Source organism: Mycobacterium sp. NPDC051804 (assembly GCF_044452905.1).
Lineage (GTDB): Bacteria > Actinomycetota > Actinomycetes > Mycobacteriales > Mycobacteriaceae > Mycobacterium.
Map to the genome: position 1 here is coordinate 509,596 of NZ_JBITCD010000004.1, position 57,671 is coordinate 567,266.

Below are 57,671 nucleotides of genomic sequence, written 5' to 3' on the forward strand. Positions count from 1 at the left end.
GGTCGCAGCAATCGTGGCCAGCCGTGACGACATCCGGAGCAAATTCACGTCGGACATTTTCCCACATCGCGACCGGTCGCAGCCAACCACTCAGGAATCGACGCGGACGTCAATTACTGAGGTCAGCGGCCTGCTGCGTGTGGTGATGGCACCGCTTCGGGCAGCGTCACGTCGGCGGACTCTTCGCTCCGGTCGCCCTGACGTGCCAGCCCGAGGCCCAGCAGGACGATGGCTCCGCCGACGGCTTGGATCGTCGTCATCGCTTCGCCAAGGAGAATCCAGGCCGCCAAGACGGCGAACATCACCTCGGACAGGCCGACCAGTGAGGCGAACCGCGGACGCAGCATCGAGATGCCGACGATGCCGAGCGTGTAGGCGACGGCGGTGGCCACCACTCCCAGCGCGACGACCGGGACAATCCAGGACGTGGTCCATCCGGCTATGACGGTGTCGTTCGTCGTGAAGGTCAACGGCATGATGCCGACGACACCCAACACTGTGACGGCGGCGGCGCCGACCACCAGACCCGCCGCGGCCAGCGTGACTGGGTTGACGCCCTCGCTGTTGGCCGAGCCGTTGCTGGCGTTCGCCGACATCACGAAGTAGCACGCGGCGCACACCGCGGCGGCGAGTCCCCAACCGACGCCGACCAGGTTGATATGGGCACCGCTAAAAACGTTGAGCACCAACATGATTCCGGACACTGCCAAGGCGACACCCGCGAGGGTCAGGTTGGTGGGCCTGCGCCGTGTGGTCATCCAGACCCAGGCGACGACGATGATCGGCGCGGTGTATTCGAGCAGCAGCGCGACGCCGACGGACAGATGGGCGACGGCGTTGTAGTAGAACAGCTGCGCGCCGGCGATCGGGATCGCGCCGTAGAGAACGACGGTCTTCGCGTGGCGCAGCGCCTCGCGGATCCAACCGGGGCGCACAATCGTCGCGAACACGGCCATCACGAGGGCGCCGCCGGCGAGGCGGGCGACGACGGCTGCCGTAGGGCTCCAGCCGGCTTCCATCAGTGCCTTGGCGAACGGTCCGGATGACCCGAAGGCGAGTGCGGAGCCGACGGCGAACAGTAGGCCGAGCCGGAAATGGTCGACCGACACGCGTTCGTCGAGCTGATTCGCGGTCACGGGTGCACCTCCGGCGTGTAATGAGTAAAATCTGCTTTGGTCATGACGGTAGCCGGGAAGGGGGTCATGAGTCAAATGCTTTTCAGTTATGACACGGAGCTGACACTGCGTGCGGCATGTGTGCTGGTGAACAGTGATCGAATCGACGGCGAGCAGCTCGCGAGTCTGCGGGAGCTCGATGCATATCTGGATGGCTTCGGCTGGACCGGCAGACGCGATCGCGACGATGCCGAACTCGATTCTGTGCATGGGCTGCGAAAGCGATTGGGGAAGATCTGGGCGGCCGCCGGCGATGAAGAGCAGGCGGTCGGTCAGGTGAATGCGCTGTTGAGCGACACCAAGGCGTCGCCGTGGCTGACCCGCCATAAGGAGATGCCGGAGTGGCACCTGCACCTGGCGTCCGTACATGATCCGCTGTGGCAGCGGATGGGTGCGGAGATGGCCATGGCACTCGCCGACCTGATCCGCACCGGCGAGCTGCGACGGCTCAAGGTGTGTGCCGCATCGGATTGCGACGCGGTGCTGGTGGATCTGTCGCGCAATCGATCGGGGAAGTTCTGCGACACCGGCAATTGCGGCAATCGCCAACACGTCGCGGCCTATCGAGAGCGCCGAGCGAAAGACAATTGACGCGCCAAATGAATAGCCAGCCTGCATAATCCTCTCTAGAAGGGGTGGGCCGTTATGGGCGTGGCCAAGTGCATCGCCTGCGGACAGGACTTGCGGGCTGCAGCGCGCTTCTGCGATGCGTGCGGAGTGCCGGTCGCAGCCGTCGCCAGGGTCGGCGAACGCAAGCAGGTGACCGTGTTGTTCGGGGACGTGGTCGGTTCGATGAAGCTCGCGGCCGCACTGGATCCTGAGCGGCTGCAGGAACTCATGAACGACCTGTTCAACATGTCCGCCACGATCGTCCAGCGCTACCAGGGCACCGTCGACAAATTCACCGGCGACGGTCTGATGGCGCTGTTCGGCGCTCCTGTGGCGCTTGAAGACCATGCCAAGCGTGCTTGTATCGCTGCACTTGAGATCCAGGCGGCGGCGGTGCGGATGGCGGTGGACGTACGCCGACGCGACAACATCGAATTGCAGATGCGGGTCGGACTGAATGCCGGCGAGGTCGTCGCAGGCGAAATCGGCCTTGGGCCAGGGCGTTACACCGCCGTAGGTCACCCCGTCGGTATGGCTCAACGGATGGAGTCGGCCGCACCACCCGGCGGAGTGTTGTGTTCCGAAACGACCGCACGGTTGGTAACCGGGGTGGCAGAACTCGGCCCCGTCGAGCTGGTGGCCGTCAAGGGCGAGACCGAACTCGTGCCTGCCCGTCGACTGCTGTCGGTACCTGTGCAGGAGTTGGTCATTGGGCGCGATGACGGGCCCATGCTGGGTCGCGACGCTGAACTGGGCGAACTCATCGGGCTTTTCGAGTCCGGAAGCAGCTCGCCCATCGGCGTTGTCGGGCAGCCGGGCGTCGGTAAGAGTCGGCTCATCCGCGAGTTCGCTGCCCGCGTGCAGGGTGCCGAAGTCGACGTCGTGGTCGCGCGGTGTGATGCGCACACTGCCCAAGTGCCGCTGCGGGCGATGTCACGGATGCTCCGCGCGATGTTCGGTGTCTCTCGGCTCGACAGCGGTGCCGCTCGCGCCCAGGTCCTCCAGCGGTTACCCGCGTCCTCGACGGTCGATGCCGATACCAGACACATCCTGTTCGACCTGCTGGGAATCGCGGATCCGGGGGCCTCGTCCGTTGAGCTCACCCTCGACGCCAGACATCACCGGCTCGTCGACGCCATGACAAAGGCAACCGAATTACGTTCACGCCGAACAGTCTTCATTCTCGAGGATGTGCACTGGATAGACACGGCCAGCGAAGCGACCGTTGCGGAGTTCGCGGAGACCCTGTCTGCGATCGGATCCGCGCTCGTCACCACCTGCAGGCCCGAATATCGCGGTCCGCTGCGTGGGACCGCTGAGACCATGGTCACGTTGGACGCGTTGACCGAGAAGGCGACGACCGCGATCGCTGTCGGGCTGATCGGCAATGACGAGTCGGTGATCGGGGTCGCCGAACGCATCGCGCGCGCCGCGGCGGGTAACGCTTTCTTCGTCGAGGAGATGGTCCGGGACCTCGTCGACCGCGGCGTGCTGGTGGGTAGCCGTGGCGGCTACCGCAGAGAGGGTGACGTTGACCAGATCGCTGTTCCGCCAACGGTTCACAGCGTGGTCGCCGCCCGCATCGACCGGCTTCCTTCGCAAGCCAAGTCGGTGCTCAACGCAGCGGCGGTCATCGGCTCCAACTTCGACCTCGACGTGATGCAGGCACTGCTGCCCGACGCCAACCGAGCAGACCTGGCCGATTTGGTGTCAGTCGAATTGATTGACCAGATCGAGTTCGTGCCGCGTGACCGCTACTGCTTCCGCCACGCGCTGGTCCGAAAGGTCGCTTACGAGACCCAGCTGACCACCACTCGGGCACGCGCGCACCGCCGCCTGGCCAGTGCGATACAAGATCTCCGCCCGATGGCCGTCGACGAGAACGCCGCATTGATCGGAACGCACCTCGAGGCCGCCGGTGATCTCGCGACAGCGCACGTCTGGCACATGCGCGCCGCGGAGTGGCTCCAGACCCGCGACATGGTGGCAGCTCGCTCGAGTTGGAAGCGGGCACTCGAAGTCGCCGATCGCCTGCCTGCCGAGCATCCAAACATCATTGGCATGCGAGTCGCTCCCCGCAAGATGCTGGCCTGGACCGATTGGTTGGTCGGTGCAGATCCCGACGCGAACACCTATTACGAGGAACTGCGCACACTGGCGTCACAATCGGGCGACGTTCTCTCACTCGCTATGGGTACCGCAGGTCGAGCATTCGCGTTGTGCGAGAACGAACATCGCCCAGCGGAAGCCGCTGCCTTGGCAGACGAAGTTCTGCAAATGATCGACGACGTCCAATGTGACCGCATGCTAAAAGTCGATCTGCTGTACTCGGTGATGTGGGCGAAATTTCTCGTCGCTGACTATCGCGCCATTCTCCGAACCGGTGAACGGATCCGTGAATTGGCCGCGACCGAGGTGAACAGCTCGGTCGCGCGGGCGAACACGGTGTGCGGCGTGGCTCAGCTCGTATGGGGAGACTCTGAGGCTGGTCAGCGCGCGATGGAGCTCGGCATCGAGCAGGCGAGGGGACTCGATCCGGTCACACATGCGACTGTGATGACACTGAAATGTGGGCTGACCGCGCTCGGACTCGAACCACCGGATGACGCCACGCTAGGGGATGCGCGCACGGCATTGAAGCGAGCTGAGGCGTTGGGAGATAACTTCGCTGTCGCGGCGGCACTGTGGGCGTGTGGGACAGTCCTGCTGCGATTCGATCGCCGGTCGGCTCAAACCGCCGTCCAATACCTCGAGCGGGCACGAAGCATCATCGTGAAACACCGGATACTCGCCGTCGCGCTTGCGCCCATCGAGTCCGACCTCGCCGTCGAGTCTGCGCGTGCGGGAGACTGCGACGCGGCGATCGAGACCCTACGCAGACTGATTTACCGCCAGATAGGTCAGTCGGATTCGACGTTCATCACCGTCTCCACAACGGCCTTTGTTCAATTGCTCGTTGATCGTGGGCGATCCGAGGACATCGCCGAGGCGACAACTCTGGTGCAGACGATGGAGCAACAGATGCTTCGCATTCCGGTGGCGGCATTCCATCTTGGTGTGGCGTTCTGCAGGCTTGTCGTTGATTCCGCTAATGGCAATAACCCGGCCTCGATCGCAAAGTACCAGGAAGTTGTCGAGCGTACGGGCGCGCGCGGTGAGTTTCTGCCGCTGCTGCCAGAATTGGCGGCAGGACTGTCGTCCGACGCTCAGGGTACGTACGGGCCCCGAATTCGGTGAAATCGCCCGCGGCCAAGGATCGCGTTGGCCGCCTGCAGACCGGAGAGGACCGCGGCTTCAATGCACCCGGCGTTCAGGCCCGAGTCGGTCCAGTCGCCGGCCAATACGAGGTTGTCGTAATAGCCTTCGTCGGGTCGCAGGCGGTAGCGGTCTGTGCCGGGAATGGACAGCACGTACCGATCGGACGGATCGATGTTCACGCTCAAATGCTGTGTGGCCAGCGCGGCACCGTCGCGGTGGCCATTCGCCCCTGCGAGCAAATGCCAAGCGAATCCCTCGTCGGTGACTGCACCTGGAAGGTGTACTCCGACAAGATGATCGAGAAAATTCAGCGCCTCGGTCTCGGCGATCCGGTGCGAGCGATCAACGTATTCCGCCTCGTCGGCGGTTGGCCACTCCACGTCCAACGCACCACAAAAGTAGGCGACCGTTTGCGGCCGATCGTGCGCAGGCCAATCCTCCGCCCACAGCGTCTGCTGCATCGAGGAGAACGTGTCGATCGGGGGGACGTAACCGCTTGCGGTGATGGCCGGCGTCGCCATGCCCAACTCTCGGTGGTCGGGGCGCAGCCACACCTGTAACCCGATCGAGCCGATGGTGCGCACGTGCGTGGTCATCGCCCGCCACTCGGGGCGGTCGTCAACCAGTTCTTGGGCCACCACCGGCACCATGCCAAGCGACACTGCGAGCACGACGCGATCGAAGTCGACACCCCGGCGAAGCACCCGCTGCTCGGCGTCGTCGCGGGTGCCGAAGTGCGACTCGAGCCCCTCGATTCCATCTTTGGACTGGATCTGTTGCGCCAGTGGCCTGTTCGGGAAGACGGGAAGCTCGTGTACCCGCGTCAAGGGCTCGTAGTGGTCTACGTTGTCGGCGAGCCACACCTGGCGGCCCATGGTGATCGCGTCGATGTAATTGCGATGAGCGTCGAGATGCAGGGCATCGACACGATGGAAGAATTCGAATTTCACCCCGCGCCTGCGCAATACCTCGTAGACGGGCGCTATCACGATGTCACCCATACCCGCGGTCATCTTCCAGAAGATCGCGCCCTTGTAGGTGAACAACAGCATTCCGAAAAGAAGCATCCCGATACCCGCGGCGACCTTGGGCCGTTCCAGGTGACCCTTTTCGTAACCGAACACCATGTTGTACATGGCGCGGAGAACCGGAAATTCAAGGATGTCCGGGTGGGCACCGTGGCGCATCACCCACTCCGCGTAGTCCTCGTCGTTGGCGGCGCGGAATCCCCGCGGATCGGTGATCAGGCCGTCGACCATGATGCCGCGCGCGGTGGCCGTCACGAGCGACAGCAATAGCCAGGACAGCCTGTGGTCGGCTCTCCGCTCGTAATCGAGGGTGTCGCGGATCGCGTCGAGCGCGGGTGTGAGCGGGTGAACCTGGTTGTCGCTCACCGGTTGCGGATCAGCCAACGCGATTAGCGCCGCGATCGCCGCGCGCCGCACCGTGGCGAATGTGCGCTTCCGCGAGGGCGGCTCCGCCGTAGCCGATAACGTCATGCCGTCCTCACCCATGCTCTGCATGGATTTGGAGAAGTCGAGGATCACTTCCAGGGCGCGTTGCACCAAGCCCACCATGGACAACTCGCTAGCTGGAGCGTCTGGTTCGCCAGGCAGCTCGTCGTTGCCGGCGAATCGGCCCAGCCAAAGCCGCCACTGCCCGTCCCAGCGGTCCATCGCGCCGACCTCGTTGATAGGTGTAAACGCCTGGTCCCACGTTTGGATGGGCGCCGACGGGTCGGTGGTCGCGCGGTCCAGTTCCGCGTAGCACTCTCGCATCAAGGTAAACGCGTTCTCGTACGCACCGAGCCAGACATGCAGTCCGTGCTCTTCGATACGGCCGTTGTCGCCGCGGCTCGACGCCCCTTTACCGCCCAGTCGCCACCCGCGCTGGTACACGGTGATCGACTCGAAGCGGTCGCGCCACCCGGGCTCGCTCAACCGCCAGGCAGCACTCAACCCGGCCATACCTCCACCGAGGATGGCGATCCGCTCGCGCCTCACAATTCGATCTGGATCGGCTGCTCGTGGGATCCGACCTTGACCACTCCCTTGTAGACACCGCTCAACAGGCCGGTGGCATCGACCAGCACCCGGAACTGCGTGGCGCCCGGTAGAAGTGTTTTGGGATCGAACTGCAGCTTTTTGTCGTCGATCGTGTCGTCGGCCGCATCCCGCGTCGGCTTCGTCTTCCAGATGGGATCCCGTGGCACAGTGTCGACGGGCACGGTATAGAACTCCGTCGCGCTGGGCTGAGGCTGGAATTGCGCTGGCCCGGCACCCAGTGTCTCAGCGATGTCCATACCTCCCGCGACGGCGATGTCGATCAAGCGGGTAAGAGACTGGAGAAATTGACTCGGTTTGTACTTCCCGTCCGCATCCATGTCTTTCGCGGTGTCCGCAGCGACCACGCCTGCTTGGGTCACCATGCCGCGCAACACACTTGAGATGTACTCGCCCATGACCAGATGCTTTTCGGGCCACTTCTCCTCGAGTGGTATCCGGGCCAGATCGGTGGCGCCCGCGATCCCGGCGTTGACTACCTTGGTGACCGTCGCGACCATGTGCGACAGCTCGTAATTGCCGGCGTCGATTTTTGCCGACTCGTCCTTCATCGCCTTTGCAGACTCGTTCATGACGTTCGTCGCGATATCCGCGGCTTTGGCGAGGAGACGGTGCTTTTCCGACTGTTGGGACGTATCGGGCTTTTCGTCGTCGGGCATTACTGGCCTCCGCCCTTCATATCGGATGGGTCAGGCTCGGTCGTCGCGTTCGTGGCGGCATTGAGCAACCCCGCGGCGTAAGCCGTCCACTTCCCGCCGAAGTCAGCGCCGAATTCTTTGATGTCCGTCGCCGTCATACCGTCGCTCCAGCGCCGATAAAAATCACTGGCGCCGTCTGTTGCCACGCCCATGAATTTGGTGAACTCCGTCTGAAAACCGCTGATCAGCGCACCACGCCACTTCGGCGGCAGGGCCGTCCGCTGCGCTGCCGCTTCGGCGTCCACGACCAACGCGGCGCCGCCGGTTTCGCCTTTCGGCTTCCCGGGGTCCTTCGAGAGGTTCCCGAAGTCGGCGAGGCCTGTGAACGGCGGCTTCGCGCGTTCCGTCAACATGCGGGTAGAGATATCACCCCAGCCCACGAAGCATGCAAGTACGGCCGCGGCAGTTGCGCTCACCCCGCGGATGCGGACTTGTTTGGACGTGCGGATCCGGACGCCCGCATCAGGATTCTTGGGATCAAGCGGCGTGATCAACAGATAGCCGGCGTCGACCTCGACCATCATCCCATCGCCGGTGCGGACCGGGTCGAGGTCGTAATTTATGTAGAACCCGCCGTCGGGTGTCGTCTTCCCCTTCCAGTAACGCAAGGCGGTGCGCAACTCCCACAGGGTCGGATCAGCGCTGACCACTTCGAGGACGCGGGTCCAGCCGCGCGTCGTATCGGGGTTCTGATCTTCCATCTTTCGGAAGAAACTGGGGCACAACGTCGGCCAGTTGTGCGGCTCCATAATTCTCTTGACGTGCCCAACATTCAGACCGGGTTCATCGTGATCAGTGGTCAGCACCGAACAGTACTGTCCATTGATCTTCCGCAGGCCGCCGGTGCAGAGTGGCTTTCCCTGGGCAACGCCCTGATCGATGACGTTGTGGTCGGCGAGAGTCTGCATGCGCAACTGGAATTGGGTCAGGTCCACCGAGTTGGTCAGGTAGTCGCGCACAGCCCGCACCGGGTCATCCACGACAAGGACCGGGTCCATACCAGGGATCGACCTGCCACCCGTCGGCAACTCGTTGATCCGGCGGGGGAGAAGTTTCATCAGTGGGTCGGCGTCGTCGGGAAATTCGAGGCCCAGCGGCGGTGCGCCGCTTTTTGCCACCGCCAGATCGCGCAGCTTGCCGAGAATCGTTGACGCGAGCATCATCCTCGCGACGTCTTTCGGTGTCTGCTCATCGGCTCCCGGCAGTTCGCCATCTGGCGGTGGCGGCGGCGGGGGAGGAGGTGGCTCACTACTCGGCGGAGCGGACGGCGGAATCTCGAGCTCGTCGATGGCTTCGGCGAGCGGTGGGAATATGTTCTCGGCGGTGCGCGGCTCCTCACTGCTCGGGGGAACTCGGGGAGCGAGCTCAGGTCTTGCCAGAAACTCTTTCAGTTCACCGAACCAGCCGCGCTTGCCGTAACCCGTCAAGCCAGGCATGAAACTTTCGACGGTTGCCACGATTTCGACGTCATCGGTGTTGCGCACGATGTCGTCAATCGCACCGAATAGTGCCATTTGAGCGTGGAGTTTTGTCATGCCCCCGCCTCCCCCTTCTTGACGTCTTAGCATATCGAGTGGTAAGCCAGCCACAAGATCAAATCGGGGGAGAGATTGATGGCCGGGGCAATGGATCGGGACGATGCGAGCATCGCGGACCTACCCTGGGCCTCGGTATTCGATCCGGCGAACAACGTGCGGGCATTGGGGGCGATCCAGGAGCGTGGCTTCCGCGCGGCGACCGATGTCGTAAGCCGATTCGTCCAGATGACCGACAGGGGTCTCGGTGCTGTCGGTGCGGCGTCGTCTGACACGAAACCCGACGAAGGTACCGCCGCGACCTATCCGGATCTGGGCCGGATCGTCGCGTCTCTGCAGGGTGTCGTCAGTCAACTGGGCCAGTCGATGCTCAACAGCAACGCTGCCCCCTCCGAGGCGTCGCTCGACCTGGTCAACTCGGCGTCCAGCGGCCAGGCCGTTCTGGAGGCGAGTGAGCCGGGACCGGCCGTCACCGAGATATGGCTGCACAATCGCGGGCCGCAGGACATGGGCAAGGTTCGGCTGCGCTGCAGCGACCTATTGGCGCACGACGGCGCGCTGATCGAAGCATCGGCCGTGCGCTTCGAGCCCGATATTGTTCCGATGCCCGCACGAAGCAGCCGCGGCATTACCGTGGAAATTGATGTAGCCGAACATTATTCGCCGGGACGGTATCGCGGCACGCTGCTGGCTGATGGTCACGACGACGTGTGGCTCCCGGTATCGCTGCACATCGCGCCGCGATCGTCATGACGACTACGGCTGACCGCGCCCAGCTCATCGATTCAGTCGAAGATAGGTTGCGCGAGGTGGGGAGGCTCGTGCGCCGCTCCATGCTCGACTCGATGCCCGACGGGGAGCCGGTGCGGTGGCTGTACGGCCCGATGCGCGAGTATCCGTCGCGTCCGGGTAAGGCACTACGCCCTGCACTGTGCATATCCGCCGGGCGGGCGTTCGGTGCCGACGCCCAAGATCTTCTGGGCGTCGCGGTCGCAATAGAGTTGCTGCACAACGCTTTTCTGGTGCACGACGACGTCGCCGACGGCAGCGAGATGCGTCGCGGCAGGCCGACGCTGGCGTCGGAGTACGGGTTGGCGGCCGCGATCAACGCGGGCGACGGTCTCGCGGTGGTGGCTGGCCAGGTGCTGCGCCGGGCAACGCGTCGGTTTGATCGCGACCTCGGCGACGTGATCTGGGCCGAGTTCGACACGATGGCCATGCGCACCTTGGAGGGACAGGCGACCGAGGTGGGCTGGCTGCTCGACAATGTCCAGCAGCTGAACCCCGAGGACTACCTCGAACTGATCATGCACAAGACGTGCTGGTACACGACGATTCACCCATTACGAGTCGGCGCGATCATCGGATCGGGCGGCACGGCCGAGCTGGCACCGCTGGTGCGGTTCGGGTTTCACTTCGGTGCCGCTTTCCAGATCCGCGACGATCTGCTCAACCTTGTCGGCGACGAAAACATGTACGGCAAAGAGATTCTCGGTGATCTCTACGAGGGAAAGCGCACGCTGCCACTGGTACATCTGCTGGCCAACGCCGAGGGTGCAGACAGCGATCTCGTCAAGGACTACGTAGGTCGGACACGCGAAGATCGGTCCGCAGAGCTGGTGCAACACGTCCGCGATCTCATGGACACCTACGGCAGCATCCGGTTCACCAGTGAGTTCGCCGAGGGCATCCTGTCGGTGGCCGAGGAATACTTCGAGCAGGCGTTTGCCGATGCCCAACCGGGGCCGGACCTCGACTTCCTCCGCGCCTTGGTGCCCTACGTGTGGGCCCGCTGGCGCTGAAATCAATGACATGACCACCCTTCATCGGCCGCTAGGCTTGCCGCGGGGGAGGGATGGCTGGATCACTTTTTCCGGAACACTCGGCAAACAGGCTGCGGGTCAGCGGGTACCGCTTCATGTTGCGGCGGATGGCGCATGCACTGGTGCGCGGCGATGTGCGCATGGTCGACGATCCGCTACGCGCGCAGTCGCTTTCGCTGGCGGCAGGGTGTGTCCTGGCAGCCATCGCGGTCGCAGTGTGCGTGGTCCTCGCGTTCCTGCAGCCGAGAGGCCATGTCGGTGACGCAGCGATCGTCATGGTCCGCGAATCCGCAGCGCTGTATGTGCGCATCGGCGACACCATGCATCCCACCTTCAATCTCGCCTCTGCTCGGCTGATCACCGGTGTGGCCGGTGAACCCGAACTGGTCAGCACCTCGGCTCTGGACCGAGCCAAGCGAGGACCACTTGTGGGCATCCCGGGTGCCCCAAGCACGATCGGGGCCCCTCTCGGCGCGGGTGAATCCACTTGGACGGTGTGCGAGGACAGCGTCGAGAGAACCACCGTGCTCGTGGGCCACTCACCCGTACATCTGGATTCGGGCCGCAACGTGCTCGTCACCCCGCGCGGCGAGAGCGCGGCGACGACTTACCTGGTTTACGACGGACGCCGAGCGCGAGTTGACCTTCGGAACCACGCGGCCATCCGCGCACTGAAGCTCGACGGCGTTGCGCCGCGACCAGTTTCACGTGCGCTCCTTGACACGCTACCGGAGGCGCCGGAGATCACCGCCCCCGTCATCACCGCTGGCGGCGTCTCGCCGTCGGCGCTGCCGGGGTTTCCGGTGGGCGCCGTGGTGCGACTGGCGCGCGTTGAATCCGCGGAGTACTACGTCGCACTCGAAGACGGAGTCCAGCGAGTCGGCGAGGTGGCGGCAGACCTCATCAGATTCACGCATCCGAGCCGACGTGACATCGGCACTGTTGCACCAGATCTCATCGGCACGGTACCGATCGTGGATCGACTTCCGGTCGCCACCTTTCCCGACCGCGGCGATGCCGCCGAAAGCCCGGTGCTGTGTGCGCAATCGGAGGCGGTACTCATCGGTGAGTCCTTGTGGTCCGGGGACGATCACGTCGTACAGCTGGCACAGGGGGACGACGCAGGCCCACGTGTCGACAGCTTCGCGATCCCACCGGGACGAAGCGCCTTCGTCCGCGCCGCGAGTGTGTCCGGCGAGGGTGCTGCCAGCGGAGCACTCTTCCTCGTCAACGAAGCCGGTGTGCTCTTCGGAATCCGTGACACGGAAGCGGCCACACGTCTGGGGTTGACCAACCCCGTGCCCGCGCCGTGGGCGTTGCTTGCTCAGCTGCCGCGCGGGCCCGAACTGAGTGTCGAGGCCGCGTCAGTCGGCAGGGACAGCGTCGGTCCGACGTCGTGACCGAGCCGCCGATGCCGTCATCGCCAGCGCGATCGACGCGACGACACAGATTGCCGCGGCCCGTACGGCAAAGCCGGCGGAGTGATCGGGCGGTTCGGATGAGGGAATCGCCACCGTCTGCGTCGCGCCTGCGTCGCTGTTCGCTGCCGACCCTGGGCCTGCGGTTACCGCCGCGACCGCGTCGACAGTTCCATGGCCGACAACAGGATCCCAGCCTGCCGAAGGACGTTGTGCCGTGTCCTCGATGCGTTGCATGACTTGTCGCGCAGTCAATTCAGGCGATCGTGACCGCAACAGGGCGACGATGCCACTGACGACCGGCGCGGCGTAACTCGTGCCCGAAATCGGTGATTCACCGCCAGTTGTCGCAAGCCGGTCGACCAGCCCCTCGCCGTCAGGGTCGAGCGAGACTACTTCTTCGGCCACCGCGGCGACGTCCACCCATGGCCCCGCGAGGCTGAACGGCGACGGCACCCCGTCGCGTCCTACCGAGCCGACGGTCAGCACATAATCGTCGTACCAGCCGGGAGTCACCACCGTCTTGACGTCGGACCAGTCGGGGCTGCCGGGCCGCAGTGGATCGGTCGTCGAATTCTGTTCGGGGCATTGACCGCCCGAGCCGACGTTGCCCGCGGCAGCCACCACCACTACGTTCCTGACGTCGACGGCGTAAGCCAGCGCGGCACCCAGCGCGCGGTCGTCCAATGCCTCGTCGGAAGACAGGCACGCGACGGTCGACAGGTTGATCACGGTCGCACCCATGTCAGCCGCGGTACGCACAGCCATCGCGAGGGTGTCGACATCACCGAAGCCGATGCCTGCGGGATCATCTACTGCTCTGAACTTGTTGCTGGACTGTCGGATCCCGATGATCGTGGCATCGGGTGCAACGCCGCTGAACGCGCCGTCTGTATCGGGAGAGGCGCCGATGATCCCGGCGACAACCGTGCCATGGCCGTCGCAGTCCGCGGTGCCGTCGCCGGCAGACACATAGTCACCACCGGGAATGAGGTGGGGGAGCAAGCGGTGCCGAGCCACCCCGGTGTCGATCACGGCGACTGTCTGGCCCGCACCACGGGTGAGTGACCAGACATCCTGCACACCAGACACTTTCAACGGATCATCGGCCAATTTCTCAGCGGTGTGATCGGTCAACGCGCCGCATGGGCCCTGTTGTTCGGTGAGCTGCGGAGGCGCGGGCGATCCCGGTTTGGGCAGTGTCGACATGTCGACGACCGGTGGCGTGACCGCAGCGGCAACAGGCGAGTTCCACAGCGGTATGAATGCGAGCGCACTGGCGGCGGCCACCCGTGCGGCCTTCGTCACGCGAGGCTCACTTCGCGCGCCCATCCGTAGACCCCTGCGATCCAGCAGGCCATGGGAAAGACAGCCGCGACGGCGATGTACTCGACCACCTCGGTGATGCGTTGCACGAGTGGATTCACCGTCGGCCTGACGAGGCAGCCCAGTGCGACGGCACCGAGTATCGCGGCAAGCACACTGATCACATGCGCGTGCGTACTTGCGGCGATGGCCGCCGAGGCTAAAGCTGCGAAGGTACAGAGCGTCGCCGCGGCCGCGAGACCCGACCGACGAGCCGCATCGACATGAGTGCGCACCCGCAGCAGGAGCACCAGCGCGACGATCGCGATGAAGGACGTACTGCGTAGCCCGGATTCCGCGCTGCGGACCGCGTCGACCGCGACCGCCGCGGCGCCGAGGGCGGCGGCGAAGGACGATCCCACCACCAGTCCGGTCAGTGTTTGGTGACAACGCCGGACATTGGCTGCCGCAGCCGGTGTGGTGCCACTGAGCGCCATCGACAGCCTTGGCGCCAATCCGAGCGTTGCGAGTGACAGGACGACGAGCGCCGCGCCACCCGTGTCCAATGGCAGCCTCCACGAGGTACCGGCGACCGCGATGGCCGATATCACGGCGCCCACAGTGGCCACGGCCGTCAAACAGGCACTGCTGCAGTCGATCACGCGCAGCAGAAGGATCGCTGCGGCGAACACCGCCGCGGACCCCACCAATAGCCCCGATATGGTTGTGCCACTTCGTACCGTCAGAAACCCGACGGCACCTGCATAAAGCACTGCGATAAGGCTCAACGTCGCGCATATCAGGGCGTCGCCAACAAGACGCCGAGTGGTGACGGCCGCTCCCGCGGCGGCGAGGATCAGGCATGCGCCGACGACGATACGACTTGTCGGGGCGACATCTGCGGCCGGCCACACCAACACCACCGCGCCGAACCCGCTGAGCAGTATGCAGCTGGTTGCCGGAATTGCCCGCGGCACCGGCGCAGCTTCCGCCGTCATGGCGTGACATGGATCGCAGTAAGCCCGTTCCGCGGCCAGGGGCTCTGCCGTCGCGAGTATCAACACATCACCGTCGCGAACATCGTTGTCGTTCAGTGTCGCTGACTCATTTAGCGGTGGCTCGCCCAGTCTCGACAACAGCCAATCGAGACCGGGCATCGGCGAGCTGTCGCGATGAACAAGATCGACGATCTGCGGCAACAGCTCACCGACGTCCACATCCGCCGGCAGTTCCAAATCGATTGCGCGATGCGTGTCGGCGGTGCAGGACGCGACAGTGAGCCGGCATAGTGAATCTGGCATCGGTTTCCCCCTTGACGCAGCCGCGCCAACCGTAACCGCTTTCGCGGGAACGTAATCGCAGCAAGTTCCCACGTTGGGGATGGATCCGGATGGAACCACGTCGACGGCGCTGACGTCCATTCTTCGATGGACTTCGTACGTGACCCACGAGTGCCGGTGCCACCGATGGCAGACGTCCCCGTCGTTGTCGAAGCGCCGCCGCAGATCCCGGCGCCGACGCCGATGAACCCGCTCGCCCGCCTGCTGCCGGTAGCCATGCTGGTCGCCGCCGTCGGGATGATGGCCGTCTACTTGACGTCGGGTGCTCAGTCGATGCGAAACCCGATGTACATGTTCTTTCCAGTGATGATGCTGACGTCGGTGCTCGGAACGCTGGCCTACGGCGCCAGGGGCACCAACACCACCGCTGAGATCAACAGGGATCGGCAGAAGTACCTCAACTACATCGACACCATCGACCGGGTGACCGCAGGCACTGCCGATGCCCAACGTGCGTCGTCGAGGTGGTGCCACCCTGAACCTGGAGCGCTGTGGACTCTGGCTGGCAGCAGACGGATGTGGGAACGAAGACCTGAACACGCCGACTACTGCGTCGTCCGGGTGGGGGTCGGTGAGCAAGCACTGTCCACCGTATTGTCCGAACCGGACCTGAGCGCCGCTGACGAACTGGATCCCGTGACTGTCACCGCGATGCGAAGAGTGGTGCGCAACCGGTCGATCGTCGCGGATACACCGGTCACGCTCGCGCTGCGGCGATTTTCGGTAATCACCGTCGACGGTGACAGGGAGGTCGCGCGGGCGTTCCTTCGATCGCTCGTCTGTCAGCTAGCTGTTCTGCATGGCCCCGACCACATCACGATCGGCGCCAACGGAAGTGAGGAGTGGGACTGGCTGAAATGGCTCCCACACCATCAGCACTCGGCTAGTGACGTGACCATCCGTGATCGAACGGAGGGTCTTGAATTGCAGATCGAAACACCGCAGAACAATGTTGCGAACGCGGAGCGGCTGCGGTTGCGCGTCACGGCCGAAACCGTCACGGTCTGCGGACAGGGCGAGGAGGTGATTGCGAGGCCTGACCTGTTGGCCGAGGCTCAAGCGTCGGCCTGCGCGCGTCGGCTGGCGCCGTACCGACTCGCCGGTGCGGCGGATGCGCCAACGGGCCTCGACTGGGTGGATCTCATGGGGATCTGCGGCATCGATCCCGGGAAGCATTGGAAGGTTTCCGGCGACGGGCCCATCAGGCCGGTGCCAATCGGCGTCGCTGATGACGGCGCTCGCGTGTATCTCGATATCAACGAGGCTGCGCGAAACGGCATGGGGCCACACGGATTGTGTGTAGGCGCGACGGGGTCTGGTAAGTCCGAACTACTGCGCACCTTGGCGCTCGGGATGATCGCGTCTCACCCACCGGATGGCCTCAATCTCATCCTGATCGACTTCAAGGGCGGCGCCACGTTTCTCGGGCTGGAGCGGGCCAGGCATGTCGGTGCCGTCATCACCAATCTGGCCGGCGAAGCACACCTCGTCAGCAGGATGAACGATGCGCTCTCAGGCGAGATGAACAGGCGTCAGGAGATACTCCGGGCAGCAGGACCATTCGCCAATCTCGCTGAGTACCAGCGGGCACGGTCCGAGGGTGCGTCGCTGCCGCCCCTGCCCGCCCTGTTCATCCTGGTGGACGAGTTCTCCGAACTGCTCAGCCAGCACCCCGATTTTGCCGAGTTGTTCGTGGCGATCGGACGATTGGGCCGATCGCTGGGCATGCACCTGCTGCTCGCCAGCCAACGTCTGGACGAAGGCAGGCTGCGCGGCTTGGAAACGCACCTTTCGTACCGGATCTGCCTGAAGACGTTCTCCGCCGGCGAATCTCGAGCGGTGCTCGGCGTTCCCGATGCGTATCACCTGCCGAGCGCGCCCGGCGCTGCCTATCTCAAGTCCACGTCGGATGAGCTCGTCCGGTTCCAGACCGCCTACGTATCGGGCCAGGACCGCGAGCGGCGCATAGTGCCCACGCAGACGGCACCGGCCTGCGTTCGCATGTTCACGGCCGCGACCGTCGAAGCCTCGTTGGCGGAGAACGAGCCGCCGCAGCCGATCCGAACGGTGTTGGACGCGACGCTGGATCGGTTGGCCGGCCGCGGCGCGCCCGCCCATCAGGTGTGGTTGCCGCCGCTGACTGAATCGCCGACTCTCGGTGCGTTGATGTCAGGGCCTGGCCATCGAAGACTGACGGTGCCGATCGGGCTCGTGGACAACCCGTATGAGCAGCGGCGTGATCCGCTCGTCGTTGAATTGGACGGCCCAGCAGGAAATGTCGGGATCGTCGGTGCACCGCGGTCCGGGAAGTCGACGGCATTGCGCACGCTGCTGCTGGGCCTTGCGGAACACCACGATCCGACGGATGTGGGGTTCTACTGCCTCGACTTCGGCGGCGGAGCGCTGTCGTCACTGAGAGATCTGCCCCACGTGGGGTCGATGGCCGACCGTTCGGAGGGCGACCTGTGTCGACGCACCGTCGCGGTGGTGGCATCGGTGATGCGGACGAGGGAGATGGCAGCCTATCGTCGCAACGGAATCGAGGATCCGTTCGGCGAGATGTTTCTGGTCATCGACGGCTGGGCGACGCTGCGCCAGGAATTCGACCTCCTCGAAGGACCGATCACAGCGATTGCCGCTCAGGGCCTTTCGTTCGGCATCCACGTGGTCATCACCGCGTCTCGCTGGGCCGAACTTCGCCCCGCGTTGAAAGATCAGATCGCGACTCGTATCGAGCTCCGGCTCGGTGATCCTGCCGAATCCGAGATGGACCGCAGGCGCGCGCGTGACCTCTCCGGACGGCCGCCCGGTCGCGGGATCGCTCCGAACCGACGAGAATTCGCCATCGCGCTGCCGCGGTGGGATGGCATAGCCACCGCGGACCGGCTCGCCGAGGCGATCACCGTCGACACCCAACGCTTGCGCGAGCGGTGGACGCCCAGCGCTGCGCCCGCCATCCAGCTCCTACCCACCCAGATACAACGTGCCGATCTCGCGGCTGACGGGCTTCTGCTCGGTATCGGCGAGCGCGAATTAACCTCTGTTCAAATCGATTTCGCAGAACAGTCGCATCTGCTTGTGCTTGGTGAAGCCGGGTGCGGGAAGACCGCGACGTTGCGTCTGCTGTGCCACGAGCTGGTCCGCGGCAACAGCGTCGATGACGTTCAACTGGAGATCATCGACTTTCGCAGGACTCTGCTTGGCGTCGTCGAATCGGATCATCTCGGTGGTTACGTGATGTCGACGTCGTCGCTGACGTCGCGATTGCCGAGGATCATCAAGAGGCTCGAAGCGCGCATGCCGGGCGAGGACGTCACCCAGCAGCAGTTGCGAGCGCGGTCCTGGTGGTCGGGCCCGGATATCTACCTGATCATCGATGACTACGACCTGGTGGCGGGAGCGACTGGAAACCCGTTGACTCCACTCGCCGACTTCTTGCCACATGCCAAAGATCTCGGTCTGCATGTCGTCATCGCCCGGCGCTCCGGCGGCGCTGCGCGTGCGATGTTCGATCCGGTGCTGGCTCGGATGCGCGAGCTCGGCTGCCTGGGCCTGATGATGAGCGCCAGTCCCGAGGAGGGCGTGCTTCTCGGAACCGTTCGACCCTCGGCGCTCCCTCCCGGCCGAGGAACGCTGATCAGTCGGAGTGACGCGGATCAGCTCGTGCAGGTGGCCTGGACGGATCCGCCGTGAACCAAGTCGTCGAGGTTGGACCGGGGACGATACGGGGAGCCAACGATGTTCGCCAGGAATGGATTTCGGCCGCACTCGATTGCGTTGACGACGACTTCGCCTTGCTCGACGATCGTCCGGTCTCCGTACAGGACGTGTGGGACGACGTGATGAGCACGGTCATCGGGGCAGGCGTCGACACCGTGGTCCTCGTCTGTCCGGCGTGGTGGTCCTCGGCACGGACCGACCGGGTGCGACGGGCCGCGCGCCGCGTCGCCCAAGACGTTGTCGTGCTAGAACGAATAACGGCGCTGCGGGAGGGGATTTCGGCCGAGACGGCGATCGTCGAGATCACCTCTGATGTCGTCGTCGTGACGGTCGTGGACAAGATCGTTGCTGTCGTGACGCGGCAGGAACCCGTCGCGGATGTCGACGCACTAGTCGCGGCTGTCGCCGGTCCCCCTGGGGTCTTGGTGGACGCACCGGTGGCAGTGCCGGGCGCTGACCGCCTCGCCGCGATGATCGCCACTCGCATGCGTGTGATCGGTGTGCGGGTCAAGATTGCCGACGACGGCTGTGTGTTGCGCGCGGCCGCGGCATATCCATCGCGGGACTCAGGTCTCGTCGGCGAGGTCCGCCATCGCAAAGCGCTGGCCATATTGTTCGGCGCGCTGTCGGCGGCGGTCCTGTGCGGAGGTTACGTCGTCATCCATGACCAAGGTTCGGACCTGCGCGTCGACGACATGGCGTCGACATTGCTCGTCGAGGGCAGGGTCGGTGTGATGGTGCCGGCGGCATGGACCGCGCAGCGCATCACGGCGGGTCCGGGATCGGCTCGGGTGCAGTTGGTTTCACCGACAGACGGAGATGTCGCCCTGCAGATTACGCAGTCCGTCGCTCCCCAGCAGTCCAGTCTGGTTGATACGGCACATGCTCTGCACGCAGCTTTGGCCGACGCGACCGATGGCGCTTTCGTCGACTTCAACCCGTCTGATCGTCGCGCCGACAGGGATGCGGTGACGTATCGGGAGGTTCGACCGCAGCGCCACGTCGCATGGAGCGTGCTGGTCGACGGTGCCGTGCGCATCGCGATCGGCTGCCAGAGTGCGCCGGGCCGCGAACACCTCGTCCGGCAGGCCTGCGATCGTGCGATTCGCTCCGCGCATGCGGTGTCTGAAAAGTAGGCGCGAATTCGATGGAACCGAACTGGCGCCGATCGCGTCGAACTTGATAACAACACGCACCGAACGGGAGGACATCGATGACGACACCGGCAGGTGGCGCACTCAACACCGACTTCGACCTGATGACTGCCATCGCCGGGAAGACGGATGCGCGAAATGAGGAAATCCGGGCGATGCTTCAGTCGTTCATCGGACGCATGGGCGGCGTGCCGCCATCGGTCTGGGGTGGCGTGGCCGCGTCGCGCTTTCGCGACGTGGTGGATCGGTGGAACACCGAGTCGCTCAAGCTCCATGCCGCGCTGCAGCGGATCGCCGAGACGATCCGCCTGAATCAACAGACCCTTCGCGAAGCTTCCGATAGCCATTCGCATCAGATCGGCGTCGTCGCCACCAACCTCTGAGGAGTCCGACATGGAGAACGCGCTCTCGTACGACTTCGGTGAAATCGAGTACACCGTCCGGCAGGAGATCCACTCCACTTCGGCGCGGCTGAACGCTGCGCTGGAGGAGTTGCGGGCCCAGATCGCACCCCTGCAGGAAATCTGGACGAGGCAGGCCGCCGAGGCGTATCGCGTTGAGCAGGCGCGCTGGGAGCAGGCGGCGAGTGCGCTGAACGACATCCTGGTCAGGTTGGGCAACGCGGTTCGTGACGGTTCGGACGAGGTCGCGGCGACGGACCGGATGGCGGCCAACGCCTGGGGCGGGTAGCCCACAGAGCCTGCGCGGTCCCACTCGGAGGGGAGCCTGGGGGGATTCGCCAGTGAAAGGTTTGGGCCACCGTAACCGTTTGGAGAGGCGGCTGCGGTGGCCCAAACTGATTTGAGCTGCGGTTACTCGCAGCCGACGCCGTCGCGGTCTCTATCTAGGTGGGGTCCGTATCCCGGGTCTCCCTCGTGTACAGGCGCAGCGCCTGCGTCGCGGGCGGCGTCGCAGTTCTTGTAGTACGTGTCGGCGTTCGCGACCGAGGCGGCGCCGACAGCAGCGGCCGCGGCAACCAATGCTGCGGCGATGAAAGTGCGAAACATGTTTTCTCCGTTGTGATCTTGATGCGGGGAGCGGCCCTCGGCAAACGCCGTGCGACCGACGCCGATGAAGCTACGGAGGCATTGCCGGCGAAGAAATCGGGTGTTTCCCTAATTCTTTGACGGTCGTGTCATCGAGGGTCGTGAGCGTGCCGATGCGTCGCCGCAGGTCAACCGCTGTCGAAGGCGTTTTGACCTGCGCGGACGTCCGCGGGTAAGCTGCTCCGTTGGCATGCGGTACGCCGGGGCCTCGGGTCTACGTCGGTCGCCGAGTATTCCCCATCGCATGCCTGACCGGCCCCCGGATCACTCCGGGAATCAACCCGAAGAGGAAGAGGTAGCGCTGTGCCTACGTACACGCCGAAGGCGGGTGACACCACGCGTTCGTGGTACGTCATCGACGCCACCGACGTGGTGCTCGGCCGGCTCGCCGTCGCAGCAGCGAATCTGCTGCGTGGCAAGCACAAGCCGACGTACACGCCGAATGTCGACGGTGGCGATTTCGTCATCGTCATCAATGCAGACAAGGTCGCCATCAGCGGCGACAAACTCACGAAGAAGTTCGCCTACCGCCACTCGGGTTTTCCCGGCGGTCTGCGGGCGCGTGCGCTCGGTGACGAGATGGAGAAGCACGCTGACCGGGTCGTCGAAAAGGCGATCCTCGGCATGATCCCGCACACCAAGCTCGGCCATCAGATCCAGAAGAAGCTGCGCGTCTACGTGGGTCCGGATCATCCGCACACCGCTCAGCAGCCCATTCCGTATGAGATCAAGCAGGTGGCCCAGTGACCGAAACGACTGACACGACCGAAGAAGTGACCGAGGTTCCCGTCGAGGAGACCGCAACCGAGGTCGCAGCTGAAGAAGCTGCTCCTGCGCGCGAGCCGGTCATCATCGACCGTCCGATCCAGACCGTCGGCCGCCGCAAGGAGGCTGTGGTCCGGGTGCGTCTGGTGCCTGGCACCGGCCAGTTCCATCTCGACGGCCGCACCCTGGAGGCGTACTTCCCGAACAAGGTGCACCAGCAGCTCATCAAGGCGCCGCTGGTGACCGTCGACCGGGTGGAGTCCTTCGACATCTACGCACACCTCGATGGTGGCGGCCCGTCCGGGCAGGCTGGCGCATTGCGCCTGGCCATCGCCCGCGCGCTGATCCTCGTGCAGCCGGAGGACCGGCCCGCACTGAAGAAGGCCGGCTTCCTGACCCGCGACCCGCGAGCCATCGAGCGCAAGAAGTACGGCCTCAAGAAGGCCCGTAAGGCGCCTCAGTACAGCAAGCGCTGATCGAGACCCCTCGAAGCCGCCGGGCACGCGAATCGCGTGTCCGGCGGTCTCGTTTTAGCGGCCGAGGAAGTTGCCGATGATGTTGCCGGCGGCGCTGCCCGCCTGCTGTCCACCGCCGGTCCCGCCGACGAACCCGCCCGGAGCCTCCTCCGACGGCTGCACGACGACGAAGCCCTGCCCGGAGAACGACATCGTGAAGCCCTCACCGGTGGTGCGGCCCATGAATGTGCCGAGGCCGAACTGTTCGGCACTGTGGAATCCGGTCTGCAGCGATGTCGACCAGCACACAGCGGCCTGCGGATCGGCGTAGGTCGGCTGGTCGACGCTCAATACGACCGGGGTGCCCTTCGTGGTGACCGCGATGCGGCCCTGCCCGGAGAACACGCAGTTGAACAGGCCGGCGTTGGATAGCATCCCCGCACCCTGCACTCGCCGAATGTCGTAGGACAGCGACGGCTCGAACGCGAGGACGTTCTTGCCGTTGATCGTCAGCCCGTCGTGTGGCCCCTCGAGATCGAGGAGGTGGATGTCGGAGGCCAAGTCGGCGAGGAAGAGGTCACCGGCGCCGGTGCACTTCATCAGCGGCACGCCCTCGCCTGTCAACTGCTGTTTGACGAACTTCCCGATGCCGCCGGCGCCCTGGCCCTGAAACTGGATATTGCCTTGGTAGGCGACCATGGCGCCCTGGCGCACCATCATTTCGCCGTTGAGACCGATCTTGAGCATCTTGCTGTTCTGCAACTTCATGCCCGGTTGTTGCATCTGGGCTTCGGCGTTCTGCGGGGAGAAGAGGTCGCTGCGCATCGAATGTCCTTTCGTCGTTGGCGGCGACGATATCGATCGGCCCACGGCAGCGAAGTGGAGTTGGATCCAAAACAATTTTTCCCGGCGTCAGTAACGATGTTTGGGTCGTCGTCCGACAGACAATTAGAGCTCCCATCAGGATTTTGAAGGTAACGTTAATATAGAGCGTAGTTAATTAGCTGATACCTAATAAAAGATCTTGGAACAGCTAGTTTTCTCAAATCCTGTTTAGCTGTGCGTTGATGTTGGTAGCCCACTTCCCGGGAAGCAGAGGCGCAACCCTTTTCGCGCTGGGCAGGCAGTTCCTGCGGAGGTGGTCACCGAGACCACGGGGTCGGGGCGGATCGCTGCTTCCTGACTGAAAGGAATATCTGATGCACACCATGATTAAGAGGGCGTCAGCCGGCGCCGTGATGGGCGGATCGCTGTTGTTCACCGCCGGCCTGGGTGTGGCGAGCGCTCAGCCGCTGAACCTGCAGGACGGCCTGGTCAATGTCGCGGTCGGCGATGTGACCATTCTCGAGGATGTGAACGTCGGCGTCGCGGCGAACGTCGCGGCGGCGATCTGTGGTCTCGAGGTCGGACCGGTCAACGTTCTCGGCGAGTCGGTCGACACCGATGGCGGCACGGAAACCGTCTGCACCGTTACTGGTGGACCCATCAACCTCACACAGAACGCCGGCACACCGGGCCAGTCGGGCGGTGCGGGTAACTCCGAGAACTCGAATGCTGGAAGGTAATTCGGATTCTTCGGGTCAAACCCGTTCCGACGGCTAGTTGACCTCCCAGCTCACCGCCCGTATCCCATGGATGCGGGCGGTGAGTCGTGTTGGTTGGATCTTCGGGCTCCACTTATGAGAAGTTTGTCCGCATGGGTCGACTGTTCGGCACCGACGGGGTGCGCGGCGTGGCCAACCAGGATCTGACCGCTGAGCTGGCGGTGGCGCTTGGTTCGGCGGCGGCTCGACGGCTTGGCAGCGTCGGCGGACACGCGCGCCGCGTCGCCGTCATCGGCCGCGATCCGCGAGCCAGCGGGGAGATGCTCGAAGCGGCGGTGATCGCCGGAATCACCAGCGAGGGCGTCGACGCACTGCGGGTCGGGGTACTGCCGACCCCCGCCGTGGCCTACCTCGCGGGTGCTTATGACGCCGACTTCGGCGTGATGATCAGCGCGTCGCACAACCCCATGCCGGATAACGGCATCAAGCTCTTCGGACCCGGCGGCCACAAGCTCGACGATGCGGCCGAGGACCGCATCGCGGAGCTGGTCCACCAAGGGCCCGGCCAGCGTCCCACCGGTGAAGGCATCGGCCGCGTAGTTGACGCCGAGGATGCGCTGGATCGCTACCTGCGGCACGTTGGCAAGGCCGTCACGACCCGCCTTGACGGGCTCACAGTCGTCGTCGATTGCGCACACGGTGCCGCATCGGCGGCCGCGCCACGCGCCTATCGCGCGGCAGGCGCCAACGTCATCGCCATCAACGCCGAACCCAACGGGTTGAACATCAACGATGGCTGCGGCTCCACTCACATGGAAACGTTGCGGGCCGCGGTCGTGGCTCGCGGAGCCGATCTCGGCCTCGCACACGACGGAGATGCCGACCGGTGTCTGGCCGTGGACGCGAACGGTCAGACCGTCGACGGCGACGCGATCATGGTGATCTTGGCGCTGGCGATGCAGGAGGCGGGCGAGCTCGCGTCCAACACGCTGGTCACCACCGTCATGAGCAATCTCGGTTTGCACCTCGCGATGCGGGCGGCGTCCATCGAGGTTCGCACGACCGGTGTCGGCGATCGGTATGTCCTCGAGGAACTACGCGCCGGGGAGTACACGCTCGGCGGTGAGCAATCCGGCCACATCGTCATGCCGGCGTTCGGCACGACGGGGGACGGCATCCTCACCGGACTGCGCCTGATGTCGCGAATGGCGCAGACCCGCTCGTCTTTGGCCACGCTTGCCGAACCGATGCAAACGCTGCCGCAGGTGCTGATCAACGTCGCGGTGGCGGACAAAACCACGGTTGCGGAGGCGCCTTCGGTGCGCACCGCGGTCGCCGAGGCCGAACGTGCGCTTGGTGATTCGGGCCGAATTCTGTTGCGTCCCTCCGGTACCGAGCAGGTGGTCCGCGTGATGGTGGAGGCTGCTGACGAGGACACCGCGCGTCAACTTGCCGTTCGGGTGGCGGAATCGGTCAGCGAACAGCGCTGAATCGACGGGAACCGGCTAGTCCCCACCTGCGTCCTAGCTCTACATGGGGGAACTTGACGTCGCGAGCGTCGACGTCGGCGCGCTGCTCAGAATCGCCGGCGGGTATCAGTCTGTAGCCGACGCTGTCGACGTGATTGTGCGAAATCGGCTCGCGGGGCTGCAGTTCGGCGCTGCGGCCGCGGGCCGGATGCATGTCGCGCGCGGTGAGGCGGTGCGTATCGCGGTCGACGGTGTCGCCGACCAACTGCGGGAGTGGTCGAGGGCTTCGTCGGAGATCGCGGCGACACTGCGTACCACCGCGCATCGCTACGACGACGCCGACGTCCGCGCCGGCCGCATGGTGGGCTGAGATGTTCGACGCTGCTTCACGATTGGCCGAGGGACGGCCCGCTGTCGATGCCATACAAGATTACGTGTGGGCCTGCCATCTGCTCGGGTATGAGGACCCGGATTTGACGCTCAACGCCTCGCAGGTGCGCGACTGGTACGGCAGCGAGGACGGAATCGATTTGCAAGCGCTTGATGCCGATTGCGAGGCATTGCGGGCAGCCGCCTCGGCGGCCGAGGGAGCGCTCGCCCGACAGGACGCTCAGCTCGCATCAATGGCGGTGGCGTGGGGCGGTCAGGGCGCGCAGGCGTCCAGCGACTTCCTGCGTCGTCATGCCGAGGCGTCGGCGGGTGTGGTGGCGGCCGTGCGTACGGCGGCCGAATCGCTGTCGTCGCTGCGGGATCGGTTGTGGCACAGTGTTGACGGGAAGGTCGCTGCGACGATGGCGGTCGAGGGCCGCGGCACGAATCCGGAGTGGCGGGCTGCGGCGCAGACGGTGAGTACCGGTGCTGGTGATCGCGCGAGTGCCAGTGAACTTGTCGATCAAGAAGTTAAGCCGTTCGTCGAGAACGATATTCGGTCCGAGTGGCTGACGGCGATGCGGTCGGCGATGGCTGCCGTGACGGAGGCCTACGACGCCACGGCTGCTGAACTCGCGTCCGAGGTGCACGTCGTCTTCGATGTCCCCGGTGAGCTCGGCCCGTCGTGGTCACCATCCCCGGGTGAGGACATCGCGACGGTGCCTGCGGGCACGGGTTCGGTAGCGGCTGCGCCAGTTGGTGCCGCTGTGCCGGCGGGTGCACCGGTGGCGTGGTCGGCACCACCCTCGTCGGCCCCGCCCGCACCGATACCGGCTGCGATTCCACCGTCAGCAGAGGCGCTGGCGCCCGCGGCACCGCCGGTCAACCCTGCCGCGATGGCGCCGCCGTCGATGGGCTCGATGGGCGGTGGAGGGATGCCCGATATTGGGAGCGGATTGTCTGGATTCGGAGGCCAACTCGGCGACTTGCTCGGCGGATTGATGGGCACGTCGCAGGACGCGCTGTCTGATCTACCTGAGCCCGACGAGGTGGAGCCCGACGAGTTGGAGGAGCCCGACGATGAAGACACGGCCGATGAGGACGACGAGGAAGACCAAGAGGAAATCGAGGCCGAGGACGCTGAACTCGACGAAGCCGACGAGGCGACTACCGCGACCGACTCCGCCGAGGAACCTGTCGAGGAACCGCCTGCCGAACCGCTTGCCGCCGAAGCGACGCCCGTGCCGCCACCCACGCCGGCTCCGCCGCGGATAGAACCCCTTGCCGCCCCGGCGCCGGAGGCGGGTACGCCGTGTGAGATCGCCGCCGATGAACTGCCTCAGGTAGGCGAATGACGAGGTAGCGTCCTGTTCGTGAAATTGCGTGTGCCCGAACTGCTGGTGCTATTCCTGGTGGGCGCGGCTGCGTCGTTGATTGGCGATCACAGTCATGTCGTCACCGGCACCACGGAGTACTTCACGAACGCAGTCCCATTTGTGTGGAGCAGTCCCATCTGGTTTCCCGTCATGGTCGGGGCGGCGACGGTGTCGTTGGCTGAGTTGCGCTTACATCTGCCCGACCCGCGCATCACCGTCACACTGCGACAGGGAGTTGCAGGTGTCGCCGCAGTGCTCGGCACCTACGTCACCACCGCCCTGGTACACAGCACGCCGATCGTTCCCAGCACCACTCTCATAGTGGCGATGGCAACGATCACGTGGTGTGCACTGGGGGATAAGCCGTCGTTGGTGTGCGGCGTGCTGGCCGCAGTCATCGGACCCATCGTCGAAATCGGGCTCGTCAAAGTGGGCGTGTTCGCATACAACGCAGACTCCGACCAACTCTTCGGCGTCGGGCCTTGGCTTGTCCCACTGTATTTCGCGTTCGGTGTCGTCGTCGCGATGCTCGGAGAAATCGCGGCGAAGGACCGCTAGAACGGTGGTGGGTCGGAGTCTTGTGCGCGTTCGGCTTTGATCCGGGCTTCGTGGTCTTGAGCGCGCGTGCGTTGACGTTGAGGCATCATCACACCGCGGTCGGTGCTGAACGTTTGCGATTCCGATGGAGGTGGTGGCAGCTCCCCGGCATTGGTATCCCAATCGGGGAAGAACGTTCGACTGCCCGGGTAAGTCTTGTAGGCGTGTCCGGTCGGTGAGGTCCACACCGCGGCACCATCGGGCCGCAGTGTCAGCTCCCAGTCGCCGGTCCAAAATGTCTTGAGTAAGTGGTGTTTTCGGCACAAACATGCCAAGTTCGATGCATGAGTCGCCCCGAGCGGGTAGGGGATCACGTGGTCGATATCGCAGAACTCCGCTGACGTCGTGCACCCGGGGAAGCGGCACGTCAGATCGCGGCCCCGCACAAACCGCGCCAGCTTGGCTGACGGCCGATACCCGGTTTCGGGCCCGGCGTCTTTGTCGGGTGCGCACAGGGGCCGCAGTTTCGCGCCGTTGCGCAACAGCTCGGCCAGCAGCGGGGTCGGCATCACCTCAGTACCCGACAACAACGCCGTCCCCGCCGAGGTGGGTGCGGCTGAGGCGGCGGGTTTCTGCAGACCCTCGATGGTGGCTTGGTCGGTATACACATTCACCACGACTGAGGACTTGGGGGCCGGATTGCTCTCTCGGGCTGGGCAGTTCGGGGAGTCGCACGCACATGGGAGATGATCATTGCCGTCGTTCCACGCACCCACCGCGTCCGCGCGACGCTCGTTGGCCGAGCGAGGATCGTTTTCACACACCGTGGCCACCATCGCGGCGATCCGCTTCTTCAGCGCCGCCGCATCGCTGGCTTTCAGCCGGCCCCACACCGACGTCACACCGTTCTCGTCCTCGATATCACCGACAAAGAAGTCACGGGTCCGCTGTGTGCGCTTGGCCTGGATCAGCGCATCCGGGTCGAACTCGAACACCAACGCGTCGATCGCCGAGATGAGTTTTTCCTCGGTCAACGGCCCCCACTTCACCGCCCGCCGAGCGATCGCCTGATCGATGAGCGTCCACACCGACTCCTCAGTGATCAAGTGGGTGCGCCACGTGATGGCCCCCACCACTCGGGCGCTGAGCTCACCGCGGCGAAACAATGTAGCCACGGCGGGCAGTTGATCACGCAACGCCACCGCGATCCGCATCTGACCCGAGGCCTTCCGCGAGCTGATATTCATCGCCGCGGCCACCTCCGCAGCCGCGCAATCCCACCAATCACACGCCCACCGATCGCGCTCATCGTCACCGAGCACCCGACGATGTTTCAGTTCAGCGATCGCCGCCAACCGGCGCGCCGCGCCGGCGGCCTCAGCCCGCGCACCCTCCGCGATCGCGGCGACGACAGTGGCGTCGTCAACTCCCGCGAACTCGGATTCGAACATACATTCGAATATAGCTCAGCCCACTGACACCTGTGGACGTTATCCACGGGTGGGTGGGCCGACCGGCGCCGACGAGACTGTTCTGGCTTGGCAGGCGCGGGCGTTCTGCGACAGGTTCCCATGCAACTCGACTGCGGGTACACCACGCGAGTTCAGGTGCCGGGGAGGGTTCTTGGCACCGTACTTGGTGCGCGCGAAAACGATCGTCCGGCCCGGCGATGCGGCGAGGTCGGCCAGCACGTTCTGGGCCGAGTCGACGCTGTGCTCAACGGGATTGTTCAGATACCGCTGACGAGAACAACATTCGCTGTCCGTTGTGGGGCGTCTTGTCCAGCAGTCGCTTGACCGGAGGCAGGAATCCGAGGTCGGCGATGTGGTCGGCCTCGTCGAGCACAGTGATCTCGACCGCGGACAGGTCGGCATGTCCGGCCTGCAAATGGTCCTCGAGCCGGCCGGGGCAAGAGGTGAACAGAAGTCGGTTGCCGGGGTGAATGGGTGTACGTCTGAGCTACTTTCCCAGCAGGATCTTCGAATCGACACCGCCGATATCGGGGCCCGCCGTGACTGTATAGCGGCCAGGCGCAATAACCTGGATCGTCCCGATCAGGGCCCGACTCCAGCCGCTGCCGGTGTCGAGCGCTGCTCTATTCCTGATGGGCATCTCCTGACCCGTGGAGGTGTTTATGACCCTGACCTGAAGGGCCGCTGGGACGTGAAAAGCAATGTGGTTGCCCGTCGATACATGCCCGGCCACGCGCTCCTCTTGATATGAGATTTTGAGCTTGCCGGCAGGCAGGATGACTGTGGTCTCGCCGGGAATCATAAGGGTGCCGTAGTGGTCGGCCCTCGCTCTCGTGGTGAAGAACCAATAGGCGGCGATAGCGGGAATCGACAGCGGGATGGCCACGACGCAGATCTTCAAGAGCAAGTCCATCACGCGCAAGAGCATAAGCGCCCGAGCCGCCTAAACGCTGCGTGATCTGTCCTGTCAGAGAAGTGCTGGTGTTTGGCCCGCTGCGCGGCCTAGCGATCGAAGGCGTGCCCGCGCGCCGTCCTCGATCGCAGCGAGGATGAGGGCGTCAACCCCACTGACACGTTGTGGGCATCAGGCGTTGGCGGGACGCCTGCGACGGTTGTTCGAGCGGCGCCGTCGGGACTGCTCGGGCTTGGCAGGCGCAGGACGACTGGGGGCCGCCGGCACGATCGGCTTGCCGAAGGTGCGCTCACCCGGCGCGATCTCGTGCAGCACTGGGTGCGACGGGCCGTTGAAGCGAGTAATCGTCGGCTTCACGCCCGCTTTGCGGGTCAGCTGCCGGACATCGGACACCTGGTCGTCGAGCATGAGCGTGACGACGGTGCCCTCGTTACCCGCGCGCGCCGTCCTCCCGGACCGGTGCAGATATGCCTTGTGTTCCACCGGCGGATCCGCGTGTACCACCAGGCTCACTTCGTCGACGTGGATGCCGCGCGCGGCGATATCCGTCGCCACCAACACCGAAGCGGAACCATCAGAGAAGGCAGCAAGATTGCGTGTGCGGGCGTTCTGCGACAGGTTCCCATGCAACTCGACTGCGGGTACACCACGCGAGTTCAGCTGCCGGGCAAGGTTCTTGGCACCGTACTTGGTGCGGGCGAAGACGATCGTCCGGCCCGGCGATGCGGCGAGGTCAGCCAGCACGTTGATACGCGAGCCCTTCTCCACATGCAGGACGTGATGCTCCATCGCGGTCACCGGCGACTGAGCCGAGTCGACGCTGTGCTCGACTGGATTGTTCAGATACCGCTTGACGAGAACGTCGACGCCTCGATCAAGCGTGGCGGAGAACAACATTCGCTGTCCGTTGCGGGGTGTCTTGTCCAGCAGCCGCTTGACCGGAGGCAGGAATCCGAGGTCGGCCATGTGGTCGGCCTCGTCGAGCACGGTGATCTCGACCGCGGACAGGTCGGCATGTCCGGCCTGCAAATGGTCTTCGAGCCTGCCTGGGCAAGCGATGACGATGTCGACACCGGCGCGCAGCTTGTCGATCTGCGGTTGATGCCCAACGCCGCCGAACACGACGACGGAGCGCAGATTCATTGCCTCAGCCAGCGGGGCCAGCGACGCCTGGATCTGGGCGACGAGCTCGCGGGTCGGCGCAAGAATGAGTGCGCGCGGACGGCCGGGTGCCCGTTTCGTCTGGCTCGCTGTGAGTCTCGTCACCATGGGCAACAGAAACGCGTAGGTCTTGCCGGATCCCGTCCGGCCACGCCCGAGTACGTCGCGGCCTGCCAACGAATCAGGCAGCGTCGCGGCCTGAATGGGAAACGGTCTCTCGATGCCGTTGGCAGCGAGAACGGAAACCACAGCCTGAGGCAGGCCGAGGTCGGCGAAGGTGGGCACGGTTGAGCCACCAGGGATTTGAACAGACAAAGTTAAAGCTCCGAAAAGTATGAGTGTGGTCGTCCTGCCCGGCGCGGGTGATCCCCGCGGCGCTCGGTATGACGATCGAGAAGCGACAAAAGGCAGAACAGACGATGTCGCTGCACCCAGTCTACAACTAGTGCCGCGAATCCCGGTAATCGCTCACGGCAGCAGGGCGTGCAGTTCCTCGACGTATCGCAACGTTTCGGCGCGATCACCCGACAGCGGCTGCAGCAGCAGCGTGGTGGTCCCCGCCTCGGCGAATGCGGCGAGCCGCTCCTTGACGTAACCACGCGGGCCCACCAGGGATACGGCCCGCACCAACTCGTCGGGGACTGCCGCGATGGCTTCGGACTTCTTGCCCGCGAGGTACAGATCCTGGATGTCGTTGGCAACGTCGCCGTAGCCGTAGCGCGTCGCCAGGTTGTGGTAGAAGTTCTTGCCGCGTGCGCCCATGCCGCCGATGTACAGCGCCAGTTGCGGTTTCGTCCATGCCAGTCGGTCGTCGACGTCGTCGCCGATCGCCAGGGGCGCGCTGACTGTGACATCCAGCGGGCCCAGCGCAGGATCGCGCTTCGCGAAACCTGCGCGCAGGGCGTCGCCCCACACATCGTCGGATTTCTCCGGAAGGAAGAACACTGGCTGCCAGCCTTCGGCGATCTCGGCCGTGAGTTCGACGTTCTTCGGGCCGAGCGCCGCGATGTTGATCGGAATACGATCGCGCACAGGGTGATTGATCAACTGCAAAGGCTTGCCAAGGCCGGTGCCCCGATCGGCGGGCAATGGAATCTGGTAGTACTTGCCGTCGTGGGTCACCCGTTCGCGGCGCCAGACCTGTCTGCAGATGTCGATGACTTCGCGGGTGCGGCCCAGCGGCGCGTCGAAGGGCACGCCGTGAAAGCCCTCCATCACCTGGGGGCCGGACGTGCCAATGCCCAACCGAAACCGACCGTCGGACACGTAGTCCAGCCCGGCGGCCGTCATCGCAAGCAGCGTTGGCGTGCGGATGTAGATCGGGACGACGCCCGTGGCCAGTTCCATACGCGATGTCTTGGCTGCCAGGAAGCCGAGCTGGCTGATCGCGTCGTAGGAGTAGGCCTCGGCCACGAACGCGACGTCGACCCCGACCTTCTCGAGTTCGACGATCTGGTCGACGGCCTCCAGGAAGCCGCCCGCGTAGTTGAGGAAAATCCCGGTGCGCATCGAGGACATGTGAGAGTTATACACCCAACCGGTTGGTTGGCCACGCTCAGGGCTTCAAGAGTGCGATGACTTTGTTCTCGAGTTCCACCGGATTGTCAGCGAACGGGTCCATCGTCGTGGCCCTGGGCAGCGCGATCTCGGGGTCGGCGAAGTCGCGATAGGCCTTGTCGCCGGTGAGCATGTGCAGGAAGTATCCGGTCATCAGCGCACGCACGATCTTCTGCGTGCCGCGATTGGCACCCGGCAGTCCTACGATCTTCGCCAGCCGGCGTCCCTCGACGAGCCCACCGGCCTTCACCTTGCTCACCGCGCGCAATGTGCCGCTCTGCCATACCCGTGCGAGCTCAACAGCATTCGAACGCAACGACATCGGGTCACCGGGATCGGAGAGGATCAGGCCAGGAACCTTCAGTGTCGACGCCGGCTCTTCGGCGCGAGGCTTGGTGATTGTCGGGAACGCCGCCACGACGGCCTTCAGCCGGCTTGGCATTCCCGCCGCCGCGAACACCGCCGCAGACCCGCCGAACCCGTGCCCGGCCACTCCGAGCTTCGTGGGGTGCACGCTGATCTTTCCCGGCCCCAACCGGACGCCGGCGATGATGTCGAGCGTCGTGCCCAGGTCGTAAGAGAGATTGAGCACCGACGGCGCCAGGCTGGTCTCGGTGGCCGGCGCCGCGGCGACAATGCCCCAGGACGCCAGATGTTCGAGCGTTCCGTGGTAACGGTCGTCACTTGCGAGCCAATCGTGACCGAAAGCGACACCGGCGAGGTTCATCCCCGACTCCGGGGTGAAGACGACGCCGCGCAGTCCGGCAAATGCCAGGTCACCGCGCAAAACGCGATGTGGGCCGCGACGCTTCAACGCATTGAAGAGCTTCGCTGTCCGCGCCACCAGACGACCGTAGCGCAGGTGGTTCACTGTCGCTCTTGCACTACCCTGAAAGGCTATGTGCGGAATCGTCGGCTATGTCGGGCAGCGTCCTGCCTGCGACATTGTCGTCGACGCGTTGCGGAGGATGGAGTACCGGGGATACGACTCGTCGGGTGTTGCGCTGCTCGACGGCAAAGGCGGTCTCACTGTGCGCCGTCGTGCGGGGCGGCTCGCCAACCTCGAGGCCGCGCTCGCCGAATCCGAAGCAGGCGCCCTGGCCGGCAGCACCGGCCTCGGCCACACCCGCTGGGCCACCCACGGCAGGCCCACCGATCGCAACGCCCACCCGCATCGTGACACCGCCGAAAAGATCGCGGTCGTCCACAACGGTATCATCGAGAACTACGCCGTCATGCGCGCCGAACTGGAGGCCGCGGGTGTCGAGTTCGCCAGCGACACCGACACCGAGGTCGCCGTCCACCTGGTCGCCCGCGAGTACCGCGAAGGTGAGAACGCAGGCGACTTCCCGGCCGCCGTGCTTTCCGTCCTGCGCCGGCTCGAGGGCCACTTCACTCTGGTGTTCGCCAACGCCGACGTTCCAGGCACGATCGTCGCGGCCCGGCGTTCAACGCCGTTGGTAGTGGGTGTCGGCGACGGCGAGATGTTCATCGGTTCGGATGTCGCGGCATTCATCGAATACACCCGCGATGCCGTCGAACTGGGCCAGGACCAGGCAGTCGTCGTCACTGCCGACGGGTACCGCATCACCGACTTCAACGGCGACGACGACTCCGCGAACGCTCGGGAATTCCACATCGACTGGGACATCTCGGCCGCCGAAAAGGGCGGTTACGAGTACTTCATGCTCAAGGAGATCGCCGAACAACCGACCGCGGTCTCCGATACGCTGCTCGGCCACTTCGCCGACAGCCGCGTCGTGCTCGACGAACAGCGTCTGTCCGATCAGGAGTTGCGCGAGATCGACAAGGTGTTCATCGTCGCCTGCGGTACCGCATACCACTCCGGACTATTGGCCAAGTATGCGATCGAACACTGGACCCGGCTGCCTGTTGAGGTCGAGTTGGCGAGTGAATTCCGTTACCGCGATTCGGTTCTCGACCGTCACACGCTGGTAGTGGCGATCTCGCAGTCCGGCGAGACGGCCGACACGCTGGAAGCGGTTCGGCACGCCAAGGAGCAGAAGGCCAAGGTGCTGGCCATCTGCAACACAAACGGCTCACAGATCCCTCGGGAGTGCGACGCGGTCCTCTATACCCGCGCGGGGCCCGAGATCGGCGTGGCGTCGACCAAGACGTTCCTCGCTCAGATCACCGCCAATTACCTTGTCGGACTGGCGCTTGCGCAGGCTCGTGGCACAAAGTACCCCGAAGAGGTCGAACGGGAATTCCGCGACCTCGAGGCCATGCCCGATCTCGTCGCGCGCGTGCTCGACAGCGTCGAGCCGGTATTCGAGCTGGCGCGGCGCTTCGCCGAGTCGCAGACGGTGTTGTTCCTGGGCCGCCACGTCGGCTACCCGGTGGCACTCGAGGGTGCCCTCAAACTCAAGGAATTGGCGTATATGCACGCCGAAGGCTTCGCCGCCGGCGAGCTCAAGCACGGCCCGATCGCGCTGATCGAAGACGACCTGCCGGTCATCGTGGTGATGCCGTCGCCAAAGAACTCGCCGACGCTGCACGCCAAGCTCCTCTCCAACATCAGGGAGATCCAGGCCCGCGGAGCGGTCACGATCGTCATCGCAGAAGAGGGCGACGAGACCGTCGGGTCGTATGCCGACCATCTGATCGAGATCCCTGCGGTGTCAACGCTTTTCCAGCCGCTACTGTCGACCATTCCACTGCAGGTGTTCGCCGCGGGTGTGGCGCAGGCCCGTGGTTACGACGTCGACAAGCCACGCAACCTGGCCAAGTCCGTCACCGTCGAGTAGTGCCGACCGCCAGGGTTGGGCACTTCCGCAGCGATGCGGCCCGTGCACACTTCCTCGCGACCTATGAGCAGTGCCTGACCGACCTTCCTCCGTACGACCAGATGTTCGACATCACAACCAGTTTCGGCACTGTCCGGGTGTACCGGTTCCCAGGTCCCGAGGGGCGACCGGTTGTGCTGCTGCCAGGCCGCAACGCGTCCACCCCGATGTGGGGAGCCAACCTTCCCGGTCTGCTGGCCCACCGCACCGTCTTCGTCGTCGATCTCCTGGGTGAGCCGGGCCTGTCAGTGCAGAAGCGCGAAATCGGCGGTGCCGAAGACCAAGCGCAATGGTTCGACGAGATGCTGGCAGGGCTGGAATTGACGGCGCCGCACTTGATGGGGGTGTCCTTCGGAGGGTGGTCAGCCACCAACTACGCGCTCCGCAGGCCGGGCCGGGTGACGTCGCTCACGCTGCTCGACCCGGTGATGACGTTCGCGCCGATCCCGATCCGGACAATGCTGATGATTATTCCGATGGTCTTACCCGCCGCCGTGCCCGAGGCGCTGCGGCGCGGGGTGCTGAAGTGGATCGCCGGCGGGACCGAGGTCGACGATTCCGTTCCGGTGGCGGCTCTGATCGCTTCGGGAACCAGAGATTTCGCGTTGCGCCAGCCTGCGCCGACACTGTTCACCGCCGAGCAACTGCGGTCGCTCGATATCCCGGTCCTGGCATTCATCGCGGGCCGCAGCGTGATCCACGACGCCGAGCGTGCCGCCGCCACCGCGCGGAAACTGTTGCCGCGCAGCCAGGTCGAATTGTGGCCTGAAGCGTCGCACGCGATCAACGGCGAGTATCCCGAAAAGATCGCCGAGACGGCTGCGGCCTTCTGGGCTGAGGCCGACGCCTAGCCCGGCGGCGATCAACGCGACGCCCGCCCACACTGCGGGATCCGGGAGTGTCCCGGTGACCGGTACCCCGATCGCCGCGGCGGCAATCGGCGCCATACCGGTCAGCAGGCCGGCGCGCCCTGTACCGAGCGAGTGCACACACGAGTACCAGAGGATGAACGCCAGCGCCGTCACCCCCACGGCGAGATATCCGATCGCGAGGAAGTCGCCGGCATCGAAAGTGGTTGCCGCCGAGATGCCTTCGATACGAAGGGCGAGGACGGCGAACATCACCGCGGCGATCCACGTCGTGTGCACCGACACGCCCACCGCCCCGAGCCTGCCCAGCACGGGTATGGCGAGCAACGTGAATCCGGCTTCGCACACGAAGACCGTCACCGCCCAGGCCAGCCCCACCGCATCTGCCCGGCCGAAACCCTCGACCACGACCGCGCCCGCACTGACCACGACCGCGGCCGCCAGCACCCGGGCCCGCGGGCTGCGCCCCTCGAGTAGAGGTCCGATCGCGGCCAGCGCCACCGGTACGCAGGCGACTCCGACCGCGAGCACTGCCGGCTCAGCGTGACGCGACCCGTGCACCAAGGCGACGTTGAACACGACCAGCCCGCTGATGGCGACGCCGACGAGCCAGAGCCACTCTGTGCTGCGCGGCCGGTGCAATGTGCGTCCCGTCATGCGGGTCCATACGACGAGCAGTGCGCACGCGGCGGCGTAGCGCAGTGCCTGCGCGGTGTGCAGCGGCGCGTCGGCGAGCATGCCGGATACAGCGACGCTGCCGCCGACGAAGGTCATTCCGAGCGCGCCCGAGATGCCGGCGCGGGAGGTGCTGGACATACGCCCATCGTTGCCACAATATGGTCCGATAAATAGGACCAAAGAAGGCCGAAGTTAGTGGACCAAGACGGACGCGGTGCGGACTTCCTCCTCCTCGACGCCACGTCCGCCCCGGCCCGCGGCCTGACGGACTGGCTGGTGGGTGAGTTGCGCGCCGCCATCGACGACGGTCGGCTCGGGCCGGGAGCCCGGTTGCCCGCCAGCCGTGCCCTGGCCGCCGATCTCGCGGTGTCCCGAGGAGTCGTCGTCGAGGCGTACCGGCGGCTGACCGACGAGGGTCTGGTCGGTGGGCGCGGTGGTGGCGGGACGACGGTGCTGCACCGGCCCGCCCAGGTGCCGCGGTCACCTCGTCAGTCCGCCATGCCGGCCGGCGGACCGCCACGCCTGCCGCGTCCCCGACTGCCCATCGGTGAGGGCTTCGACCTGTCACCGGGCGTGCCCGATCTGTCGGCTTTCCCCCGGAACCTATGGCTTCGCACGGAGCGTGCGGTGCTGACCGAGACTCCGCCCGAGGAACTCGGCTATGGCGATCCGCGCGGGCACCCGCGGTTGCGTGCGGCTCTCGCGCCCTGGCTCGCCCGCACCCGCGGGCTGCGGGCCGGACCCGACGACATCATCGTCGTCTCGGGTGTGGCCCAGGCAATGGCACTGCTGGCGCAACAACTGCGCCGTGACGGCTACGACTCGGTCGCGGTGGAGGATCCCGGATCACGCGGCGCCGTAGACGAGTTGGAGTACTGGGGACTCGAGACCATCCCCGTTCCGGTCGACGAAGACGGAATTCGCGTCGACGCGTTGGCGGACACGGACGCTCGCGCCGCCTTCCTCACGCCGGCGCACCAGTTTCCGACGGGCGTGGTGCTGGCACCACGTCGGCGCCGCGAGCTACTCGGCTGGGCGGTCGATGCCGAACTGATCATCGAGGACGACTACGACGCTGAATACCGCTACGACCGCGCACCGGTTCCCGCCTTACAAGCCGCCGCACCGGACCGTATCGCCTTCGCCGGAAGCACATCGAAAACACTGGCCCCCGCGTTGCGGTTGGGCTGGCTGATCCCACCGCGCAATCGCTACGAAGACTTGGTCGCGGCAAAACACGCAAGCGATCTGGGCAGCCCGACTGTGCCGCAGCTGGTGCTGGCCCGGCTGCTGGAAAGCGGGGAGTACGACCGGCATACCCGGTTGGTTCGAGTCAGACATCGGGCCCGCCGCGATGCTTTCGTGGAGTCGCTCGTCGCAGCGATACCGGGCGCCGGGGTGACGGGAGTTGCCGCCGGATTGCATGTGCTCGTCACGCTGCCAGACCCCGAGGTCGACGACGCGGCGGTGGCCGACGAGCTGCGTGATGCCGGCGTTCTGGTGCATCCGCTGTCGTGGCACTGTCGGCGGTCCGGACCGCCGGGGCTGGTTATCGGCTACGCGGCGCATACGCCGGACCGCCTGCGGCAGGCGGCGTCGACAATCGGCCGCGTGGCGCGTCGCCGGAGCTAGCCAGGGACCTGAAACCGCGACGGATGGCCCGGTTGGGCACGTAACGTGGGCGGCGATGCGGCACTACTACACCGCCGACCAAATTCGTGAGGCAGAAGCGCCGCTGTTGGCGAGCCTCCCTGACGGTGCCTTGATGCGCCGCGCCGCCCATGGCCTGGCCACCTCGATCGCGCGTGAACTCACCCTGCTCACCGGCGGCATCGCCGGCCGCCTCGTCTGCGCGGTCGTCGGCTCCGGCGACAACGGTGGCGACGCGCTTTGGGCGGCAACCTTCCTGCGTCGTCGCGGGGCGTCGGCCGCCGCGGTCCTCCTCAATCCGGAACGCACGCACGGCAAGGCGCTGGCGGCGTTCCGCAAGGCCGGTGGACGGGTCGTCGAAACCGTTCCGGCAGCAACCGATCTGGTGATCGACGGCGTCGTCGGGATCTCGGGCTCCGGGCCGCTGCGGACGAATGCGGCCGGCGTGTTCGAAGGCGTGACCGTACCCGTGGTCGCTGTCGACATCCCGAGTGGTATCGACGTGCACACGGGTGCCGCGGAGGGCCCGCATGTGCACGCCGCGTCGACCGTGACTTTCGGCGGGTTCAAACCGGTTCATGCTCTTGGCGATTGCGGCCGGGTCGAGCTGGTCGACATCGGGCTGGACCTGCCGGCATCCGACCTACTCGGACTGGAGGCCGCTGATGCCGCCGCGCTTTGGCCCATTCCCGGACCGAAGGACGATAAGTATACCCAAGGCGTGACCGGTGTTCTCGCGGGTTCGGCCACCTACCCGGGTGCGGCCGTCCTGTGCGCCGGGGCGGCGGTCGCCGCGACGTCGGGCATGGTGCGGTACGCGGGAAGCGCTGCGCAGCAGGTCCTTTCACAGTGGCCGGAAGTCATCGCCACCCCGAACGTCTCCGCCACCGGACGCGTGCAGGCGTGGGTGGTGGGGCCTGGTCTGGGAACCGACGAAACCGGTGCGGCGGCGCTGTGGTTCGCACTGGAGTCCGACCTGCCTGTGATCGTCGACGCCGATGGGCTGACCATCCTCGCTGCCCATCCGGACCTGGTGGTCGACCGCGCCGCGCCGACAGTGTTGACGCCTCATGCGGGGGAATTCGAAAGGCTTGCCGGCTCGCCACCGGGTGAAGATCGGGTTGGCGCGACTCGCAAGCTCGCCGAGCGCCTCGGTGTCACCGTGCTGCTGAAAGGCAACGTCACCGTCATCGCTGAACCCAGTGGCCTGGCGTACCTCAACTCCGCGGGCCAATCATGGGCGGCGACAGCGGGTTCGGGCGACGTGCTGTCCGGCATCGTCGGCGCGCTGCTTGCGGCGGGACTACAGCCTGCCGAGGCGGCGGCCGCGGCCGCGTACGTCCACGCCCGAGCCGCCAACCTGTCTGCCGTCGACCCCGGGCCACGCCCGGCACCGACCTCAGCATCACGCATCCTTGCCCACGTCCGGGCCGCCATCGCGTCTCTCTAACGGAAGGACTTGCCATGTCGCACAAGCACACTCACGCACGCGGAGGACAGATCACCCCGGCTTACACCTGCCGCATGGAGATGGCGCCCATCCCCTCGCTGCGGTTACCGGACGAGGCGATGGAACCCGATGCCGCATACCGGTTCATCCACGACGAGCTCATGCTCGACGGCAGCTCACGCCTCAACCTCGCGACCTTCGTCACCACCTGGATGGACCCCCAGGCCGAACGCCTGATGGCCGAGACGTTCGACAAGAACATGATCGACAAGGACGAGTACCCCGCGACGGCCGCCATCGAGCAGCGCTGCGTCTGCATGGTGGCCGACCTGTTCCACGCCGAGGACCTGCGCGACGACGACCCGAACAGCGCCGTCGGCGTCTCCACCATCGGCTCCAGCGAGGCCGTGATGCTCGCAGGCCTGGCGATGAAGTGGCGCTGGCGGGAGAAAACGGGCAAGGACTGGAAGGGCCGGACCCCGAACCTGGTGATGGGCGCCAACGTTCAGGTGGTGTGGGAGAAGTTCTGCCGATACTTCGACGTCGAACCGCGGTATCTGCCGATGGCCGAGGACCGCTACACCATCACCCCCGAGCAGGTGCTCGAGAACATCGATGAGGACACCATCGGCGTCGTGGCCATCCTCGGCACCACCTACACCGGCGAACTGGAGCCGATCGGTGAGATCTGCGCCGCACTGGACAAGCTGGCTGCCGACGGCGGAGTGGATGTCCCGGTGCACGTCGACGCGGCCAGCGGCGGCTTCGTCGTGCCGTTCCTGCACCCCCATCTGATTTGGGACTTCCGGTTGCCGCGCGTGGTCTCGATCAACGTCAGCGGTCACAAGTACGGGCTGACCTATCCCGGCATCGGGTTCGTGGTCTGGCGCAGCGCGGAGTATCTGCCCGAAGATCTCGTCTTCCGGGTCAACTACCTCGGCGGCGACATGCCGACGTTCACGCTGAACTTCTCCCGGCCCGGTAATCAGGTGGTCGGCCAGTACTACAACTTCCTACGTCTCGGCCGCGGCGGCTACGCCAAGGTGATGCAGTGTCTGTCGTCGACCGCACGCTGGCTCGGCGATCAGCTCAAAGACAGTGAGCATTTCGAGGTTGCGGCGGACGGCTCGGCCATCCCGGTGGTCAGCTTCCGGCTCAAGGGCGATTTCGGCTACACCGAGTTCGATGTGTCGCACGCCTTGCGTTCCTACGGCTGGCAGGTGCCCGCGTACACCATGCCGGAGGGCGCCGAGGACATCACGATGTTGCGCATCGTGGTCCGCGAGGGGTTCTCCGCCGACCTGGCCAGGGCGCTGCACGATGACATCAACACCGTGCTGTCACACCTCGATGCGCTGAAGCCGCAGGGCCATTTCAATCAGATCGAGCCCTTCGCGCACTGAATGTGCGCCACGGCACACTTTGCTGGGCGTGTGGCGAAGGCGTAGGGCACATGGTTTGGCCTGTCTGGGACAATCGGCCGTGGTGATATGACCATGCAGACGAGCAGCACAACAACGCCGGCAACCGCCACCTCGCGGACGCCCGAGGCGGTCATCGACCTCGACGCCGTGGCACACAACGTGGGTGTGCTGCGCGAACGCGCGGGTTCCGCGCAGGTGATGGCCGTCGTCAAGGCCGACGGGTATGGCCATGGCGCGACGCAGACCGGCGGCGCGGCCCTGGCTGCGGGCGCGGCGGAATTGGGCGTCGCCACCATCGAGGAGGCCCTCAGGCTGCGCCGTGACGGCATCACCGCTCCGGTGCTGGCATGGTTGCACCCTCCCGGTACTGATTTCGCACCCGCGCTCGAAGCCGACGTCCAGATCGCCGTGTCGTCGCTGTACCAGATCGGCGAACTCCGTGACGCGGCTGAGCGCACGGGCCGTACCGCGAAGGTCACCGTCAAGGTCGACACCGGCCTGAATCGCAACGGCGTGGGCCCTGACGAATACCCGGCGATGCTGACCGCTCTCAAGCGCGCGCTCGCAGAAGACGCGTTCATGTTGCGCGGTCTGATGTCGCATCTGGTGCACGGTGACGTTCCCGACCACCCGCTCAACGACATTCAGGCGCGACGGGTAAAAGACATGTTCGACCTGGCCCGCAACGAGGGTCTGCGCTACGAGGTTGTCCACCTGAGTAATTCGCCGTCGGCTCTGACGCGGCCGGACCTCGGCTTCGACATGGTGCGGCCCGGTATAGCGGTATATGGGCAGACCCCGATCCCCGAGCGTGGCGACATGGGGCTCAAGCCCGCAATGACGCTGAAATGCCCTGTGGCGCTTCTTCGGTCGGTGCGGGCTGGTGAGGGGGTGTCCTATGGCCACACATGGATCGCAGAACGTGACACCACGCTGGCGCTACTTCCCATCGGCTACGCCGACGGTGTATTCCGCAACCTCAGCGGCCGCATCGACGTGTTGATCAACGGCAGGCTGCGCCGCAGCGTCGGGCGCGTCTGCATGGACCAACTCGTGGTCGACGTGGGTGTCGACGGCGACGTCTCCGAGGGCGATGACGCGATCCTGTTCGGCCCCGGCACCGATTGCGAGCCCACTGCGCAGGACTGGGCCGAACTGCTCGGCACCATCAACTACGAGGTCGTCACAAGCCCCCGCGGCCGCGTCGTCCGGACCTACCTGGGAACGCAACGTTGAGCGATTCGGGTGCCCGCTGGCTGGCGGGTGCGGCAGGCGTAACCGCGGTCGGCTCTGCCACTGCGGTTTCTGTCGCGCGGTCCCTACGTCGACGCGTCAGCAGCGATGACCCCTACGAATTCGAAGATTTCGGTCTTCTCGACGCTGACCGCAGCGTTGTCGTCACGACGCCGGACGGTGTCGACTTGGCTGTCCGCGAAGTGGGGGATTCCGACGCCCCACTGACGGTGGTTTTCGCCCACGGATTCTGTCTTCGCATGGGCGCGTTTCATTTTCAGCGTGCCCGGTTGACCGAAGAGTGGGGCTCGCAGGTTCGGATGGTGTTCTACGACCAGCGTGGACACGGCCAGTCCGGTCAGGCGCCACCTGACACGTACAACGTGGCGCAACTGGGCAGAGACCTGGAGACGGTGTTGGCCGTGATGGCTCCGCGTGGGCCCGTCGTGCTCGTCGGCCATTCGATGGGCGGTATGACCGTCCTGTCGCACGCCAGGCAGTTCCCGCAGCGATATCCCACACGAATTGTCGGCGCAGCGCTCATTGCGTCTGCCGCCGAAGGGGTTTCACGGTCCCCCCTGGGGGAGATCCTGAAGAACCCCGCGCTGGAGGCGGTCCGCTTCGCGGTCCGGTACGCACCCAAGACCGTGCACCGCACCCGCGGTGCCGCCAAGTCGGTGATTGCGCCGATCCTGCGTGCGGCGTCCTACGGTGATGTGAAGGTCAGCCGCAGCGTCGTCGAATTCTCCGAAAAGATGATGCACGACACTCCGATCGAGACACTCGTCGAATTTCTGCACGCCCTCGAAGTGCACGACGAAACCGAGGGGCTGGCTACCCTGGCGAAGGTACCGACGCTGATCGCGTGTGGCGACGAAGACCTGCTCACCCCGATGAACTATTCGCAGGACATGGCGGATGCCCTCTCCAAGTCCGAACTCGTGATCGTCGAGGGCGCAGGCCATCTCGTTGAACTCGAACAGCCCGAGGTCATCGACGACGCGCTTGTCCGGCTCGTGGAACGCGCCACCCCCTCCAAACTCGTCGCCCTTACCCGCCGCGTCAGGGACCGGGTTCGGCACAATGGCTGAGCGTGCCGCCGGGACGGCGGAGTTGCCGACGGCCGAGGACACGCTCGCTCTCGGCGCGCGGCTGGGAAGGGAGCTGCGCGCAGGCGACGTCGTCGTGCTCTCCGGCCCACTCGGTGCTGGAAAGACCGTGCTGGCCAAGGGAATTGCGCGGGCAATGGATGTCGATGGCCCGGTTGTCTCACCGACGTTCGTATTGGCCCGTGTGCACCGTGCGCGCAAGGCCGACGCCCCGGCGATGATTCACGTCGACCTGTACCGGCTGCTCGACGACAGTTCGGTCGACCTGCTCGCCGAACTCGACTCGCTTGATCTGGACACCGATCTCGAGGATGCGGTCGTCGTCGTGGAGTGGGGTGAAGGACTGGCCGAACGGCTATCCGACAGCCACCTCGACATCCGGCTCGAACGCGGCACCGAGACTGAGGTGCGTACAGCGATGTGGCAGTGGAGCGCACCGTGAGCAGTCTGATCCTGGCCATCGACACCGCCACGCCTGCGGTCACCGCCGGGGTGGTGCGCCGTGACGGCGACGCGATCGAGGTGCTGGCGCAACGGGTCACGATCGACGCCCGCGCGCACGCCGAGCAGCTGACACCCAACGCCGTTGAAGCGCTCGGCGATGCGGGCGTGGGCTTCGAGGATCTCGAGGCGGTCGTCGTGGGCTGCGGGCCCGGACCGTTCACCGGTCTACGCGTCGGAATGGCCACCGCCGCGGCGTACGGGCATGCACTGGGCGTGCCGGTGCATGGGGTGTGCAGCCTGGACGCCATCGGCATTGAGGCCGGTGGACACCTGCTCGTGGTCACCGACGCGCGCAGGCGCGAGGTGTATTGGGCGCGTTACCGGGACGGGGTGCGCATCGAGGGACCGGCCGTTGCCGCGCCTGCCGACGTGCCCGGTGCGGACGAGGCGCTCGCGCAGCCGCCCCGGTATCCGACCGCGGCGGGTCTGGTGCGTGCGGTCGCCGACTGGACGTCGCCACCGGCGGCCCTGGTGCCGCTGTATTTGCGCCGCCCCGATGCCAAGACACTGGCCGAACGGGCGGCCCGATGACCGTCATCTACGGAAAGTTGAAACCGGCTGATGCCGCAAGATGTGCCGAGCTGGAGTCCCAATTGTTCGAGGGGGACGACCCGTGGCCAGAGCGCGCGTTCCTCGCCGAGCTCAATGCCAAGCACATCCACTATGTCGCGGCGCGTAACGAGGAGAAGCTGATCGGCTATGCCGGGATCGCGCGCCTGGGCCGAGTGCGCCCCTTCGAGTACGAGATCCACACCATTGGCGTCGATCCGGTGTACCAAGGTCAGGGTATCGGTCGGCGTCTGGTGAGCCAGATCCTCGAATTAGCCTCCGGCAGCGTGGTTTTCCTTGAGGTCCGCACCGACAATGTGCCGGCGATCAGCCTCTACGAAAGCTTCGGCTTCGTCAACGTCGGCCTGCGCAGGCGCTATTACCGCGCCAGCGGGGCCGACGCCTATACGATGCGGCGAGACCCATCATGACGATCATCCTGGCCATCGAGAGCTCCTGCGACGAAACCGGCGTCGGCATCGCCGAACTCGGCGCGGACGGCTCGGTGACGCTGCTGGCCGACGAGGTGGCCTCCAGCGTCGACGAGCATGCCCGCTTCGGCGGCGTGGTTCCCGAGATCGCGTCGCGAGCCCATCTGGAGGCGCTGGGGCCGACGATGCGCCGTGCATTGGGGACCGCGGGCGTCGTCAAGCCGGACATCGTTGCGGCAACCATCGGACCGGGCCTTGCCGGAGCGTTGTTGGTGGGAGTCGCTGCGGCCAAGGCATATTCGGCCGCGTGGCAGGTGCCGTTCTACGCCGTCAACCACCTCGGTGGCCACCTGGCCGCCGACGTCTTCGATCACGGCCCGCTGCCCGAGAGCGTGGGCCTGTTGGTGTCGGGCGGCCATACCAACCTGCTGCACGTGCGATCGCTGGGCGAACCGATCGTCGAACTCGGCAGCACCGTCGACGACGCCGCGGGGGAGGCGTACGACAAAGTGGCGCGCCTGTTGGGCCTCGGGTACCCCGGCGGCAAAGTGCTCGACGACCTCGCCCGCACCGGAGACCGGGACGCGATTGTCTTCCCGCGAGGCATGACCGGCCCGCGAGACGACCGGTTTGCGTTCAGCTTCTCCGGGCTCAAGACGGCTGTCGCTCGATACGTCGAGAGCCACCCGGAGGCTTTGCAGGCCGACGTCGCCGCCGGTTTCCAGGAAGCGGTCGCCGACGTGCTGACGCTGAAAGCGGTGCGGGCGGCGAAAGAGCTGAACGTCTCGACGCTGTTGATTGCCGGTGGGGTGGCCGCCAATTCGCGGCTGCGTGAACTCGCCGAGCAGCGCTGCGCTGAGAACGGGCTGACGCTACGCATCCCGCGGCCACGGTTGTGTACCGACAACGGGGCGATGATCGCGTCATTCGCGGCTCATCTGATCGCCGCGGGTGCGGCGCCGTCGCCGCTGGATGCGGCAAGCGATCCGGGTCTTCCGGTGGTGAAGGGACAGGTTGCGTGAGCGACAAGCTGGACATCGTCGAATTGCTTTACCGCTACGCGGAATTGATCGATGCGGGCGACTTCGACGGCGTCGGCGCGCTGCTGTCGAAGGCCTCGTTCGGAGGCACTGGGCCACAGGGCGTCTCCGGTGCCGAGAACATCGCCAAATTGTTCGCCGCGACCACCCGCCGATATCCCGACCACGGCAACACGCCGCGGACACGTCACCTCGTGCTCAACCCCATCGTCGAGCTCAACGGCGACACTGCGGTTTCACGCTCCACCTTCTGCGTCGTGCAGGACACCCAGTCCGTGCCGATCCAGCCAATCGTCGTCGGACGGTATTTCGACACTTTCGGCCGTGACGCCGACGGCTGGCATTTCACCGAGCGCAAGGTGGAGATCCAGATGCTCGGCAATGTGTCCGATCACTTGATGGTCGATCCGACGTCGTTCTAGCGGTCGGTGCGGCAGACTGCCTGCGTGCACTACGACCTGCGTCTGAGGCCCGCGCAACCGACGACCCCTGCGCCCGATGCGTTCACGATCCACCGGCGCGAGGTACCGGCGACGGAGGGCCGCGACGGGCTGACGCTCGCGTTTGTCCAGGAAGGCCGCGGTGGATACCCGCTACTGCTGATACACGGCTACCCGGAGTCCAAGCGCATCTGGTGGCGCAACGTCGCCCCGCTGGCACAGGCGGGCTACGAAGTGATCGCGCCGGATCTGCGCGGATACGGCGACTCGGACCCGTCGAGTCAGGACGTGTACGACCTGGCGGCCTGGGCCCGGGATCTGTACCTGCTCGTCCACGACGTTCTCGGACACGACCGATGCGGGGTCGTCGCCGGTGATCTGGGTGCTGCGATCGCCGTCGACCTGCTGCACCGGTACCCGGGTTTCGTCGAAAAGCTGGTGTTCTTCGACTCCGTGCCGCCGTTCGTCTTCGACGACTACGTGGCGGCAGGCATCGACGTTGCCTCCATACGAGGACTTGGCGACGGGCCCACCGCCGACTACCGCTACCGGCAGGGCATGACGCCTGACGAGCTGGCCGCTGAACTCGACACCGTCGAGAAGCGCCGCCGCTATATTGCCGAGTTCTACGGGCACCGGTTGTGGGCGTCGCCGGGCACGTTCAGCGCGGCCGATGTCGACTTCATGACCGAGGCGTTCAGCGAGGAGTCGCAACTGCGGGCGGGCTGGGCGTGCTATCAGCTCATTCACGGTCGGCGGGTGGTGAGCGAGGCGCCGATTGTGGATCGCAAGGTCGACATCCCGACCCTCATCCTCTACGGCATGGACGATCAGGTGATCGGTCCGGACTTTCTGCACACCTGCGAGGTGGCTTTCACCAACCGGGCGGGTCCGGTCGTGGTTCCGGGGGCGGGCCACTTCCTGCAGTGGGAGCGTGCGGACATCCTCAATCCGCTGGTGATCGCCTTCTTCGGCGACCTTCGCGTTCGCTTTACGAGATAGGCATAGGCCGATCTTGAGTGCTAGCACTCTCATGTATAGAGTGCTAGGTGGCAGACGCCCAAACCCTGCGCCGGCACCCGCGACGACGGAGCGAGGCACGGACGTTATGCCGAACACCTGGTAATTGAGATCCCGGGATCCCCCGGGATCGACGACCCCAACTAAGTGGAGGGCTCCATCGTGGCAGTCAACATCAAGCCACTCGAGGACAAGATCCTCGTACAGGCCAACGAGGCCGAGACCACGACCGCTTCCGGTCTTGTCATCCCCGACACCGCCAAGGAAAAGCCGCAGGAAGGCACCGTCGTCGCAGTTGGCCCCGGCCGCTGGGACGAGGACGGCGAGAAGCGGATCCCCCTGGACGTTTCCGAGGGCGACACCGTCATCTACAGCAAGTACGGCGGCACCGAGATCAAGTACAACGGCGAGGAGTACCTGATTCTCTCCGCGCGCGACGTGCTGGCTGTCGTCAACAAGTAAGCACCCGTGTCCCGCCCCGGAGCTGCCCGTATAGACGGGTGAGTTCCGGGGCGGCACTCGTTCCGAACTAAAAGGACATTCATGAGCAAGCAGATCGAGTTCAACGAAACTGCGCGCCGGGCAATGGAAGCCGGGGTCGACAAGCTCGCCGACGCCGTGCGGATCACGCTGGGGCCGCGCGGTCGCCACGTGGTGCTGGCCAAGGCGTACGGCGGTCCGGTGGTGACCAACGACGGCGTCACCATCGCCCGCGAGATCGAGCTGGAGGACCCGTTCGAGAACCTGGGAGCCCAGCTGGTCAAGTCGGTCGCCACCAAGACCAACGACGTGGCGGGCGACGGCACGACGACGGCGACGGTGCTCGCCCAGGCGATCATCAAGGCCGGCCTGCGCAATGTGGCCGCTGGTGCCAACCCGATCGCGCTCGGCCAGGGCATCAGCAAGGCCGCGGACGCCGTGTCCGAGGCGCTGCTGGCAGCCGCGACGCCGGTCACCGACAAGACCGCCATCGCGCAGGTGGCGACCGTGTCGTCGCGTGACGAGCAGGTCGGCGAGCTGGTGGGCGAGGCCATGACGACGGTCGGTGTCGACGGTGTGGTGACGGTCGAGGAATCCTCGACGCTGAACACCGAGCTCGAGGTCACTGAGGGCGTCGGCTTCGACAAGGGCTACATCTCCGCGTACTTCATCACCGACTTCGATGCTCAGGAAGCGGTGCTCGAGGACGCGCTGGTGCTGCTGCATCGCGAGAAGATCAGCTCGCTGCCGGACCTGCTGCCGCTGCTGGAGAAGGTCGCGGAGTCGGGTAAGCCGCTGCTGATCGTGGCCGAGGACGTCGAGGGTGAACCCCTTTCGACGTTGGTGGTCAACGCGATTCGCAAGACGCTGAAGGCTGTCGCCGTCAAGGCGCCGTTCTTCGGAGACCGCCGCAAGGCGTTCCTCGAGGATCTGGCGATCGTCACGGGCGGACAGGTCGTCAACCCCGACGTCGGTCTGGCGCTGCGCGAGGTCGGCCTCGAGGTGCTGGGTTCCGCGCGCCGGGTCGTCGTCGACAAGGACAGCACTGTCATCGTCGACGGTGGCGGCACGCAGGACGCCATCGAGGGTCGCAAGGCGCAATTGCGTTCGGAGATCGAGGCGTCCGATTCCGACTGGGATCGCGAGAAGCTCGAAGAGCGCCTGGCCAAGCTGTCCGGTGGAGTCGCCGTCATCCGGGTCGGCGCGGCCACTGAGACCGACCTCAAGAAGCGCAAGGAAGCCGTCGAGGACGCCGTATCGGCAGCCAAGGCTGCTGTGGAGGAGGGCATCGTCACCGGTGGTGGCGCCGCGCTCGTCCAGGCCGGTTCGGTGCTCGGGCCGCTGCGCGAGTCTCTCAAGGGAGACGAGGCGGTTGGGGTCGGCGTGTTCGCCGCCGCGCTGTCCGCGCCGCTGTACTGGATCGCCACCAATGCCGGGCTCGATGGCGCGGTCGTGGTGAGCAAGGTGTCCGAGTTGCCTGCCGGGCAAGGCTTTAACGCCGCCACGCTCGCTTACGGCGATCTGACCGCCGACGGTGTCGTGGATCCGGTCAAGGTCACGCGGTCGGCAGTGCTGAACGCGGCGTCGGTCGCGCGGATGGTGCTGACCACCGAGACGGCGGTCGTCGACAAGCCGGCTGAGCCGGAGGATGACGGCCATGGCCACGGCCACGGTCATCACCACCACTAGTCAGTAGTAGTTCGAAACACCCCCGGTCGTGACGGCCGGGGGTGTTTTGTTTTGGCATGAACCGCATATGGCAGTGGGCGTGGGATCGGTATGCAACGAGGTACTCGTGGGCCTGCTGGGCGCTTACGCTTCCCTTGGCGCTGCCGGTCTATCTCGCCTGGTCGTTGGGCATCATCGCGTACGAGAGATCTGATCACTACGCGCAAGCGGCCGCGGTGACGATCGTTGCCGTGCTCGCATACTTGTATGTGGTGGTGGGTCCCGGCGGAAGGGATCCGCGCATCATCGAACGGTGGGTCGCTGGCGAGGATGTTGACCCAGAAAGCGCGCTGCGCGCCACCTACCACTATGGCCGGAAAGTGATTGCGAGGGGGATAGCCGTCACCGCTGTTTGGGTCGCCGCGCTGTTCGTTGTCATCGGGATGATTGCAGGGACGACCGGGTCGCGGTTGATTCAGTACGCGATTCTGGGCGCCATTGCCGGAACAGCCGGCCAGCTGATCACATTGCACAGCTACGTCGAATCAACGTTGCGGCCCGCTCGGGCTGCGATCGCCTCGGTTTCGGGTACGGAGATCGGCGATACTCTGCCTCGCTCTCGCCCCTCGTTCGCCACGTGGACCAACGTGGCCATGCTCGGGGTGGGGTTCGCCTTTGCCGTCGCGGGCGCAATTCTGGGAGCTGTGTTAGACGTGGCCACCCACGGTCCTGCGCTCGCCATGGCGATCGGTGGAGTACTGCTGCTACTTATCGGGCCATCGCTCTGGGCCGCGTATTCACCACTCCTGCAACCCATCCGCGATCTCGCCGCAGGAACTGAGCGTGTGGCGGCTGGCGACTACAGCCAGCGTCTGCCGGTGGTGCAGGACGATGATCTGGGTGCTTTGGCGGCGTCGTTCAATCGGATGCAGGCGGGTTTGGCTGAGCGGCAACGACTTCAGGCCGCTTTCGGCACTTACGTCGACCCATCCTTGGCGGCGCGGCTGCTTGAGCAGGGTGACGATGTCTTCTCCGGTGAGCGTCGTGAGGTGACGGTGATGTTCGTCGACATCCGTGATTTCACGCCGTTTGCCGAGGCGACACCCGCTGAGGATGTCGTCGCGCGGCTCAATGCCCTGTTCGAGGTTGTGGTGCCTGCGGTTGTTGATGCGGGTGGGCATGTGAACAAGTTCCTTGGTGATGGTGCGCTGGCGGTGTTCGGCGCGCCGAACGACCTTGCCGAGCATGCTGATGCGGCGGTGAACACTGCGGTGTTGATTCATCGACTGGTCGCCGAGCGCTTCAACGGAGAGCTTCGGATTGGTATCGGCATCAACACCGGTGTGGTGATCGCCGGCACGATCGGGGGCGCGGGCAAGTTGGAGTTCACGTTGATCGGCGATGCCGTCAACGTCGCCGCCCGAGTCGAGCAATTCACCAAGCAAACCGGCGACGCCATCCTTCTCACCGACCACACCGTGGACGCCCTGGTCTCTCGACCCCCTGAACTCATTGACCGGGGAGCGCACGCCCTGAAGGGAAAGTCAGCTCCCACAAAGGTCTTCGGCCTAGACCGGTCGGTGACTCCGGCCGACGGCCGATGACGTGGCTTCCACACCACGCAGCTCCCAGGCACTCATCCCAAGCGTTGATTAACCAGCGGGGGCTTGAAAACACGCTGGAGTGGGTCGACACAGCCGGCGTTCTATACCCAGATGATCTTTCGTCGACATGGAGTCTCATCTATTTGGCACTCGTCGGGAGAGCCCGCGAAATGCCACAGTGAGGCGGGTCAAGCCTCCGGCGAGGAGGACCGTCATGGGGTTGCTAGCTTCTGAAAGAGGATGCGCCGGGTCCGCCGCGCCAAGGTGGTTCCAGCGCAGCGAGTAACGATCTTGACGTGCTTGCAGATATCAATAACAGGGACGTCGAAGCCAGTTCTTCGCATCGCTTATTTTCGGAATAGTCAATCACAGTTAATTAGATTTGCTAGCGACGACAGTTTTTCGCTGAAAGTCAACGAAGAAGGTGGTTTCCGCCTCCTGCATCGGGGTAGCCAGTGGAGGGCGGGAAGAACGCAGCAGCAGGAGTGAGTTCACTATGAATCTAAATAGAATCGCCGCTACCGTAACGATGACCGGGGCGCTGAGCGTCACGGCCCTTGGCCTGGGAATCGGTGCAGCGCAGGCCGACGACGGGCATCGCGGATGCTGGCCGTGGCCGTGTGACGCCTTCCAGGGGCCTCCTGGACACAACCCCTTTGGCCCCCCCGGGCAAGTCAAGAAGGACCGATTCCTCGGACCGTTCCCGAACCCGGTCTACGGAGTCCCACCCGGTCACTGGGATGACCGGGGAATCTGGATTCCCTAGCTGACTAACCGACTGTGTCGGCCCGCCCCATCGGAGGTGTGAGGGCGGGCCTGACCCTCTACGCCTGCGTCTCTCCGACGCGAGATGGCTAGCCACGCCTCGCAATTGGCGTCCCGCCAACGCTTCTGTCGTGCAGCCTGCTTCTCCGGTGTCCGCTTCTGACACTCCACGCTGGTGGCGATCTGACCGGGACGCCCACGCTCTGAAGCGAAAGTCAGCCTTGGCCGCAGTCTTCGGCCCTGATTCCACGATGGGTCAATAGCGGAGTTTGCTATCCAACGCCCGGCAGCGATATCGGGCATATGCGCTCGGCAATTATGCAGGATCGACACCATTCGTGAGCAAAACGAGATATTTTTGCCGCCCGGGGACACAGTCGCTTAATTCGAGAAAAGAGACGACAGATGAACAGGATGTTGAAGAGATTAACGATGAGCAGCGTGACGGCCGTTGTCGCAGCAATCGGTCTGGCCGCCGCTCCTGCGAACGCGCAAGACCGCCACGTCGAAATCGTCAATGAAACGCAGCACGGAATCGTGCACTTCTATGCCTCGAACGTGGACCGCGGCACCTGGGAGGAGGACATTCTCGGCGAGAATGTTCTGCCGGTCGGCCAGTCGGTGAACATCAACATCGACGACGGCAGCGGGGCGTGCATGTACGACTTCAAGGCCGTGTTCGACGACGGCGAGGAACTGGTGCGTAACGGCATAGACGTGTGCACCATCGGCACATATACGTACACGGAAAGCTGAGGGAGGCGCCCGCTGTCGATGCGTCCCGTCAGCGGGCGGAGGTCGCCGTCGGCTGAGCGGACACGAGACGGAACGAGTCCGGCTGAGCGTCGTCAGGCGTAAACCGGACTACCAGGACGTCCGGTGGAAACTGGCCGGCCAGATCATTCAGTGTTCTGGGCAGGAATGCTTTGGCCTTGGCATTGCCGTACCAATTTGGGTCGGATGGGTCGACGCTAAGGCCGTTCACGGTGTCGATCGCGTCGTCCCAGCGTTGCACCGGATTCGGGCGTGCATCACCGAATCCCGTTGACCTGAGATAGGCATCTCCCTGTCCTGCAACGGTAATCGGTGTTGTGCCGCCGACCGGTGTCCCGGTGATCGTCCCGTTGACTGCGTCGGCAGTTACGGACGTCAGGCGCGCGGTGCACACGTTTTCGACAACGTTGGCGGGCACGCAGAACTCGGGCAGCGGGGCCGCTTGTGCTGGGGCCGCGATCAGGACGGCCGGAAACGCTAGGGCGGCGCCGATGACGGCTGCCGTGCCGATGGGTGTCACGCGAATTTAATCGGTGCGCTGAGCTGAAGAGTTACGCTGCCGATGTGATCAGGCGTTATGCAGTGGCAGGCCTTGCCGCCGCAGTCACGGCGATGACGTTCGTGTCTCCGTCGAGTGCCGCTCCTTTGGACCCGATTCCGGGCAACGGCTTCTTTCTCGTCGGACCTGACATCGCGGCGGGCCTGTACCAAACTGCGGGGACAGCGTCGGACTTCCAGATCTGGATCAACGATGTGCCGACACAGGACTCGATGTGCGTGTGGTTCACGTACAGCACGCCTGATACGAATAAGGACAATGTGGTTGCAACGAACATGTCTGTCGGTCCGATGATGGCGAACATCAACTCGACGGTGAAGGCCTTCGAATCACGTAATTGCGACCCCTGGACCAGGGTCCCCTGACATTCGGCGTAAATGGGTGACAAGCCGGTAGCCGGGGTATCCCGGGTGCATGGCGGAGTATAAAGGCGGCCAATGGAACGTCGCCGTGAAAGAGAACGTGGTTTACCTCGAGCGGGTGTCGGAGGACAACGAGCAGCTATTCGACGACTCGTTGGCGCCGGAAGAAGCGCGTCAATTGGCCCGGCTTCTGACGAAGCATGCGGACAAGATCAGTGAGCCGGGTGCAGCCTCCAAGGACGACGATTCCGATGAGGATGAGTCCGAGGATAGCTCTGACGACGCTGACGAGGATGAGTCAGACGATGACGATGACGAGTCAGACGACGATGATGACGACGACTCAGAGAGCTGAAAGGATTCGAAAGACTCGAAGGATTCGAAAGACTCCAAGGACTAGTCTTCCTGCACACTAATGCTTTTCGCGCGTCTGCCCCTACCTCCGCCGCCGTAGCCGCGCGTTTTACTGCTCGAACGCGCCGGTAGTCGGGACAACGCGCTGTCGCATCAACGTGCTGGCGACGGCTCGGCATCAAGCAGATGGTCGACGCCGTGGGTTCCTTGGTCGGACACGATTGCCCTGACGGCTGGATCTGAATGGCCTCCGTTTGCCGTGTCCAAGTGGCCCACGATTGTCGGGTTCTCGCGACTAACGTTGACGGCATGGAGTCGAGATGACCACGATGCTCGAACCTACAAGATCGAGCATCATGCGAGCGCTCATCGCGCGTGACCGTGAAGCCGGTATCGGAGCGCTGGCGTTAGGAGAGATGCCGTATCCGCATGCGGCCGAGAACGACGTCGTCGTCGCGGTGCACGCGGCAGGGTTCACGCCGGGCGAACTCGACTGGCCAGGCACTTGGACCGACCGCGCCGGACACGATCGGGCACCGACAATTCCTGGCCACGAGGTCTCCGGGGTCGTCGCAGAACTCGGGTATGGCACGACCGGCCTGACGGTCGGGCAGCGAGTCTTCGGGATCACCGACTGGGCCCGTAACGGCACTCTCGCGGAATTCGTGGCCGTCGAGGCCCGTAACCTAACGCCGCTATCGGCCGATGTCGACCACATTGTGGCTGCGGCGCTGCCGATTTCAGGGCTCACGGCGTGGCAGGGACTATTCATCCACGGGCGGCTCGCAGCAGGGCAGACGGTGCTGATTCACGGCGCCGCGGGCGGTGTCGGCTCGGTGGCTGTGCAATTGGCGGTAGAGGCGAGGGCTCGGGTGATCGGTACCGGCCGCGCCGCCGACCGAGAAGCGGTCCTGGAGCTGGGGGCGGAACTGTTCGTGGACTTGGACCGCGATCGGCTTGAAGACGTCGGAGAACTGGACATGGTCCTCGATGTGATCGGCGGTCAGATCCTCCGCCGCTCAGCCGCTCTGGTTCGGCCCGGCGGTGCGCTCGTCAGCATCGCGGAACCGCCACCGAGCCCTCCCGAGAACATCCGCGCGACCTTCTTCGTCGTCGAACCCGATCGGACGATGCTGGCCGAGCTGGAACACAGGCTCAAGGATGGGCGGATTCGACCACGCATCGGTGCGATACGTCCCCTCGACGACGCTGCTGCCGCGTTCGACCCGAAGCGCGCCGGTCGCGGTAAGACGATCATTCAAGTGGTCGACGATATGAAAACCACTGTCGAAAAGGTTGTTTCATGACGTCGGCGCTCGAGTTCGATCAATGACCATGGAAGTGCCATGAAAGGTCGTGCAATGGTAGGGATTGACGTCACGGGGCCGGAGACGCCTGCGGCGACTGCCGCGCTGGCGGTGGCCACCCGCTTTTACTCGCCCGCGCTACTGCACCACTGTCTCCGGTCGTACCTATGGGCGGCGAAATACGGAGAGGCGCACGGCATCAATTTCGACGAAGAACTTCTCTATGTCTCGGCGATACTTCACGACCTGGGCCTGACCGACGCGTTCGACAGCCACCGGGTGGACTTCGAGGTGGCCGGCGGAAACCTGGCGTGGGTGTTCGGGGTGGCGGCCGGATGGTCGGCCGAGCGCGCCGCTAGGGCGGAGGAGATCATCGTGCTGCACATGCGTCCCGATGTGCCCGCGAGCGTCGACCCCGAGTCCCATCTGTTGCAGGTTGCCACCGCTTGGGACGTCGCCGGACGTCGACCCGATGAGTTCCCGCCGCAACTGCGGGCGGAGATCCTTGCGCGCCATCCCCGACAGGGATTTAGCAGCGAGTTCATCGCGGCGTTCGAAGACCAGGCGCGACGCAAGCCGGACAGTGCCGCCGCAGCGTCGATTGTCAGCAACGGCGCCGGCAGGATCATGGCCAACCCACTGGACGCTTAGGTCAGGGCCGCTGGCGCCATCGCGGGCAGCGTCACCACGAACTCGGTCCGTCCGGGTCGTGACTCGACGCCGACCCTGCCGCCGTGCGCCTTCGCTATCGACGCGACGATCGCCAGCCCGAGGCCGGAACTCTCAGTTGCACGTGACCGCGCCTTGTCAGCCCGTACGAACCGACCGAACAAGTCCGGCAATAGTTGCGGATCGATTCCCGGACCGTCATCGGCGACCGACAGTTCGACGGTGTCACCGAGTGACCGCAGCGTCGAGGTCACCGTGACACCCGCGGGTGTGTGGACGCGTGCGTTCACGAGCAGATTGGTGATGATTTGGTGGAGATTGGCTCGGTCACCCCAAATCCAGATGTCGTCCTCGGGAAGCTCAGCGACGAACGTGTGTTCCGGGGCGGTCACCGCGACATCATTGATCGCATCGTGCACGACCTCGGTGATATCGACACGTTCGAAATGCAAGCCCCGGCGCTCGTCCAGACGCGAAAGCAGCAACATGTCGGAGACCAGAGTCGACATTCGGCGCGATTCGGACTCGATCCGTCCAAGTGCGTACTCGGTGGTGGACGGCAGCGACGGACCGTCCTGGCGGGTGAGTTGCGCGTAACCGTGGATCGCCGCCAGTGGCGTGCGTAATTCATGGCTTGCATCACTGAGAAACTGCCGCATCCGCCGATCGGACTCGGCGCGGCCGGCCAGGGTGGCGTCGACATTGGCGAGCAACCGATTCAACGTTTCGCCTACTATTCCGACTTCGTTGTCGGGATGAGAATCCGAACGTCGCACCCTTGCCGTGATCCGTTGATCGCCGTCCCTGAGGGCTGTGTCGGCCGCATTCGATGCCGTCGCGGCGACCCGGCGCAGCGGTCGCAGACTCAGCCGGACCAACACGACTGTGCCTACCGCGGCCATCAGAGCCGCCGATGCCGTGATCACTGCGACGGCTATGGTCTTTCTGGCAACGATCTCGCTCGCGCTGCGCATCGATACCGCCGATATCAACTGCTGCCCGTCGGCTTCCTCGCTGGCCACTCGGTACTTGCCGAGTGTGCCGAAGTTGACCGTCTGGGGCCGCTCGATCCAGCGCGTAGCCTCCAAAGCCCTGACAGCCTCCGTGGGCGCCTCCGCGGGGTTCTTGTCATCGTCGAAGAACGCCGACTCCACGACGCGACC

The 57,671-nt window shown here is 65.1% G+C and carries 53 protein-coding genes and 2 pseudogenes (2 of these 55 only partly in view); 37 read left to right on the plus strand and 18 right to left on the minus strand.

Going from position 1 to position 57,671, the window contains the following annotated elements; all coding sequences use genetic code 11:
• Both ACIA48_RS17945 and ACIA48_RS17950 read right to left on the minus strand, forming a co-directional pair.
• Positions 1–57: the start of a cutinase family protein gene (locus ACIA48_RS17945; protein WP_396734197.1), read on the minus strand. The gene continues 702 nt to the left of window position 1, outside the view; only the first 57 of its 759 coding nucleotides appear in the window; its start codon is at positions 55–57; the stop codon falls past the left edge of the window.
• Positions 58–122: 65 nt separating this feature from the next.
• On the minus strand, positions 123–1,136 hold the full coding sequence (locus ACIA48_RS17950) for an EamA family transporter (RefSeq protein ID WP_396734200.1): 1,014 nt from the start codon (positions 1,134–1,136) through the stop codon (positions 123–125).
• 75 nt (positions 1,137–1,211) lie between these two features.
• Between ACIA48_RS17950 and ACIA48_RS17955 the strand changes: the two genes are divergently transcribed.
• Entirely contained in the window at positions 1,212–1,766 is a 555-nt protein-coding gene (locus ACIA48_RS17955) for a CGNR zinc finger domain-containing protein (protein WP_396735060.1), read from the plus strand.
• 54 nt (positions 1,767–1,820) lie between these two features.
• Positions 1,821–5,021 carry an ATP-binding protein gene (locus ACIA48_RS17960; RefSeq protein WP_396734202.1) on the plus strand — a complete coding sequence of 1,067 codons (3,201 nt, stop codon included), beginning with the start codon at positions 1,821–1,823 and terminating at the stop codon, positions 5,019–5,021.
• Here the strand turns inward: ACIA48_RS17960 and ACIA48_RS17965 are convergent.
• Genes ACIA48_RS17965 through ACIA48_RS17975 form a run of 3 tightly spaced genes read right to left on the minus strand, consistent with a single transcriptional unit; the run spans position 4,991 to position 9,338 of the window.
• A complete protein-coding gene (locus ACIA48_RS17965; RefSeq protein ID WP_396734205.1) occupies positions 4,991–7,045 on the minus strand; it encodes an FAD-dependent oxidoreductase in 2,055 nt (684 codons plus the stop codon). The genes ACIA48_RS17960 and ACIA48_RS17965 overlap by 31 nt on opposite strands.
• Positions 7,042–7,764 (minus strand): hypothetical protein, encoded by a 723-nt coding sequence (locus tag ACIA48_RS17970; RefSeq protein WP_396734208.1) that lies wholly within the window; start codon positions 7,762–7,764, stop codon positions 7,042–7,044. Before ACIA48_RS17970 ends, ACIA48_RS17965 begins: the two co-directional genes overlap by 4 nt.
• Positions 7,764–9,338, minus strand: coding sequence for a hypothetical protein (locus tag ACIA48_RS17975; RefSeq protein WP_396734211.1), 1,575 nt, complete (start codon positions 9,336–9,338; stop codon positions 7,764–7,766). The genes ACIA48_RS17970 and ACIA48_RS17975 overlap by 1 nt, the downstream gene beginning before the upstream one ends.
• 78 nt (positions 9,339–9,416) lie before the next feature.
• On the opposite strand from ACIA48_RS17975, the gene ACIA48_RS17980 reads away from it, so the two are divergent.
• From ACIA48_RS17980 to eccB, 3 genes are read left to right on the plus strand one after another with little or no spacing between them, the layout of a single operon-like run.
• Complete coding sequence (locus tag ACIA48_RS17980) at positions 9,417–10,091, plus strand: hypothetical protein (protein WP_396734213.1); 675 nt, start codon at positions 9,417–9,419, stop codon at positions 10,089–10,091.
• A gap of 56 nt (positions 10,092–10,147) precedes the next feature.
• Positions 10,148–11,140 (plus strand): polyprenyl synthetase family protein, encoded by a 993-nt coding sequence (locus tag ACIA48_RS17985; RefSeq protein WP_396734215.1) that lies wholly within the window; start codon positions 10,148–10,150, stop codon positions 11,138–11,140.
• A gap of 53 nt (positions 11,141–11,193) precedes the next feature.
• Positions 11,194–12,561: a type VII secretion protein EccB gene (gene eccB / locus ACIA48_RS17990; RefSeq protein WP_396734218.1), complete on the plus strand. Its 1,368-nt coding sequence runs from the start codon at positions 11,194–11,196 to the stop codon at positions 12,559–12,561.
• Here eccB and mycP read toward each other — a convergent pair.
• A complete protein-coding gene (gene mycP / locus ACIA48_RS17995) occupies positions 12,526–13,911 on the minus strand; it encodes a type VII secretion-associated serine protease mycosin (RefSeq protein ID WP_396734221.1) in 1,386 nt (461 codons plus the stop codon). The genes eccB and mycP overlap by 36 nt on opposite strands.
• Positions 13,884–15,185 carry a type VII secretion integral membrane protein EccD gene (eccD, locus tag ACIA48_RS18000; RefSeq protein WP_396734224.1) on the minus strand — a complete coding sequence of 434 codons (1,302 nt, stop codon included), beginning with the start codon at positions 15,183–15,185 and terminating at the stop codon, positions 13,884–13,886. Before eccD ends, mycP begins: the two co-directional genes overlap by 28 nt.
• 126 nt (positions 15,186–15,311) lie before the next feature.
• Between eccD and eccCb the strand changes: the two genes are divergently transcribed.
• The 4 genes from eccCb (at position 15,312) to ACIA48_RS18020 (ending at position 20,788) form a co-directional block, all read left to right on the plus strand.
• Complete coding sequence (gene eccCb, locus ACIA48_RS18005; protein ID WP_396734226.1) at positions 15,312–18,917, plus strand: type VII secretion protein EccCb; 3,606 nt, start codon at positions 15,312–15,314, stop codon at positions 18,915–18,917.
• Positions 18,914–20,080, plus strand: coding sequence for a type VII secretion-associated protein (locus tag ACIA48_RS18010; protein ID WP_396734228.1), 1,167 nt, complete (start codon positions 18,914–18,916; stop codon positions 20,078–20,080). Before eccCb ends, ACIA48_RS18010 begins: the two co-directional genes overlap by 4 nt.
• 77 nt (positions 20,081–20,157) lie before the next feature.
• Positions 20,158–20,481: a WXG100 family type VII secretion target gene (locus ACIA48_RS18015; RefSeq protein WP_396734230.1), complete on the plus strand. Its 324-nt coding sequence runs from the start codon at positions 20,158–20,160 to the stop codon at positions 20,479–20,481.
• A gap of 10 nt (positions 20,482–20,491) precedes the next feature.
• Positions 20,492–20,788: a WXG100 family type VII secretion target gene (locus tag ACIA48_RS18020; RefSeq protein ID WP_396734232.1), complete on the plus strand. Its 297-nt coding sequence runs from the start codon at positions 20,492–20,494 to the stop codon at positions 20,786–20,788.
• Between the two features lie 122 nt (positions 20,789–20,910).
• Here the strand turns inward: ACIA48_RS18020 and ACIA48_RS18025 are convergent, their stop codons facing one another.
• Positions 20,911–21,105, minus strand: a complete 195-nt coding sequence (locus ACIA48_RS18025; protein WP_396734235.1) for an excalibur calcium-binding domain-containing protein — start codon at positions 21,103–21,105, stop codon at positions 20,911–20,913.
• A 342-nt stretch (positions 21,106–21,447) separates the two neighbouring features.
• On the opposite strand from ACIA48_RS18025, the gene rplM reads away from it, so the two are divergent.
• Positions 21,448–21,891, plus strand: coding sequence for a 50S ribosomal protein L13 (gene rplM / locus ACIA48_RS18030; RefSeq protein WP_396734238.1), 444 nt, complete (start codon positions 21,448–21,450; stop codon positions 21,889–21,891).
• Positions 21,888–22,385 (plus strand): 30S ribosomal protein S9, encoded by a 498-nt coding sequence (gene rpsI / locus ACIA48_RS18035; RefSeq protein WP_396734241.1) that lies wholly within the window; start codon positions 21,888–21,890, stop codon positions 22,383–22,385. Before rplM ends, rpsI begins: the two co-directional genes overlap by 4 nt.
• 54 nt (positions 22,386–22,439) lie before the next feature.
• Here the strand turns inward: rpsI and ACIA48_RS18040 are convergent, their stop codons facing one another.
• Positions 22,440–23,189: an AIM24 family protein gene (locus ACIA48_RS18040; RefSeq protein ID WP_396734244.1), complete on the minus strand. Its 750-nt coding sequence runs from the start codon at positions 23,187–23,189 to the stop codon at positions 22,440–22,442.
• Positions 23,190–23,563: 374 nt separating this feature from the next.
• Here ACIA48_RS18040 and ACIA48_RS18045 point away from each other — a divergent pair, with 374 nt between their 5' ends.
• The 5 genes from ACIA48_RS18045 to ACIA48_RS18065 all read left to right on the plus strand — a co-directional run bounded on the left by ACIA48_RS18045 (position 23,564) and on the right by ACIA48_RS18065 (position 27,680).
• Positions 23,564–23,929, plus strand: a complete 366-nt coding sequence (locus tag ACIA48_RS18045) for a hypothetical protein (protein WP_396734247.1) — start codon at positions 23,564–23,566, stop codon at positions 23,927–23,929.
• Positions 23,930–24,060: 131 nt separating this feature from the next.
• The gene (glmM, locus tag ACIA48_RS18050; RefSeq protein ID WP_396734250.1) at positions 24,061–25,398 is read left to right on the plus strand and encodes a phosphoglucosamine mutase; all 1,338 of its coding nucleotides are present in this window, start codon (positions 24,061–24,063) and stop codon (positions 25,396–25,398) included.
• A 43-nt stretch (positions 25,399–25,441) separates the two neighbouring features.
• A complete protein-coding gene (locus ACIA48_RS18055; protein WP_396734253.1) occupies positions 25,442–25,747 on the plus strand; it encodes a type VII secretion target in 306 nt (101 codons plus the stop codon).
• Between the two features lies 1 nt (position 25,748).
• Positions 25,749–27,101 carry a hypothetical protein gene (locus tag ACIA48_RS18060; RefSeq protein ID WP_396734256.1) on the plus strand — a complete coding sequence of 451 codons (1,353 nt, stop codon included), beginning with the start codon at positions 25,749–25,751 and terminating at the stop codon, positions 27,099–27,101.
• An 18-nt stretch (positions 27,102–27,119) separates the two neighbouring features.
• Complete coding sequence (locus ACIA48_RS18065) at positions 27,120–27,680, plus strand: hypothetical protein (protein ID WP_396734259.1); 561 nt, start codon at positions 27,120–27,122, stop codon at positions 27,678–27,680.
• On the opposite strand, the gene ACIA48_RS18070 is transcribed toward ACIA48_RS18065, so the two are convergent.
• From ACIA48_RS18070 to ACIA48_RS18095, 6 genes and pseudogenes are all read right to left on the minus strand, one after another.
• Positions 27,677–29,110 (minus strand): DUF222 domain-containing protein, encoded by a 1,434-nt coding sequence (locus tag ACIA48_RS18070; RefSeq protein ID WP_396734262.1) that lies wholly within the window; start codon positions 29,108–29,110, stop codon positions 27,677–27,679. The two genes, ACIA48_RS18065 and ACIA48_RS18070, sit on opposite strands and share 4 nt — an antisense overlap.
• A 96-nt stretch (positions 29,111–29,206) precedes the next feature.
• Positions 29,207–29,573: pseudogene (locus ACIA48_RS18075) on the minus strand (DEAD/DEAH box helicase); the annotation flags it as partial.
• Positions 29,574–29,618: 45 nt separating this feature from the next.
• Entirely contained in the window at positions 29,619–30,047 is a 429-nt protein-coding gene (locus ACIA48_RS18080; RefSeq protein WP_396734264.1) for a hypothetical protein, read from the minus strand.
• A gap of 168 nt (positions 30,048–30,215) precedes the next feature.
• The gene (locus tag ACIA48_RS18085; RefSeq protein ID WP_396734267.1) at positions 30,216–31,490 is read right to left on the minus strand and encodes a DEAD/DEAH box helicase; all 1,275 of its coding nucleotides are present in this window, start codon (positions 31,488–31,490) and stop codon (positions 30,216–30,218) included.
• A gap of 183 nt (positions 31,491–31,673) precedes the next feature.
• Positions 31,674–32,714, minus strand: a complete 1,041-nt coding sequence (locus ACIA48_RS18090; RefSeq protein WP_396735063.1) for an LLM class F420-dependent oxidoreductase — start codon at positions 32,712–32,714, stop codon at positions 31,674–31,676.
• Positions 32,715–32,760: 46 nt separating this feature from the next.
• A complete protein-coding gene (locus ACIA48_RS18095) occupies positions 32,761–33,606 on the minus strand; it encodes a dienelactone hydrolase family protein (RefSeq protein ID WP_396734269.1) in 846 nt (281 codons plus the stop codon).
• 55 nt (positions 33,607–33,661) lie between these two features.
• Between ACIA48_RS18095 and glmS the strand changes: the two genes are divergently transcribed.
• The gene (gene glmS / locus ACIA48_RS18100) at positions 33,662–35,530 is read left to right on the plus strand and encodes a glutamine--fructose-6-phosphate transaminase (isomerizing) (protein ID WP_396734272.1); all 1,869 of its coding nucleotides are present in this window, start codon (positions 33,662–33,664) and stop codon (positions 35,528–35,530) included.
• A gap of 101 nt (positions 35,531–35,631) precedes the next feature.
• A pseudogene (locus ACIA48_RS18105) lies at positions 35,632–36,000 on the plus strand (alpha/beta fold hydrolase); the annotation flags it as partial.
• A 51-nt stretch (positions 36,001–36,051) separates the two neighbouring features.
• Here the strand turns inward: ACIA48_RS18105 and ACIA48_RS18110 are convergent.
• Positions 36,052–37,254: a DMT family transporter gene (locus ACIA48_RS18110; RefSeq protein ID WP_396734275.1), complete on the minus strand. Its 1,203-nt coding sequence runs from the start codon at positions 37,252–37,254 to the stop codon at positions 36,052–36,054.
• 57 nt (positions 37,255–37,311) lie between these two features.
• On the opposite strand from ACIA48_RS18110, the gene ACIA48_RS18115 reads away from it, so the two are divergent.
• The 15 genes from ACIA48_RS18115 to ACIA48_RS18185 all read left to right on the plus strand — a co-directional run bounded on the left by ACIA48_RS18115 (position 37,312) and on the right by ACIA48_RS18185 (position 53,239).
• On the plus strand, positions 37,312–38,748 hold the full coding sequence (locus ACIA48_RS18115) for a PLP-dependent aminotransferase family protein (protein ID WP_396734277.1): 1,437 nt from the start codon (positions 37,312–37,314) through the stop codon (positions 38,746–38,748).
• Between the two features lie 55 nt (positions 38,749–38,803).
• A complete protein-coding gene (locus ACIA48_RS18120; RefSeq protein ID WP_396734280.1) occupies positions 38,804–40,216 on the plus strand; it encodes an NAD(P)H-hydrate dehydratase in 1,413 nt (470 codons plus the stop codon).
• Between the two features lie 14 nt (positions 40,217–40,230).
• Positions 40,231–41,619, plus strand: coding sequence for a glutamate decarboxylase (locus tag ACIA48_RS18125; protein ID WP_396734283.1), 1,389 nt, complete (start codon positions 40,231–40,233; stop codon positions 41,617–41,619).
• 87 nt (positions 41,620–41,706) lie between these two features.
• Complete coding sequence (gene alr, locus ACIA48_RS18130; protein ID WP_396734286.1) at positions 41,707–42,876, plus strand: alanine racemase; 1,170 nt, start codon at positions 41,707–41,709, stop codon at positions 42,874–42,876.
• Complete coding sequence (locus ACIA48_RS18135) at positions 42,873–43,964, plus strand: alpha/beta fold hydrolase (RefSeq protein WP_396734289.1); 1,092 nt, start codon at positions 42,873–42,875, stop codon at positions 43,962–43,964. The genes alr and ACIA48_RS18135 overlap by 4 nt, the downstream gene beginning before the upstream one ends.
• A complete protein-coding gene (gene tsaE, locus ACIA48_RS18140) occupies positions 43,957–44,424 on the plus strand; it encodes a tRNA (adenosine(37)-N6)-threonylcarbamoyltransferase complex ATPase subunit type 1 TsaE (RefSeq protein ID WP_396734292.1) in 468 nt (155 codons plus the stop codon). Before ACIA48_RS18135 ends, tsaE begins: the two co-directional genes overlap by 8 nt.
• On the plus strand, positions 44,421–45,017 hold the full coding sequence (gene tsaB, locus ACIA48_RS18145) for a tRNA (adenosine(37)-N6)-threonylcarbamoyltransferase complex dimerization subunit type 1 TsaB (protein ID WP_396734295.1): 597 nt from the start codon (positions 44,421–44,423) through the stop codon (positions 45,015–45,017). The genes tsaE and tsaB overlap by 4 nt, the downstream gene beginning before the upstream one ends.
• Positions 45,014–45,466: a ribosomal protein S18-alanine N-acetyltransferase gene (gene rimI / locus ACIA48_RS18150; protein ID WP_396734298.1), complete on the plus strand. Its 453-nt coding sequence runs from the start codon at positions 45,014–45,016 to the stop codon at positions 45,464–45,466. The genes tsaB and rimI overlap by 4 nt, the downstream gene beginning before the upstream one ends.
• Entirely contained in the window at positions 45,463–46,488 is a 1,026-nt protein-coding gene (gene tsaD, locus ACIA48_RS18155) for a tRNA (adenosine(37)-N6)-threonylcarbamoyltransferase complex transferase subunit TsaD (protein WP_396734300.1), read from the plus strand. Before rimI ends, tsaD begins: the two co-directional genes overlap by 4 nt.
• Positions 46,485–46,928: a nuclear transport factor 2 family protein gene (locus tag ACIA48_RS18160; RefSeq protein WP_396734302.1), complete on the plus strand. Its 444-nt coding sequence runs from the start codon at positions 46,485–46,487 to the stop codon at positions 46,926–46,928. Before tsaD ends, ACIA48_RS18160 begins: the two co-directional genes overlap by 4 nt.
• Before the next feature lie 24 nt (positions 46,929–46,952).
• The gene (locus ACIA48_RS18165) at positions 46,953–47,948 is read left to right on the plus strand and encodes an alpha/beta fold hydrolase (protein WP_396734305.1); all 996 of its coding nucleotides are present in this window, start codon (positions 46,953–46,955) and stop codon (positions 47,946–47,948) included.
• Positions 47,949–48,125: 177 nt separating this feature from the next.
• Positions 48,126–48,428 carry a co-chaperone GroES gene (gene groES / locus ACIA48_RS18170; protein WP_041302834.1) on the plus strand — a complete coding sequence of 101 codons (303 nt, stop codon included), beginning with the start codon at positions 48,126–48,128 and terminating at the stop codon, positions 48,426–48,428.
• Positions 48,429–48,509: 81 nt separating this feature from the next.
• Positions 48,510–50,135, plus strand: a complete 1,626-nt coding sequence (gene groL / locus ACIA48_RS18175; RefSeq protein WP_396734308.1) for a chaperonin GroEL — start codon at positions 48,510–48,512, stop codon at positions 50,133–50,135.
• Positions 50,136–50,191: 56 nt separating this feature from the next.
• A complete protein-coding gene (locus ACIA48_RS18180) occupies positions 50,192–51,718 on the plus strand; it encodes an adenylate/guanylate cyclase domain-containing protein (RefSeq protein WP_396734311.1) in 1,527 nt (508 codons plus the stop codon).
• 1,197 nt (positions 51,719–52,915) lie between these two features.
• Positions 52,916–53,239 (plus strand): hypothetical protein, encoded by a 324-nt coding sequence (locus ACIA48_RS18185; protein WP_396734314.1) that lies wholly within the window; start codon positions 52,916–52,918, stop codon positions 53,237–53,239.
• A gap of 28 nt (positions 53,240–53,267) precedes the next feature.
• On the opposite strand, the gene ACIA48_RS18190 is transcribed toward ACIA48_RS18185, so the two are convergent.
• The gene (locus ACIA48_RS18190) at positions 53,268–53,777 is read right to left on the minus strand and encodes a hypothetical protein (protein ID WP_396734317.1); all 510 of its coding nucleotides are present in this window, start codon (positions 53,775–53,777) and stop codon (positions 53,268–53,270) included.
• Between the two features lie 92 nt (positions 53,778–53,869).
• Between ACIA48_RS18190 and ACIA48_RS18195 the strand changes: the two genes are divergently transcribed.
• The 4 genes from ACIA48_RS18195 to ACIA48_RS18210 all read left to right on the plus strand — a co-directional run bounded on the left by ACIA48_RS18195 (position 53,870) and on the right by ACIA48_RS18210 (position 56,490).
• Complete coding sequence (locus tag ACIA48_RS18195) at positions 53,870–54,181, plus strand: hypothetical protein (RefSeq protein WP_396735066.1); 312 nt, start codon at positions 53,870–53,872, stop codon at positions 54,179–54,181.
• Positions 54,182–54,230: 49 nt separating this feature from the next.
• Positions 54,231–54,533, plus strand: a complete 303-nt coding sequence (locus ACIA48_RS18200) for a hypothetical protein (protein ID WP_396734319.1) — start codon at positions 54,231–54,233, stop codon at positions 54,531–54,533.
• A gap of 355 nt (positions 54,534–54,888) precedes the next feature.
• Positions 54,889–55,839 carry an NADP-dependent oxidoreductase gene (locus ACIA48_RS18205; protein WP_396735069.1) on the plus strand — a complete coding sequence of 317 codons (951 nt, stop codon included), beginning with the start codon at positions 54,889–54,891 and terminating at the stop codon, positions 55,837–55,839.
• 54 nt (positions 55,840–55,893) lie between these two features.
• Positions 55,894–56,490 (plus strand): HD domain-containing protein, encoded by a 597-nt coding sequence (locus tag ACIA48_RS18210; RefSeq protein WP_396734321.1) that lies wholly within the window; start codon positions 55,894–55,896, stop codon positions 56,488–56,490.
• Here the strand turns inward: ACIA48_RS18210 and ACIA48_RS18215 are convergent.
• Positions 56,487–57,671, minus strand: the 3' portion of a protein-coding gene (locus tag ACIA48_RS18215; protein ID WP_396734324.1) for a sensor histidine kinase. 231 nt of this gene lie beyond the right edge of the window; 1,185 of the gene's 1,416 nt are visible here — the last part of the coding sequence; its start codon lies beyond the right edge, outside the window; its stop codon occupies positions 56,487–56,489. The two genes, ACIA48_RS18210 and ACIA48_RS18215, sit on opposite strands and share 4 nt — an antisense overlap.

What these genes read in the sequence shown, in the direction of transcription:
- ACIA48_RS17955 (WP_396735060.1), top strand. Translation starts at nt 1,212, where the DNA reads ATGCTTTTCAGTTATGACACGGAGCTGACACTGCGTGCGGCATGTGTG.
- ACIA48_RS17960 (WP_396734202.1), top strand. Translation starts at nt 1,821, where the DNA reads ATGGGCGTGGCCAAGTGCATCGCCTGCGGACAGGACTTGCGGGCTGCA.
- ACIA48_RS17970 (WP_396734208.1), bottom strand. Translation starts at nt 7,764, where the DNA reads ATGCCCGACGACGAAAAGCCCGATACGTCCCAACAGTCGGAAAAGCAC.
- ACIA48_RS17975 (WP_396734211.1), bottom strand. Translation starts at nt 9,338, where the DNA reads ATGACAAAACTCCACGCTCAAATGGCACTATTCGGTGCGATTGACGAC.
- ACIA48_RS17980 (WP_396734213.1), top strand. Translation starts at nt 9,417, where the DNA reads ATGGCCGGGGCAATGGATCGGGACGATGCGAGCATCGCGGACCTACCC.
- eccB (WP_396734218.1), top strand. Translation starts at nt 11,194, where the DNA reads ATGGCTGGATCACTTTTTCCGGAACACTCGGCAAACAGGCTGCGGGTC.
- mycP (WP_396734221.1), bottom strand. Translation starts at nt 13,911, where the DNA reads ATGGGCGCGCGAAGTGAGCCTCGCGTGACGAAGGCCGCACGGGTGGCC.
- eccD (WP_396734224.1), bottom strand. Translation starts at nt 15,185, where the DNA reads ATGCCAGATTCACTATGCCGGCTCACTGTCGCGTCCTGCACCGCCGAC.
- eccCb (WP_396734226.1), top strand. Translation starts at nt 15,312, where the DNA reads ATGGACTTCGTACGTGACCCACGAGTGCCGGTGCCACCGATGGCAGAC.
- ACIA48_RS18015 (WP_396734230.1), top strand. Translation starts at nt 20,158, where the DNA reads ATGACGACACCGGCAGGTGGCGCACTCAACACCGACTTCGACCTGATG.
- ACIA48_RS18020 (WP_396734232.1), top strand. Translation starts at nt 20,492, where the DNA reads ATGGAGAACGCGCTCTCGTACGACTTCGGTGAAATCGAGTACACCGTC.
- ACIA48_RS18025 (WP_396734235.1), bottom strand. Translation starts at nt 21,105, where the DNA reads ATGTTTCGCACTTTCATCGCCGCAGCATTGGTTGCCGCGGCCGCTGCT.
- ACIA48_RS18040 (WP_396734244.1), bottom strand. Translation starts at nt 23,189, where the DNA reads ATGCGCAGCGACCTCTTCTCCCCGCAGAACGCCGAAGCCCAGATGCAA.
- ACIA48_RS18045 (WP_396734247.1), top strand. Translation starts at nt 23,564, where the DNA reads ATGCACACCATGATTAAGAGGGCGTCAGCCGGCGCCGTGATGGGCGGA.
- glmM (WP_396734250.1), top strand. Translation starts at nt 24,061, where the DNA reads ATGGGTCGACTGTTCGGCACCGACGGGGTGCGCGGCGTGGCCAACCAG.
- ACIA48_RS18055 (WP_396734253.1), top strand. Translation starts at nt 25,442, where the DNA reads ATGGGGGAACTTGACGTCGCGAGCGTCGACGTCGGCGCGCTGCTCAGA.
- ACIA48_RS18060 (WP_396734256.1), top strand. Translation starts at nt 25,749, where the DNA reads ATGTTCGACGCTGCTTCACGATTGGCCGAGGGACGGCCCGCTGTCGAT.
- ACIA48_RS18070 (WP_396734262.1), bottom strand. Translation starts at nt 29,110, where the DNA reads ATGTTCGAATCCGAGTTCGCGGGAGTTGACGACGCCACTGTCGTCGCC.
- ACIA48_RS18090 (WP_396735063.1), bottom strand. Translation starts at nt 32,714, where the DNA reads ATGCGCACCGGGATTTTCCTCAACTACGCGGGCGGCTTCCTGGAGGCC.
- glmS (WP_396734272.1), top strand. Translation starts at nt 33,662, where the DNA reads ATGTGCGGAATCGTCGGCTATGTCGGGCAGCGTCCTGCCTGCGACATT.
- ACIA48_RS18110 (WP_396734275.1), bottom strand. Translation starts at nt 37,254, where the DNA reads ATGTCCAGCACCTCCCGCGCCGGCATCTCGGGCGCGCTCGGAATGACC.
- ACIA48_RS18120 (WP_396734280.1), top strand. Translation starts at nt 38,804, where the DNA reads ATGCGGCACTACTACACCGCCGACCAAATTCGTGAGGCAGAAGCGCCG.
- ACIA48_RS18125 (WP_396734283.1), top strand. Translation starts at nt 40,231, where the DNA reads ATGTCGCACAAGCACACTCACGCACGCGGAGGACAGATCACCCCGGCT.
- alr (WP_396734286.1), top strand. Translation starts at nt 41,707, where the DNA reads ATGACCATGCAGACGAGCAGCACAACAACGCCGGCAACCGCCACCTCG.
- tsaE (WP_396734292.1), top strand. Translation starts at nt 43,957, where the DNA reads ATGGCTGAGCGTGCCGCCGGGACGGCGGAGTTGCCGACGGCCGAGGAC.
- rimI (WP_396734298.1), top strand. Translation starts at nt 45,014, where the DNA reads ATGACCGTCATCTACGGAAAGTTGAAACCGGCTGATGCCGCAAGATGT.
- tsaD (WP_396734300.1), top strand. Translation starts at nt 45,463, where the DNA reads ATGACGATCATCCTGGCCATCGAGAGCTCCTGCGACGAAACCGGCGTC.
- groL (WP_396734308.1), top strand. Translation starts at nt 48,510, where the DNA reads ATGAGCAAGCAGATCGAGTTCAACGAAACTGCGCGCCGGGCAATGGAA.
- ACIA48_RS18180 (WP_396734311.1), top strand. Translation starts at nt 50,192, where the DNA reads ATGAACCGCATATGGCAGTGGGCGTGGGATCGGTATGCAACGAGGTAC.
- ACIA48_RS18185 (WP_396734314.1), top strand. Translation starts at nt 52,916, where the DNA reads ATGAGCAGCGTGACGGCCGTTGTCGCAGCAATCGGTCTGGCCGCCGCT.
- ACIA48_RS18195 (WP_396735066.1), top strand. Translation starts at nt 53,870, where the DNA reads ATGACGTTCGTGTCTCCGTCGAGTGCCGCTCCTTTGGACCCGATTCCG.
- ACIA48_RS18200 (WP_396734319.1), top strand. Translation starts at nt 54,231, where the DNA reads ATGGCGGAGTATAAAGGCGGCCAATGGAACGTCGCCGTGAAAGAGAAC.
- ACIA48_RS18205 (WP_396735069.1), top strand. Translation starts at nt 54,889, where the DNA reads ATGCGAGCGCTCATCGCGCGTGACCGTGAAGCCGGTATCGGAGCGCTG.
- ACIA48_RS18210 (WP_396734321.1), top strand. Translation starts at nt 55,894, where the DNA reads ATGGTAGGGATTGACGTCACGGGGCCGGAGACGCCTGCGGCGACTGCC.